A 42081-nucleotide genomic window follows, 5' to 3' on the forward strand; every position below is an offset into this window, starting at 1 on the left:
CATAGCATTAGCTTCTAGCACCAAGGTAGGCACTTAGAAGCGAATGCCCTTGTAGAAGCTCGAAAACAAAAGGAATTAACATTACACTGAACCTTGTGACTATTAAGCGTAACAAGGCTCAGCGTTATTGAGAAATAACTGAACTAATTACAGGCTCCCCGCCCAATGCACTTCCAGCCAATAAAAAGCGCATGATGGACTGGAGGAAACCTCCGGCTACCCGATTATACGCCGTAATTTGCGTCTACCAACTCACCAACAACAATATTATTTGCTGCTTTATTATTGTTAAGCCAAGCCGTAATTTTGTCTTTATCTTCATTAGTTGCTGATGCATAACGATGCTCTGAACAAATAAAGGCACTAAATTCTTTAGTGTCTCCGCCACCACCAATCATTAGTTCATGGTCTTCAACAAAAGATACTAATTGATTTAAAAACAAGTCAAACTCATCTGAACTTGCAACATCTATTGAGCATGAAATTTCAAAACCTAAAATGGCAAACTCATCTAAATATAATTTTTTACGTAATCTACGACTCTTGATACTGCGCATAATTATCCCTAAGCATATAACGAGCTTGTAAGATCACTCGTTTTTAATTTGTTTTTATTAATGTATTAACCATAACCTAGAGCCTATTTTGATTCAATTAGTTACTTCGATTTTACGTAAAATATAAAAAGAGGATTTGCTGTTGCTTTAATTGGCGTTTTGCCGGTGTTTGAGTCGCTTATTTAAGGAGAGAAGGGTTAGTTTTATTAAAGTAGTGTGTATTACGCATGCTAATATAAGCCTTCAAGTTAATCCTCATTTACTTCTCACTCCCTTCTCTTTGTGCAAAAAAATTTAGTGAATTATTCACAAAGAGGTCAAAAGATGCTGCGCTTTAGAGGATAAAAGCAAATGCTGTGCTAATAATTGCGTAGTGCACCTTATATTTGTTTGCCGTAAGCTACGTGCTTAACAGCCACATCCACAGACGAAGTAAGCGAATGCGTTTATTGATTTGAAGTTGACCGTCACTGTATAAAACGGTCAAAGAAATACTAGTGCCTATTGAAAGGGTTAAGGCTCATATGTGTTATATGGCAACTTGCTCAGCCACTTTTGCCTGAATTTTATTTACCAATTCAGTTGAACCTTTGATTGATAAACCTTCATAGGTTTCGGAATATATCCTAATTTTTTTAGAATTGATATTTGCTTCCCAAACCGATATTTCCTGAGAACCTACGACGTTATAATTCTTTTCTTTAACTGTCGCACCAAAGCTAGCCAAGACAATTTTAAGTGCCTCGAATAGTTGATCATCAGTTTCTGAGCCTAAAATTACAGTTGAAGTGCCAAACATATCCCTTGCCATATAACGCCCAAATAATGGGCGAATATCAGTTGGTTAAAATAAGCGACGTAGGAGCAAAAACCAACTGTTATTTGTCCTGATTAATTTGCTTGTTAGCTTTCGCATCTAGCCCCAACTCTCTACATGAATGCAGTACACTCAAAAAGAAAATAGCCACTAAGTCTAAGCCAAAACCAAGTTGGCCTAAGTTTTCACCAGTATAGAATCTAAAATCGGTGCTTAATATGTTAGCCCTAAAGAATAATTCACCTTCTATCCCAATCAAAAAGCTGCCTAAGCCTGTATAGGTAAAAAACAAAGTGCCGGTGTTTATAGTTAAAATTTGAAGAATTTGATTAAGATAAGATAGCTCATACCCGTAGCGTGATCTTTTTAAGAGTTTATAGCCGGCTACCCCATTAAAAACAGCAATGACTCCATAAACAATTAAGTCTAATAATTCCATGGAGCCAATTAGCACATCAGCAAAGGCAATAGTAAAACCAACACATGTTGCTATTTGCAGCCAACTCAATAGTTTGACCCTGTTTTCAGTTGAGAAAGTAAATTCTTCTTGGTCTTGTTTTTGAGCAACCTCAATTTCAGGTTTTCTGTTTTCAACTTCCAACACTAATTTTTTATAATTTTCCGGATGTGCATCTTTATCTATATTATTGAGGCAATCCATTAATTCATTGACTGAATACTTCGAGTAATCCATATGTCTCCAAGAAAGCTAACGCCCGCATAACGGCAAAAATACGTAGTCTATAATAACGAGCGAAGCGAGGGAGCCTGCGTGTTTTTGTCCCTAGCGAGCGCAGCGAGTGTTAATGCGTTTGTTAGCTTTCTTTACTAACTTCGACTTTTAAAATGCAATTATTCGATACATATAACGCCACTAATTTGCCCGCTTGTAAAACACCACCATTTGAAATTGTTTGATGATAGCAGGGAGAATTAACGTAATAATCAATTTCGATTTCTCTATCAGCTATTTTAATCAAATCGCCAGGAGCATGCCCTTCTTTTGGTTGGGTGCGTAACACACTAACTTTTCCTTTAATGACCTCAAACTCTTTTGACTGAAAGGACATGTATGTTGAGACATGATTAATAATCAAACAAAGCAAAATAAGTGGAGCCGTAATTGAGACTGTACCACCCCAAAATATAGTAAAACGTCTTTTCGCATAATCTTTATTTTTATATGCATATAACAGTGCCGCAGGTCCCAACACTGAAAATATTAGTAAGACTTTCACTTGTTCAAAACTAGGCAAAAAAGAAATTTGGTAGACTGTTTCCATACGCTCGATTCGATAAGAAAGCTAACGCCGCATTAAGGTGTGAGCAACGCTAGCACCAAACCTAAACCATTGCGCCGTAAACACGAAACCCAACCTTGAACTAAAAATGCCAAGCGTTGGGAATCACTCTTAAATGCTTTGTTAGGCTAATGATGTACTCGTACTACCAAAGTGCTTTCTAAATACAGTTTTAACCGCTTCACAGGCATTTTTTTCAATAGTTTTACGCCCATAGGTTCTATTTATGATTTCACTAGGAACTGAGCTTTCATCGATCAACTGTACATTTTCAACTTTCCGTTGAAAGCAGCCATGTTCATCGAAGAAGTCTTTTTGCACGTAGCTAGCCACTTGGCATAAGTACAATTGATTAGCCTGATTGCGAACAAACACAACATCTCCAACTTGCATCGTTTTTAGCCAATACTTGATTGCTAAATCACAGCGTTGTTTTCCTAGTGCTTTTTCATCTAGCTCATCATTAGCGATCAGCTCTTGCTTGAGTTTATAGATGCGGTCGAGTAACTCACGTTCAGAAAGCTCTAATCTAGGAAAAATAATACTTGCTTGTTGTTTAATCAACTCTTGATTACCGCAAGTACCGTGAACACTGTGAATATAAGGATATTGTGGTGAAAACGTGGGATCTGTGGCCACAATATCCTTATCCATTCTTAGAAAAAAGATGTTCTTCATCATATATCTCACAATTCGAAAAATTAGCCTAACGCCGTAATAAACGGCACAAAATAGCAGGCTAAACTTAGCGACGAAGGAGCACAGCCTGCTGTTTTGTGTCCTTTGTTTAATTACTTTGTTATGTATTACATACTGTTAGCTAAAATGCCTTTTAAACAGCAGCGGACAAAGAAACTTTGACTCTTTGGCCGACGGTAAGCTGTTATTCGGGTGCGAACAATAACTAAAAACTGTATTTACAAAGTAAGTTAATTCGACAAGATATTCATTAGCCTTTTTAGCTTTCAAAGCTTTGCTTGCTCGGACCATTTTTAGATCTGCAAGGTCATTTAAATCAACTGTAAGTCCGCCAAAGTATGGTTCATTGGTATAAAAATCAATTCGAAAAGCCTCGCCTTCCAAAACATACTCAATATCATGAAACTTCTTCCATGAGATAAACCCTGAATTATATTGCTTAGCTAACATAATACCTTTTTCAAGGTTGCCGCTCCTGCGATACTTTATCAATTTTTGACAGCAAGCTAACAAGTATTTTTTTATCTGCTTCTGCTTTTTAGGGTCAGCATTTAATTGCTGAAGTTTTTTAGATACATCCATATTTCAAGTAATACATAACGCCTCATTCAGAGGCAATAAAATAGCTGGTTAAAATAAGCGAGGCACGAGCAAAAACCAGTTGTTTTTTGTCCTGCTGAAATGACTTGTTATGAATTCATTTTCGCTATTGTTAGAAAATCTTCCCCAACTTGATCTTGGAAATCACTAATGATGTTCATTAGTACAATATGATCAATCGTTGGATGTAGCATTAAAATTGTACATGTTATTTGACCTAGGCTAATAGCCGTTGCATGTGCGGGATCTGTCATGCCTGAGTTACTTTGCCCAACGAGAAGTATATCTTCTGTAGCTTCATTGAGACCAAGTCGGTTTCTTGTTCCTTTAGAGCCTGAATGAATATTTTGACTAGCCCATTTGTAATAAGGACGCATGTGCTCTAACTGCACGTCTTTTTCAATGGCTCCAAACCCAACACGGTTGTGATCAGGAAATAGGTATGCTGCCCAGCCATAATGACCAGAAAACTTTTTACCATAATGCTGAATTAATCTCTCATATTCAACTTTACATTCATCAATATCTTTTTGCTCTGGTGCTTTTTCGTTTAACCTATCTTCATATTTTTTATGCTCACGCATGCCATCATAAGAATCGACAACATCATGAAAGTAGAACCTTTCAGCACATTCTTGACCGTGTTTAGCAATGAACATGGCTGTTACGTTTACCTCATGAAGCGCCCGCCATCTTGCATGAGCGGCATCAGCAAAGCCTGATTTCATAAGGCATAATATTTCTTGGGATATTTGACATGCTCTTGCGTGAAGCCTTACAACTAAATCAAATACTAGGTTTTGCTCAGTAACAGCTTCATTTCGATAGGAGTTATTAACATCTTCACCAGCCTCAGTACACGTAACAATTAAGGTCTCAAGGGAGTCAAAGCCTTTAGCCCATCTTTCATTGTTACGTTGAACAAAGCCCTCGGATAATTCTCGACGTTCTTTCAACATTTCCGTTGATGATTCCAATAGCGAAGCTTTAATTAAACGAACAGCGTCTGGTGTTACTTCAGAAATCAACTCGGAAATATCAATTTCATCTGCAATTTCAGGATTATCTGTCAATTTTTCATTGAGAGAACTCATGAATTGTTTATGAAGATTATCCACGCAACTCTCCTATGATTCATAACGCCTAAATAACAGGCTTAAAATTGTTGGCTAAAATAAGCGACGAAGGAGCAAAAGCCAACTGTTTTAAGTCCTTGTTTATTTTCTTGTTATGTTTACTCATCACCGTAGCACTTTATGTCAGATGGATTTGATTTAACGTAGAAACATGGAATAAATGATTCTTTATTTAAATCCGCACCATCTTTAGGTACTTGGAATTGGCGCTTAGCTAATTTAGCTTCCACTTTTTTAACATAGTTAGAAGGTGGCTGAAAATTAACATCGGTATTTTTTATTGGGTTAGTTGCTTTTGAAAAGCGTAGATTTGATAATTTACCGTCTTTATCTACTTTAACTGCAAATATAACTCCGTAAATATTTACGTTATCCCCGCTCGAATTATTGGTACTTTGACAACCGAATAATGACACCAATATCGATAATATAAATAGCTTTTTAAACATACGCCGAATTTCCTTGTAAACATAACGCCTTTAATAAACTGCGCAAATTATGGAGTGTTTTTGGCATACAATCAAGGCGAAGCCCTCATGCCAAAAATGCGGAATAATTTACGTCAGTTTTGATTAACTTTGTTATATTTCGTCTTTATGTAAGTCTAAAATTTCAACCACTTCAGCTTCAGCCACTTTTTTTGAACCTTCCATAAAGAAACCTTTAGTACCAATTTTAATTCTTTTTTGGTGAATCGATTTTCTGATTTCAGGTACAACGACTGTCATTCTTGCGAAACCTTCACGTTGAACATTTATTTCATTTTCAAAGATATCACCAGATTTATTTTCAAATGTAGGCCAAATCATGCTTAGACCTTCAATATTTAAATCATCGCCATCGTAAAACCAATCTGAACGATATCCATTGAAGGGCAAAGTTTTTCTTCCGCCTTCAGATTCTGTATAAAAATAATATTTTACTTTGAAATCATATCTTCTTTGCTTACTCATAATTCCTTCGCGTAGAAATATAACGCCTCATTAAGAGGCAAATAATTGTTGGCTAAAATAAGCGACGCAGGAGCAAAAGCCAACTGTTATTTGTCCTGCTTTAATGACTTGTTATATTTTCATTTTAATTCAATAGGTACAGTTATAGATATACCGCATCCGTCTCCATAGCTAAAAATTAAGCTATTCTTTTCAATAGGATTGGCTTTAACCAGAAACCATATTTTGGTTTCACTTTCATCTTTAAAAGGTTTTAATGTGGCAAAAAAACTAGGATTATCTTCATCACCGATAATGATCCCCGCTACATTAAACGATTGCCCTTCAATGGTTTTGGGAATTGAAACTGAAACACTATAAGTCCCTTTATTTAACTCACTATTTAATTTGAATTGACCTGCATAAGTAGCATCCCATTTAGCAGCTTGTTCCTCAGATTGAAAACAGCTAGTTGCATTGGTAAAAAATGAAAAGAAATATAAAGCTAAAAGAATTCGCATGCTCGCCTGCTTTGAAAATATAACGTTTTGAACAGCGGAAAACACGAGCTGAGCGAGTGGTTTTCCGATGGTTTAACTTGTTATAACTCACTTTCACCCAACAAAAAGTTAGATGACACTTTCTTAACTATGTACTTGTTTTTTGAATCAATATTCTGATATTCAAAGCTATCACTTGTTAATCCTATGATATTGTACGCATCATAGTTATATGGGTCGCTTGGGTTAGACGGGTAAAACTGACCATTATCGATTGCCCCACGATACATAGAAAAATAGATATCTCCAGCTACTCCCCAATGACCGGCTTCAGAAAATTTTTGAGTGGAGCCATCGATTTTCGTGATCAAAAAGTCAATTCTGTACGTTCCATCTGTCGAACGTTCGATAGTCCATTGTTTACGCCCACCTTCTTTTGTCGGAAGGTCTCCATACCACTTACCAAGCATCATTGTACGTTGCTCTACTTTAGTTTTTAGTAGAGCAGGCTTCGCCTCCGTAACCAAATTACTTTCATTTTTGGGCACAACAGAACAACCAGCTAACAAAATAAAACCCAAAATTATTGATAAATTTTTCATGACACTCCTTGTGAGTTATAACGCCCTAATAATGGGCAAAAAATTGTTGGCTAAAATGTTGAGTAACGAAAACAGCCAACTGTTTTTTGTCCTTATTTATTAGCTTGTTATGTTTCATTAGACACCCCTTCCTTGGAATAGTAAAGGGTATAACCCCAGAAAGGTTCCAATGATAAAAATTGAATTTTGTTAAGCTTACCAGTAAGAAAATAAGCCTTAATTCTGGTAGTTTGATCAAGTTGAACCAGTTCCCAAGATACGGTAACTTCGCCAATTGCAGCTTTAACAGGTTCACCAAATTCGTTTGAAATGTCCGTTTTAGAAGAATTGGATGTAAAGCTTCGTAAGGTTTCCAATGTAGCTTTTTGGGGAGCTGTCATTAAAGCTAGAGCATCTGTTGACGTATTAACTAAAAAGGCACCAATGATCCCAATCACGAATATTAAAATTAACCCTTTTTTCACACCAAACCTTCCCTGAAACATAACGCTTGCCTAACCGGCGCAAAATAGCAGGCTAAAATTAGCGACGAAGGAGCGCAAGCCTGCTGTTTTGCGTCCTTTGGTTTAGGCACTTGTTATAAGCCTTTTAATCACCGCCTCCAGAGATATTTGAACTATCGCCTGAACCACCACCGAAAGGCTTTGATGAACTAAGGGGTGTATCTTGTGAGCAGTGGAATAACCACAACCCAATAGCTGCAAATACTGGAATTAGCCAGACAAGAATAATTTGAGCTACTTTTTGAAAAGCTTCTAAATCGCTTCTCTTAGCCAAGTAAATAGAAACAACTAAATTTAATAGAGCTACTAAAGCTAAAGTGATTAACCAATAATTGTTTTCCACGCTACCCCCCTGGCTTATAACGCCCCAAGCAGGGGATTTTGTGAGTGTTTTTCAGCGAGCAAAATTCCCGCTGACTTGGTTTGTTATGTTTTTTTGTACACATAGTACCGAAACAAAACAGCCTGAAAAAGTGCAGCTATACCTAATACTGTAGGGGCATTATTGAACAAACAAGCAATTACAAATATTAATGGAAGTGCCGCGTAAAACAAGTAGGAACCATTGGTATACTTTTTTACTAACCAATGAATTGGAAAGCCAATGACCAACCAGCCAACGATAGAAATAAGAATATATACGCCGATGTAAAGCAAAAAAGTAACAATTAGCCCCAAGACATCATTCAATGATGAAGGTGCCATCCCCGTGAATAAAGGCCAAATTGCAATACCTATTCCAACGTATAAAATACTTTTAATTATGGCGCTATCCCATTCACCACTATTCAACAACAACCTCCGAAAACATAACAGTGTTTTACCAAGAATACCGATAAACACTCGCGAGTGTTTATCCTATTCTACGTAAATACACTTTAAAATTTATAATAATATTATTAACTTACTAACTTATGAGGAAGATGGCAATAAAAACTAGCCACTACAATAGCGAGAACTTACTTAATCGAGAATCAACATTTTTATTATACGAGAACAACCAAATTAAACATGACTAAAGTCAATTACTTAACTTTAATAAAAAAATAAAGCGAGAATTCACATCGGGTATTTACCGAGAATTTAGCTGCAATATCTTTGCAATGAATTATAACTGTATAAATAAACAGTTACAATTCATTATCGCTGCCCCTCTTCTATTATGCTTAAAACAGCATGGCGGTAGCGCAAGAGAGGCTTGCGCTACGCATTGTTAATTATTTTATATCCTGCTCAAATGCACCTACGTCACCAGGGAATACCACGGGTGATTCAATGCCATCTTTATTTACAGCGGCGACACCAAAGTAATAGTTGTCGATCACCACATTTTTAAGAGTGGCTTGCGTTACATTACCCACATAACGGCTAAACTGCCATTGTGGCTCGCTGGTGTAACGCCAGTAAATTCTGTAGCCAACGGTGGTTTTATCGCTGTTCTTTTGCCATTTTAAGGTGGTGCTTGGTTGCACTGCGCCAGATATTTCAACCGCTGTTGGTGGAGCGGGTGCCCACGCCATAGAGGCAAGACTCACGGCATTGAGTGAGGTTAGTTTTGCTGTGTAATCAAAATCTACGCCGTCGATTGTATCGCCATAAACAATGCCATCTTCTGTGCGTAGGTCTTGGTGTTGATGATTATAGTTTTCGTTAGTTTCCATGACTCGTACTGCGGCATAGCCCATGTCGTTAAATGGACGATGATGTCCGCCTCGTCCAAAACGGTCGAGCCTATAAACCAACATGGTATCTAAGTTAGGAATGTAACGATCGGCTATGGTATCAATATAACGGGCTAAGTTACGGCTCGCAGAGTCAACCTCACCACCAGTAAAACGGCGCTTATGGGCTTGCTCTTTGGTTTCAATAACACGTGTACCTTCAGAGAATATACGTGCTGTCGTGTTGTCAGTTACTCCGTTGATGCCAGTGATATTGCCAATCATGTCATTATTGAGTACACCATGAACTTGCCAGCCTTTTTGCTGGGCATATTCAGCGAGTATTTTACCACCAAATAATCCTTGCTCTTCACCAGAAAGCGCCGCATAAACAATCGAACCATTAAATTTATACTTAGATAACACACGAGCCGATTCAATCACGCCCGCTACGCCTGATGCATTGTCATTCGCACCGGGGGAATCACTGGTAAAATCCATTACGTCGCTCACACGTGAATCTATATCCCCGGACATCATTACCATGCGGTTGGGTGCATCACTGCCTCGTTGTATGGCAATGATATTGACTACTTCAACAGGATTTGGAATACGTTTTTCACCTGATATGGTGTCTTTTACTTCTAAAACCTCTAAACAGCCGCCACACTCGGCAGATATTTTTTCAAATTCTGATTTTATCCAGCGACGCGCAGCACCAATCCCTCGGGTATTTGATTTAGTCTCGGACAACGTGTGACGAGTGCCAAAATTAACTAAGGTTTGGATATCTTTTTCAATCCGGTTGGCCGATACCGACGCGGCGATTTCATGAAGTTTGGCTTGATCTTGATAATCTGGTTCGACAGCCAATGTGTTGGTTGCAATAAACAGTGTACTGATAAGTATCGCAGGTTTGCAGGATGTAAAAAGGTGGCTTTTTTGCTCAAACATGGTTGATGCTCTTTTATTGTTGATGAATACCCAAACAACAATACGTGAGTGAATAAATGCTGCAAATAATTTTGAGACTAACAACTGATTAACTCGTTTAATCACTAATTAGTGAGATAAACTGTACAATCATTTAAGCCCACTATAATAGTGAGCTATGTGAACGGTGTTTAGTTAAATGACCGCTAATGACTGTTTTTAATAAAGCAGTGGGTTAATTACACAACGCCCTGCTCTATCATCGCATCTGCAACACGGCGAAACGCTGCAATATTAGCGCCAAGCACTAAGTTATCAGGCTCACCAAACTCAGCAGCTGTATTGCTTGCTGTTTCAAAGATATTTTTCATTATCTGTTGCAGCTTAGTATCAACTTCTTCGAACGTCCATGACTGCATACTGGCATTTTGCGCCATTTCTAATTGGCTGGTTGCAACACCACCGGCATTAGCAGCTTTACCCGGCCCGTAGGCAATTTTAGCCTCAATAAACACATCGACTGCCGCTTTAGTACTTGGCATATTTGCGCCTTCACTGACCAAAATACAGCCATTATTAATGAGTGCTTGTGCATCGGATCCACATAACTCGTTTTGTGTCGCGCAGGGAAATGCCGCATCAGCAGCAAAACGCCACACCGCATGGCCATCGCTTGGGTAATCTGCAACTGCAATATATTGTGCATCGCTGTGTTTTTCCAAATAACGGGATAAACTTGCCCGCTCACCTTCTTTGAGTTGTTTTACAAGCGCCAGATCAATTCCCGCTTCATGATAAAGCGTGCCCGTTGAATCACTGCAAGTAATGGGTGTTGCCCCTAACTGATAGAGTTTTTCCATCGCATAAATTGCGACATTGCCAGCACCTGATACTAAGCAGCGCTTACCTTGCAAGCTGTCATCGCGTGCTTGCAGCATATAATTTGCAAAATACACAGCACCGTAGCCAGTGGCTTCTTTGCGCGCTAATGAGCCCCCCCACAATAAACTTTTACCTGTAAATGCACCATCGTAACGACCCGTTAGACGCTTATACTGGCCAAACATATAGCCTATTTCTCGTGCCCCTACACCGATATCACCCGCTGGTACGTCAGTTGTTGGGCCAATATGACGATATAATTCGTTCATAAATGACTGACAAAAGCGCATTATTTCAGCATCCGAGCGGTCTTTAGGGTCAAAGTTAGCGCCGCCTTTGCCACCGCCAATAGGTAAGCCGGTTAATGCGTTTTTAAAAATTTGCTCAAACCCTAAAAATTTTATGATGCTGGCATTAACACTCGGGTGAAACCGTAAACCGCCTTTGTATGGCCCTAAGCTTGAGTTAAATTCAATCCGATAACCTTTATTAACCTGAATATTACCGTTATCGTCAAGCCAAGGCACTCTAAACATAATTTGCCGTTCAGGCTCGACTAAGCGTTGAATAATGGCATTTTTTTGGTATTTACTAACGTTTTCGAGTATGGGTTCAAGAGACTCAAGCACTTCTTCAACGGCTTGATAAAATTCGCATTGTGCGGGGCTGGTGTGTTTTAACTGTGCAATAGTATTGTGGATATAATTCATAATTATGCTTCCGTGTTAATTGTTATTGTTTTATCAAATATTGAAATAGACATGATCAAGTTTATGTTTCATACAGTAAGAACCTTAAAGTAGTGGCAATTTCACCACTGTAGCATGCTATTGCAGTCTATTTAACGCCCAACAACGTGAATTATTTTTGAGTTAGCATATAGCCCACTAAATTATTACCCACTGTAAGTGAATATAAATCTATAAAAAGTAATTAAATTTAGTATTGTGGAGAAAAGTAGCACAGCGCAAAATGAGTCTTGGCGTATTTTAAAAGAGGTTTTATTAAAGGGGGTTGATCATATCCGCGCTAAACTCCTGCGAATATGATCTGCTAGATTATTCGCCGCTAATTGTTGGGCGGTTTTGCAACTGAATACCGGTTAAAAAGTTACGTAAGATTTGATCATTACAGACACGGTAGTGTTTATTCTCCGCTTTACGCGAGAAAGCACTTAGCTCATGTTTGCTTAAGTTAAAATCAGTCAAGGCAAGTACTTCAATCACATCTTCAGCTTTCATATTTAATGCGATACGCAATTTCATTAAAATAATATTATTATTTAGTTTGCTCTCTGGAACAGGTTGCTCGCCATCACGCTTGCCGCGTTTTGTATTAATAAAGCCATTTAGAAAAGTCGCAAACTCAGTATCGCTTGGCTCTACATGCCCGGCTTCGCTTTCTTTCGTCAGCCAACCTGTCACTTGCAGTGGTGTGACGACATGATCCGCCGCTGCAAAAATTTCAATCATGTTAGTATCAGTTAAATTAAAGGTATAACGCAGACGACGTAAAATATCATTATTAGTCAAAGTAAATTCCAGAGTAAGATAAGACAACCAAGCAAGTATTGCTGGCTTATTTAGAAGCCGTACAGTTTAACAGAGTTAATGAGGCACCCCTATTGATATTTTACGCAACCCCCACGCCACTATGCCCATATCGACATTACACCACTGATGCTTGATTTAACACAGCCTAGCCATGACAGCACAATAGCAAGTATACGTAGTCAGTACGGGCTTTTACGCATCGTGGAAAACAGCCAGCATCGCTGGTTTACCTTAGGTGATAATCACGTTATACAAGGCGTTATGGATAAATTACAGCCAAATTTACTCTGTGCGCCGGTTAATCAAGCCATGTTTTTGAGCCTATTGCCGCTATCAGCAAATGAACGCGTACTCAATTTAGGCGCTGGCAGTGGCTGTTTTGAACGTGTCTTAAAAAATCAAGCAATTCAACTTACGTCTGTCGAAATCAACGCCGATATTATTGCAGCTGCGCATCACTATTTTTTACTTGACGAGACAACCCCAATTATTAATGATTGCGCCGAAAATTTTATTACTCGGTGTCAGCAGAGTTTTGATGTGATTTTAATTGATATTTTTAGTGCGCAGTCACACCAAGCTCTATTACAAAAACACGGATTTTGGCATGCTTGTTTTAAACAGCTTACTTGTTTGGGAAAGATAGCTATCAACCTCGCTCCTCACAACGAGCAACAAGTGATCAACTTGCTGTTATTGCTGCGTCCATTGTTTCATGAGTTTATTGTCATTGAGTTTAAGCAGTACAAAAATATTGTACTTATCGCCAGTAATGACTGTTTAGCAGACATTACAATAGAAAATATAAAACAGCAGGATGATCCAAATACAGTGGATCTGGCTGAACATATCAACCAGTTACTGTATACGAAAAATTAAAAACGCGAGCCAAACTGACTTAAAAACACGCGGTGCTGGCGTTGTGGCTCGGCCTAAAATCTCATTGTGTGAAGGTAATTGGCAAGTAGATCAATTACCAAGCACCTTAGCAGGATCGACACGGGTTGCTTGCCATGCGGGGTAAATGGTTGCCAGTACCGCGAGAATAAATGTGACTATCACAGTAACCACAATATCTTGCCAAACCAGTTTGCTGGGTAAAAATTCTATAAAATAAACCCCTTCCAGCGGATTAGCCCCAAGTAACTGACTTACCAAAGTAAACAACTCACTGATATTCAGCGCTAGCATTACCCCAATAAAGCTGCCTAACACTACGCCAATAAAAGCTTGGCTTAACCCTTGTAAAATGAAGGTTGCGAGTATGGTGCTGTCTTTTGCGCCCATGGTTTTTAAAATTGCAATATTGGCTTGCTTCTCTCGCACTTCCATCACCAGCGACGAAACGATATTAAAACTCGCCACCGCAATAATTAAAAATACCACAATATAAACAATAGTTCTGACCATTTGTATATCTTGGTACAAGCTGCCTTGAGTTCTAAACCAGCTAGAGATATACACATAATCATCAATCGTTTGCCCAACACGTAATGCTATTTGGTGCGCTTGAAATACATCAGTTACCGCTAAGCGTAACCCGGTTACTTGCTGCTGTTCGTAACCAAGCACAGATTGCGCTTTTCTTAAATGAATAAATGCCGCGCTACTATCAATTGGCCCACCCATTTCAATAATACCGGCTAAGGTTAAGCTTACCCTTTTTGGCGATAATATTTCAGTACTGGTTTGATTGACTTGGGGGATCAATAAAGTCACTAACTCCCCTTGTTTTACACCTAACTGTTTTACAATTTGCTGGCCTAATATTACTTCGTCTTCGCTAATTTGACTTACCAACTTACCATGCGTGAATTGGTTAACCGCAGAGACTTCGCTTTCAAAAGCGGGATCTACACCGCGTACTTCAACCGCTTTAAGTTCACTTTTATACTGCGCCATACCATTTACACTGATAAACGGGGCTGCACCGGTTACACCGGGTTGTTGTTTGAGTTTTGCCACTTTTTCAGGCCAGTTATCAATTGCACGATTTGGTGCAACATATTCAACTTGTGGTACAACACTTAATAAACGATGTACTAGTTGCTGCTCAAATCCATTGATCACTGATAAAGCAACGATGAGCACAGCAACACCGAGTAAAATACCAATGGTGGATGCTTTGGCAATAAAACTGACAAAGCCATTTTTTTCATCGCTACTGCCAGAACTTGCTCTGAAACGTTTACTCAAATAAGCACTAAGCAACATAGCCAGCCTCTTTGACTGCCAATATTCCATCATTAAGGTAAGCAATTTTGCCCAGTTTATCGGCTAATTCTAAATCATGGGTTACAACCACAAAGCTGGTGTTTAAACTACTATTAAGCGCTTTGATCAAGTCGTAAATTTTAATCGCATTTTGTTTATCTAAATTGCCTGTTGGTTCGTCAGCCAATACCAGATCAGGCTCTGTTACTAATGCACGAGCGATTGCCACGCGTTGGCGCTCACCACCCGATAACATTGATGGTTTATGAGTACTACGATGAGATAAGCCAACTTTTTCTAGCATTGCGAGAGCTTTAACATTGGCCTCTTTAGCGCTGAGGCCTTTTATTAATAAAGGCATCGCAACATTTTCAACGGCATTAAATTCCATCAACAAATGATGAAACTGGTAAATAAACCCTAAATGATCGTTACGAAACTTAGCTTGCTCTGCACGAGATAATTTAGCAACTTGCTGGCCTTTGATTTTAGCAACACCGGCAGTTTGTGAATCTAAGGTGCCTAAAATATGCAACAAGGTGCTTTTACCGGAACCAGAACTACCAACAATTGCCAACATTTCGCCTTGTTGTAAGGTTAAATCTATGCCTTTTAATACCTCAACTTGATTGGCACCATCTTGATAGACTTTGCTTAACTGTTGACACTGGATAACTAAATCATTCATAACGCAATACCTCTGCGGGGCTAACATTGGCAGCTTTACGCGCCGGATATAAAGTGGCTAAAAAGCTCATGGTGATACTACCGAAGGCAATAAGCGATAAACTCATTACGTCAAACTTAACCGGTAAAGCAATCCCGGTTAATAGGTTTAAACCAATGCCAGCTAACACTTCGTTTATATAAGCACTGAGTAATAGACCAAGCCCTGCGCCAATGCTGGTACCAATTAAGCCATTGTATAAACCTTGGATCATAAATACTTGCTGCACTTGTGCGGGAGTTAAACCAAGCGTTTGTAAAATAGCGACTTCACTTTGTTTCTCGCTCACCATCATGGTCAACGCTGAAACAATATTAAATACCGCCACTAATACGATAAGCCCGAGTAACATTGACATGATCCGTTTTTCCATCGCCACCGCAGCAAACAAGGTGCCTTGTGATTGGCGCCAATCGGTCACGTTATGCTGATTTAACATAGTATTTGCAGATGCAATAAAGGCATCTAACTCAAATGGATCATTAAGTGAAATACTTAAATTAGGTGCGCTCGTTGCGGGTAACTTTAAGATCCGCTGTAACGAGGGGCCACTGGTAAACGCCAAACTCATATCTATTTCAGAGCCAGTTTCATAAATTGCAGCAACCGTGAATAAGCGTTGGCTTGGTACACGGCCAAGCGGCGTGTAGGTTGATGCATTCGGCATGATCACCCGCACTTTATCACCTAAACCAATCCCTAGCTTTCTGGTTAAGTAACGGCTGATGGCAATGTTATAGCGCGATGACATAACCGTTTGCCAATTCCCTTGCACAACTTTATCGCTGATCTTATATAAAGACGCGTTATCGTCGTACAAACCCTGCAATAACACGCCATGTAGATCACGGTTGGTTTGCAAAATAGCTTCGCCGTGGCGATATAAACTGGCATGTTTTACAAACTTAGATGCAAGGATATCATTTTGTAGTTGCGTCATTTGTGCCTGTGTTTGCCCCTCAGCTGCAATTTCAACGTGGGGAATAAGGCCGAGCATGTTAGTTTTAAGGTTATTTTCAAACCCATTCATCACAGAACTTACAGTAAATAATGCCATTAACCCTATGGCGATACCGGCAATGGAGAAAAACGAAATAAACGAGATAAATGCGTTCCCTTTAGCGGAGCGACTGTATCTCAGCCCGATAAACAGGCTAACAGGTTGAAACATAATTATTTATGGTTACATTTAAGGCCAATTCTGGGCTCATACTAGCATAGATAAAGTGCGATTGGGTATGCGCAAAAATGTAAAAATTAATGACAAATCAGATGCCGACGCTAATTTACTGGCATATTTTCAATAATCGTTAGTTCAGTGAAGCAATCAGATGGTCAAGTAATGCACGCACATTGGTTGCCACAAATTGCCGTGGTGGATACACGCCCCAAACACCTTCTGGCTTCGGCTGATTATTGGTTAAAATCGGCACTAAATCTCCCGAAGCCAAATCGCTTTCAATGTAATAATTGGGCAATTGAATAATACCCAGCCCTTTTTTAGCTGCGTCTGCCAACGCCCAACCACTGTTACACTGCAATCGGCCTGCTATTTTAATGTGTTTATCACGCCCTTGCTCACATACCCGCCAGTAACTGCTGTTTCCCACTAAGCATTGATGATACTGCAGTTCTGCCAAGGTATGTGGTTCACCAAAACGTGCTAAATAGGCTTTTGAGCAGCAAATTACAAAATGCCGCTCGCTTAAGCGCCGTGCTTTTAAGCTAGAGTCTTTTAAATGACCCAAGCGAATAGCCAAGTCAAACCCACCTTCTAATAGGTTTTCTTGCTCATTACTCAATGCCATCTCCACTTCTACGTCGCTGTGTTGTTGCATAAATGTGTGTACAGCAGGCATCACAAAACTTTCGCCATACATGACTGGCGCTGTGAGTTTGATTTTCCCTTTTGGCGTGCTTTGTTGTTGTGCAAGTACCCCTGTGGCATCGTCTAGTGCATGCTGTAAGTGCTTGGTCTGATGTAAAAACACTTCCCCTTCTTTGGTTAGCACTACTTTTCGTGTTGTGCGGGTCAACAGCTGCGTGTTTAAGCGCTGTTCAAGTTGTGTAACATGGCGACTTATATGTGCCACCGATACACCCAATACGGTTGCAGCCCGGGTAAAGCTACCCTCTTCCCCCACTGCAATAAACTCATCTATACCTGACCAACGACTCATTATTACCATACTGTAAAAGTGTTTTATAGAAATGGAGATTATCATTGTTTGAGAAACAAATAAAATAGCGCTATTGTTTTAAACCATCCATGTAATTAATAAAGAGAGAGCCCATGTCAGAGTTCATTAAATCAAAAGCTGCAATAGCTTGGGGACCGAATCAACCACTATCTGTTGAAGAAGTGGATGTGATGATGCCGAAAAAAGGCGAAGTCATGGTTAAGATCACTGCAACGGGTGTATGTCATACCGATGCGTTTACTCTATCAGGCGCGGATCCTGAAGGGATCTTCCCTGCTATCTTAGGCCATGAAGGCGCAGGTGTTGTCTATGCTGTTGGTGAAGGTGTAACAAGTGTAGAAGTGGGCGATCATGTGATCCCGCTATACACCGCTGAGTGTGGCGTGTGTAAAATGTGTACATCAGGTAAAACAAACCTGTGTTCAGCAGTACGCGAAACCCAAGGTAAAGGTCTAATGCCAGACGGCACCACCCGTTTTTTCAAAGATGGCCAACCAATTTATCACTACATGGGCACGTCAACGTTTTCTGAGTACACAGTGCTGCCAGAAATTTCTTTAGCCAAAGTAAATAAAGAAGCCTCGTTAGAAGAAATTTGCCTACTTGGTTGTGGTGTTACAACGGGTATGGGCGCGGTCACAAACACTGCAAAAGTACAAGTTGGTGATACGGTTGCTATTTTTGGTTTAGGTGGTATTGGTTTATCAGCAATTATCGGTGCGAAAATGGCTGGCGCTTCACGTATTATCGGCATAGACATTAATACATCTAAGTTCGATCTGGCAACTAAGTTAGGCGCTACAGATTTGATCAATCCAAAAGATTTTGACAAACCAATCCAAGAAGTAATTGTTGAGATGACCGATGGCGGCGTTGATTTCTCATTTGAATGTATTGGTAATGTTGATGTTATGCGTTCAGCCCTTGAGTGTTGCCACAAAGGTTGGGGTGAGTCGGTGATCATTGGTGTTGCAGGAGCTGGCCAAGAAATTTCGACCCGTCCATTTCAACTTGTGACCGGACGCGTTTGGCGTGGCAGTGCTTTTGGTGGCGTGAAAGGCCGTTCACAACTACCAGAAATTGTTGAACGTTACATGGCCGGCGAATTTGCATTAAATGACTTTATCACTCATACCATGGGTCTTGAAGACATTAATGACGCATTTGATCTGATGCATGAAGGTAAAAGTATTCGTACTGTTATCCACTACTGATCAAAGTGGCCACACTTAAAGTGTGGCTTTTTAGCGAGGATATTATGTTAGATAATTTAAGTGCCGCAAAAGTCAGCGGCGGTTGGCACAAACAATATAGCCATACTGCCAGTAGTACACATTGTACAATGCGATTTGCGATATTTTTACCGCCAGGCGCAAGCCAAACCAATAAGGTACCAGTGCTTTATTGGTTATCAGGCTTAACTTGCACGGATGAAAACTTTATGCAAAAAGCCGGTGCCTTTAAAATGGCTGCTGAGTTAGGTATTGCCATTGTTGCCCCAGATACCAGCCCTCGCGGTGATAATGTACCGGATGAAGACAGCTATGACTTTGGCCAAGGTGCAGGTTTTTATGTAAATGCCACACAAGCGCCCTACAACACTCACTATAATATGTATGAGTATGTGGTAAATGAGCTACCCGCTTTGATAGAGCAACACTTTCCAGTGACTGATAAAAAAGCAATTAGTGGTCATTCAATGGGTGGCCATGGTGCGTTGATGATTGCCTTGCGTAATCCTCAAAGTTACACCAGTGTGTCGGCGTTTAGCCCAATTGTGAACCCGACTGATTGCCCATGGGGTCAAAAAGCGTTTAGCCAGTATTTAGGCAGTGATAAATCGACGTGGGCCCAATATGATACCTGTGAGTTAATGAAACAGGCTAATGAAAATGATTACCTGCCAATGCGTGTTGAACAAGGTGAAGCGGATAACTTTTTAGTTGAGCAATTAAAAACTGAAAACTTATTCCAACAAGTGAATGAGAAAGGCTATCCTGCTGAAATAAATATGCATGCAGGTTACGATCATAGTTACTTTTTCATCAGTAGCTTTATTGACGAACACCTATTATTTCATCAAGCGTATTTGCAGGCTCAATAGCCTGTTTTTGTGTGAGGTTGTCTGCGGTGACTTCCTCACATTCTTTAAGTGTTTTAGTCACTCTTTTACAAATTACTTGAGGCTGTGATTGCTGTTGCACTAAGCCAACCAAAAACCTATCTACCTCAATACCCAAATCAGTAAACGATAAAGTCTGTTGTTCAGCAACTGGCACTGCATTTTGTGGCGTAACATGTGCTGGAGAAAGCGCCAAATCTGCATCGTAATTTTCATCCGCTTTTGTATAGATAGTACTATCAACAAGCACACCTGCAACCGTACATGCTGTGAGTAACTGACTTACAAATAGCGCCAAAATAATTTGCTTATGCATAATTTAAAATTCCCTGTCGGTTGTTGCTGTATTCCTAACCCTTACTATAACTAACACAATAAGAAACACTGTAAAAAACTGTAATAACATGGCAATTAATTCAACATGCAAAACTAATTAACGCTCAGCTTATTCTTGTAGTTCAGTTATAAACTCTTTCACAAAACCAATTAGCTGCAAAATAAAAATAAAGAAAAATGGCACAGCACCAATGACCGCCAGACTGCGGTTGAGCAGTTCATTATTTTCTAATAGCAATACCCAGCTACTCAAAGCAAGTACAAATGACCAAGTGTATAAACTTAACCGATGACTGTGTTTTGCTGCCGCTAAGTTGCGGATCACTAATATGGCAGAATCTACTGAGGTTGCGACAAAAATCAGTAATAACAGCAAGCTCGCCCAAATAAGTACGCCCCCTTGCCAGCCGAGCTGTTTTAAAAATACAAATAAACCTTGGGTATAGTCAATTTTAATGGCGGCCATAATGCCGCTACTATGGCCACTGTCCCAAGCAATTGCAGAACCAGAAAAAACACTAAACCATAAGATAGTCACACAAGTTGGCACAACGACCACACCGAAAATGTACTGCCATACTGGTCTTCCTTGGCTTATTTTAGCTAAAAATACGCCAACAAAGGGCCCCCATGCTAGCCACCAAAAATAATAATTATAGGTCCAGCTATTTGCCCATTTAGGCTCATTTAATTGACTTGAAAATTGCCAAGTACCCGTCACTAATAAGTGGATATAATACTTACTACCTTTTAACGCCACATCAATGATCGGTTGCAATGGCACCATCATCATCAGCCAAACAAGAACAAAAAATGCTAAAAATACATTGAATTGACTCAATGTCTGCACCCCTTTTTTTAATCCTAATCGGGCAGACAAACTATACAGTAATGCCAATAGCACAATAATTATTAAACCGACTAGCCATGGCGAAGCAACACCCAGTTTCAGTTCAATGCCTTTACGCAGTAATAAAGTAGAATTAGCAATCGTGCCAACTACACCAAAAAATATGGCTAAAATGGCCAGTAATTGAATCAAAAATTTGAGTCTAATTTGTTCGACTCTATTTAAAAATGGCCGTGTTAGGCTCAATACAGGGGCACTAATATCACCCGCTTTACCGCTATTACGGCTTAAACCGCCGAGCACTAAACCAAACACTGCATACAAAGCCCATGCATGTGCCCCCCAATTTACTAGCGTGATAGCCAGTGCTGCCGCTTGGCGATCAGGATATAAACTTTGTTTTAAGGGCGGTTGCAATACATGCATAGCAGGCTCTGCTACGCCCCAAAAGACTAAACCAGAGCCCATACCTGCGGCAAACAACATGGAAAGCCAACCAAAGGTTGAAAATTCAATCTTTGCTTGCTCGCCGCCAATTTTTCGTTGCCCAAGTGGACTTATCGCCAGCACAATGACACTGATCAACAAAAAGTTTACCAACAAAAAAAACGGTCCACCCAGAACAGCTAACACATCAATAATCAAAGGTTGGATAGTCGCAGTCAGGGTATTTGGGAATAAAAAAGCCCCTGCTACTGATATAAGACACAGTATAAGTGCAAATTTTTCAAGATTGGCGGTGAGTTTAAAAAAAGGGGGTCGAATGGCCACACTGATACCTTAAAAATTATCAATGCTAACAATACGGTGCTTTTAGATTGATATCAAATTAGTATTTATTTAGGGAGAAACTAGACACAAAAAAACCGACCTAAGTCGGTTTTTAAAGCGTACTAGCTTACTTTGCAGCCAACAGCTTTGCTTGCTCTTGCTGGCTTGCCATAAACTCATTAAAGGTACCATGGAAGTTAACTACTTCTTTGTCACGAATATCAATAATACGAGTTGCTAGCGATGACACGAATTCACGGTCATGGCTGACAAAAATCAATGTCCCTTCAAAGCCTTTTAAAGCATTGTTTAGCGCTTCAATGGCTTCCATATCCATGTGGTTTGTCGGCTCATCCATAACTAACACATTGACATCTTGCATCATCAACTTGCCAAACAATAGGCGGTTTTTCTCACCACCTGAGCAATTACGGGCTTTTTTATTCGCATCATCGGCAGTAAACAATAAACGCCCTAACATGCCACGCACCATTAAATCGTTATGTTTAGCTGTGCGCCACTGTGACATCCAATCAAATAAAGTTAAATCGTTATCAAAATCTTTGCTGCTATCTTGTGGGCAATAACCAATAGAGGCATTTTCTGACCACTTCACAACACCGTGATTCGCTTCAAGTTCACCCACTAAACAGCGAATAAATGTTGATTTACCCACACCGTTTTCACCAATAATGGCAAGTTTTGAACCCGCTTCTAAAATCAGCTCGCCGCCTTCAAACAATACTTCACCGTCAAAACCATGGCCGAAATCTTCTAAAATCAATGCTTGGCGGTGCATCTTTTTACCTTCATCAAAATACAATGATGGTGCCATACGGCTTGATGATTTAACCTCATCTAAACTGATTTTATCCATGCGTTTAGCACGTGAACTCGCTTGTTTGGCTTTTGATGCGTTAGCACCAAAGCGATTTACGAAATCTTGTAACTCTTCGATTTCCGACTGCTTCTTGGCATTGCCTGCAAGCAACTGTTCACGTATAAGCGTTGATGCTTCGATGAATTTTTCATAGTTACCTGGGTAAATTCGCAGCTCACCGTAGTCAATATCAGCCATGTGCGTACACACAGCATTAAGGAAATAACGGTCATGAGAAATAATGATCATAGTACATTTACGTTGGTTAAGTTCATGCTCTAACCAGCTAATAGTATGAATATCCAAGTTATTAGTAGGCTCATCCAGTAATAAAATATCTGGATTTGCAAACAAGGCTTGAGCAAGTAACACACGCAGTTTCCAACCAGGCGCCACTTGCGACATCAACCCAAAATGAAACTCTTCTTCAATACCCGCTTTTAACAAGATATCGCCAGCACGACTTTCTGCACTGTAGCCGTCCATTTCAGCGAAAATGCTTTCCAGCTCCGCCACTTTCATACCATCTTCTTCACTCATTTCAGGGAGTGAATAAATGCGCTCACGTTCTTGCTTTATTTTCCATAACTCAACATCACCCATGATCACCGTATCAACGACTGTGTATTGCTCAAAGGCAAATTGGTCTTGGCTCAAGTTACCCACTTTTAAGCCAGGCCCGATTGACACATTACCTGACGTTGGCGCAAGCGAGCCATTGAGGATTTTCATAAAGGTTGACTTACCGCATCCATTTGCGCCAATTAAGCCATAACGGTTACCGTTACTGAATTTAGCTGAGATATTTTCGAACAAAGGTTCGGCACCAAACTGCATGGTGATATTAGCGGTAGAGATCAAGATGAATTTCCTAAGCAATTACTGGCAAGTTAACGATTCGTAAGTAAGGAAAAGTTAATACAGGCAATAAGACGGTATAAAGAGGACGCGAATTATACAGGCAGCTTGGCGACTAGTCGAGCTTAGTCTCACTTATTGACAACCAATAAGTGCTAATCAATAAATAATGCTGTATCTGGATGATGCTAATACGTAGATACAAGAACACAATAAAATCGTGAATACAAAAAAGCGAAAGCACTGCCTTCGCTTTTTACTCAAATAAACCGCTTAAGCAAGTTTGTCTGAGGCGACTTTATAAGTTGGATCTTCTATTACATTCACTTCAACTAAATCACGTGCTTTATGCAGTAACAGAGCACAATCTTTGCTTAGGTGGCGAAGGTGTAACTGCTTGCCTGCTTTCGTGTATTTATCAGCTAACGCGTCAATGGCTTCAATAGCACTATGATCAGCGACTCGGCTGTATTTGAATTCGATGATAACGTCTTTCGGATCGTTTTTAACATCAAACAACTCTGCAAACTTTTTCACTGAACCGAAAAATAATGGCCCGTGTAGCTCATAGACTTTAGAACCTTGATCATCAATGTAATTGGTTGTGAAAATATGTTTTGCATGTTGCCAAGCAAAAACTAAGGCTGAAACAATTACACCCACACATACCGCAATAGCTAAATCAGTAATGACGGTCACGCCTGACACTAACACAATCACAAACGCATCTGACTTTGGTACACGTTTCATCATTTTGAAACTAGCCCATTCAAATGTGCCTAATACCACCATAAACATTACACCAACCAGTGCTGCAAGTGGGATCATTTCAATCAAGCCAGCGGCAAACAAAATAAACGCAAGTAACATCAATGCAGCAGTAATCCCCGACAAACGCGAACGACCACCCGAATTAATATTGATCATTGATTGACCAATCATTGCACATCCACCCATCGCACCAAAGAAACCACAGGTTACATTTGCAGCACCTTGGCCAATACACTCTTTATTACTTTGACCGCGCGTTTCAGTTATTTCGTCAATTAAACTCAATGTTAATAACGATTCAATTAAACCAATCGCCGCTAGAATAAGCGCATATGGCAGAATAATTTTTAGCGTTTCTAAGCTAAACGGCACCATAGGTATATGAAATTGTGGTAAACCACCAGCAATAGTCGCGGCGCTGTCGCCGGTCATGTCTTTTAGGAAATCAAGGACTGTACGCGCTTCTAAATCGAAGCCCATCACAATGGCAGTAACAGTTACAATTGCCACTAAGGTCGATGGCACCGCCGTGGTTAACTTTGGTAAAAAATGAATTATAGCCATTGTTAGTGCTACAAGTGCGAGCATTATCATCATCGGCGTGCCGGTCATCCATTGCACGCCACCTTCGCCATCTGACACTTTAAATTGGCCAAGTTGGGCGAGGAAGATCACAATCGCGAGTCCGTTTACAAAGCCCAGCATAACAGGATGCGGTACCATGCGAATAAACTTACCAAGCTTAAACACCCCAGCAAGTATTTGCAGCAACCCCATCAGTAGTACGGTTGCAAATAAGTATTCAACGCCGTGATCCAGCACTAAACTTACCATCACTACAGCAAGTGCCCCAGTTGCACCAGAGATCATGCCTGGGCGACCACCAAAAATAGCGGTGATCAAGCCAACAATAAATGCTGCATACAAACCAACTAAAGGCTCTACATTTGCAACAAAGGCAAATGCAACAGCTTCAGGTACGAGCGCAAGCGCAACCGTAATACCTGATAAGATATCGTTTTTAGCAGAGCTTGGCGCCTTGCTTAGTAAGTTAAACATTGAATTCCTCTTGCGGATGTGGGATCAAAAAAGCGCTGAATTCTAACAAATTAAGCTAAGGTTAACAATTGTAGTAAGGGGAACAGGTTAAAGTCTATAAAACTTTAACCTGAAATAGCAGGTATTAAAGTGGCAGCGACGTACTTCGCTTCACGCAAGTCATCGTTACATTTGAATGAACTTCTTGAACAAACTCAAGGTTTAGTAAATTATCACGGACAAACTGCTCATAGCCTTCAATACCTTTAGAAATGATCCGCAGCATAAAGTCCATGGTACCCGCCATACTGTAACATTCAGTTACTTCGTCATAACTTAAGATCAGGCGTTCAAACTCAGCTAAATTAGTGCGGCCATGATTCGATAAACGAACATGCGCATACACTAACATATCAAAGCCAAGTTTCTTTTCATCTAATAAAGCAACTTTACCTTTGATGTAACCATCTTGCTCAAGCTTAGCAATACGACGCCAGCAAGGTGACTGAGATAAGCCTACTTTATCAGCAATATCTGCGGTCGAAAGACTTGCATCTTGCTGTAACAGTGCCAATATTTGGCGATCTACGTGATTTAGAGACATTTTATTTCTTATTTATTTTACTAAATTGATTAAATTATACATGGCTTTAGCAATCGAGTCTTGTGTTTTTATGCATTTTTTATGCGTAACTAACCAAATTTACCACTAATAAATGGATTCGATATGCGCTCTGTAACTACTTTAGTGTCAGGTCCATGCCCTGAGAGTATTCTAGTTTCATCTGGCAAAGTGAGAATTTGTTGCTTAATTGAGTTGAGTAACTGTTGCGCATCCCCTTTCGGAAAATCAGTACGTCCTACTGACCCTTTGAAAATCACATCACCAACAAGAACAATCTGATGCTTAGCTTCATAAAAGACAATGTGGCCTGGGGTGTGACCCGGACAATGACGGATTTCAAAGCGCAATTCACCTAATGGGAAAATATCACCATGATTTAGCCAATGCTGCGGATAAAAAGGAGTAACAGGTGCAAAGCCAAACATTTGTGCTTGCATTGTTAATGCATCAAACCAAAATAACTCATCTTGCTGTGGGCCAACTATATCAACGGCAAAATGTTCGGCGAGCACTTTGGCAGCGCCAACATGATCAAGGTGACCATGAGTCAATAAAATACATTGCAGATTAAGCGCATGCTTAGCGAGTTCAGCAATGATTTTTTCAGCATCACCACCTGGGTCGACCACAGCAGCTTGGCGTGTTTGTTTACAAATAACAATCCGACAATTTTGCGCAAAAGCAGTGACCGGTAGAGTAATAATTTCCATACGTTAGTTCTTTATTTTTGAAGTGTCTGCAAATGTCATCAGCACAGGATACTTTAAATAGGCTTGATCATAAAACGGTGTCTGTTCATAAAGCCAGTTTAAACGTGCTTGGGGATCTTTTGCAAACGCAGCATCTTCACGAATTTTTTTATCAAACTCTAGTGCTAACGCAGGTTTATCTTTTAGCATATGACGAGCATACGGTGCTAATGCGTAGTTTTCCATATACTCAGTGCGTTGAAAAATCGTATTGAACTCACCCCATGCAAAAAACGAATCAGGTGCCTTTGGATGTAAAAGATGGGTGGCTAATTCACCTAACGGTTGTGCAGTATCTACTTTAGACCAACCAGTCAAATTGTTATCGGTTACATCAACAAAGTCAAAATCAGCACTGACTCTAAAGCGACCTTCAAACGGTGCTTTATCAAACTCATGGTTTGTCACTACGGCCACTTTTAAATTTGCAGGTAACGCATCTGTCGTAACAGTTTGCACCGCAATGCCATGTAACTTAAGTTTTTCGATGATCTGTGGATACGCAGGCGGAATATAAAACGCGCTAGGAACAGTAATGGTGGTTTTGACGTCTTTTTGCCAATAGATTGGCAACGCATCATAATGTTGTTTTTCACCTAAGTATTTCACTTCCATCTGACCACTTAAGGCACTTTGACTGCGCGTATATTTAATGCCTTCAAATGCCACGGTATCGGGCTGTTTAGCGTAGCTACGCTCTACAATCAGTTTACTTGGGACAAATGCCTGCTCTTTTTTAACTGCATCAGCTAACTGTTGGTGGTGCTGTGCTAATGCTGATATAGCCCCATCTAAAAATACATAGGTGCCAAGCACGCGTTGCTTATAGGGTTTAAGCGAATGGTTTTCAACAAGAATTGTAGGTAAAGAACGTAAATCGCCCCAACCGTTGGAATAGCGAGGAGTCGCAACCCACCCTGCTAAGCCTTTTTTAAACTCACGCTTATCCATCACAAATACTAACGGCCCAGGAAGGTGGCCTTGCGCTTGTAATTTTTCGTCAATTACCGGTTTGAAATATTGATTGAGCGTATCTGAAACACTGGGAGATTCACTTGCAAACACCGGGTTGTAGCCATAGGTTACATCGTACTGATAATCTGCGCCGTCGGTGACGTGCACATCAATATATAAATCCGGGTTAAACTGTTTGATCACCTTTAATACGCCGCGCACTTCTGGGGTATCTAGCTTAGTGTAATCACGGTTTAAATTAAGATTGTTAGCATTGGTGCGAAAACCCATTTCTACTGGGCCACGTTGGTTTATGCGGTTAAACTGGCTACTACGCTCATGACCATCCACATTCAAAATGGGAATAAATAAGATATTAACTTGGCTTAAAATATCACGGCGCTTACCGGTTGCAATATCACGCAGCAACATAAACATGGCATCTTTACCGTCAATTTCACCCGCGTGGATCCCCGCTTGAATAAAAATCGTCGGCTTTGTATTTTGCATTAACTGAGTCGGTGTAAAAGCCCCTTCTTCACTGGCAACTAACATTTTAATCGCGCGGCCACTGGTACTGTGGGCAATAGTTTGTACTTGAAATTGAGTCGGATTTGCCGCGACAAGGCGGTCAACAAACGCCATTGTTTGCTGATAGTTAGGCGATTTTAGTCCTTCACTTAATTCGAAGTCAGTGGTTAATGGGCCTTTTTGTTGTATCAGTGTCAAACTTTGCCCTTGCCAAGGTAGTAATGGCGGTAAATGGCTATCTAATGTGGCGGCAGTAGCACTTAACAATAATAAACTGGCGATCATAGGACTCTCAAACGTTGGCCTTTTTAATAGTTTGAAATTATAACAAGGAAAAATGACAGATCGCGTAAACTGCGGTGATTCAACAAAAAAATGCAGCCAATGACAATTCGTAAAGTTTAAAGCAGTAGTATGCGAGCATTAAAAAAGGCGCTATAGAAGCGCCTTGCCAAACAAGAATTATGTGCTTAAAACATATCTTGATAAGGATTCGTTTTAGTAAATGCAATTGCTTTGTCAAAACCTGGGATCTGCATATCGGTTTGTGAAATAACAATGTCATTTTCATCAATCATGCCATCACCAAAGCGATAAATTAGCTCATACTGGCCTAGATCAGCTTGCTGTTGGTAAGTTGTTTGTGCAGCGGTAACAGTCTGATTTGTCACGGCGTATGCTTTCATCACATCACTGCCATGGCGCTTTGTTAACATTTGCTTAGTTACCTTGGCTGATAACACTGTGGCTGTTGCATTATTACCACCAAAGCCTTTGGAGTTAATAAAAGCAATATCCATATCTGCACATTGATAATGCTCAGTACGAATGTCTAAATGTTGGCTATACACATCATCAGCCACTTTATCGATGGTGGTAATGCCCGGCATAATATTGTGACTAAATACACCGAGTGCCATAGCTAGCTGATCGCCACTTGCAGGAGCAATGGTGTGCCCTACATACGCTTTAGGCGCAGCGACTTTCCAGTTATCGATTGCAAAGGTTTGCGCTACACGATGATAAATAAGTGATTCAGTTACACGGTTTTGCGGTGTACTTGAGCCATGCGCTAAAATAAAGCTACGTTGCTGAACAGCTTCCGCACCTAAGATATTAGCCGCTAATGCTACAGATTTTGCCATTGTGATGTAGTTACCAGGCCCTGGTGCTGTAATCGATTTTTTCACGCCATCAGCATTTACATACACATCCGCTACTGAGCCCATGATATCGGCACCTAGCGATAATGCGAGCGCATCATCCATTAGAATCGCGACTTGCGCGCCTTCACCGATGGTAAAGCCACAGTTTTCACCAAATGGACGACTGGTACGACGATGATCTACCGTCTCAGTGTTATCTAAACGCTTTAGACCTTCTTCGTTAGCCAATGCGCCCATATTGCCAAAACCTTCAATGATCTCAGGTGTAATAGCACATTCTGAAGACGCGACAACAGCGACACGAGTGCGCCCAGCCTGAATATCATTCACAGCTGCGCGTAGATTATATAAAAACGTGGCACAAGCCCCTGATGTCGTGAACGTAGTACCCACATTACCGGTAACATAAGCATTGATAAAATCAGTAGACATGGTATTTAAACCAAGTGCTAACTGTTTAGTGCTAACACGCTCGCCCTGCTGGCGCGAACGAATTAAACCACCAAGCCCTTCATCATTCACTTGCCCTACAACAGACGCAGAATAAGTACCAATTTGATCTGGTTCAACACTGTTCATGATCTGTTGCCAATCAAGGCCAGTTGAGCGAATAGCATCCGTTGCCGCAAAAATGGTGGCTTGTAAACCACGCGGTTGGTAACGACTGTTATACATATTTGCTGGATCAAAACCAGTAGGTAATTGTCCTGCCGCTTTTATTGGGTTGTCACGGGTGCTGTCGTGCTTTATATCAAGCTCAGCACTAATGGTGACTTTTACTTTTTTATCGGCTAAATCTTCAATTAACCAGCTTGACGGAATTGGCTGCGGTAAGTCACGACGTCGTGCTTCAAATACGATAGCTTGCTCATCGCTAAGCGTTAACGTCATTTTTTGCTGCCACGGCGTTGCATCAACATCAAAATGGTTTTCTTCAATTTTACGGATCAAGGTGCCAGCAATAATTTGTTCGCCAAATTGTGACTCCACATCACTTTGCTGTACTAAATTACCGTGTTGGTCTCTTAATTCGCCCTCTTGTAATGATACAAGATTCATTAAAGTCGCTAAACCTAGGAAAGTTTCTTGACGTGCGTCGGCAGTCAAATTATCTAACACGATACGACGATAACCTTGATGAAATGAGGTACGGCCCGCGGCGTTAATTCCGCCCATGCCGACAATAACGGGTAATGCTGTCATAATTTACCTTGAGAAAACGTGTTATAGGAGAAGTAGCTAGTTTAGATGGATTTTACCGCCGACATTGTGCTTAAATAGCCAAATAACAAGCCTAACAGGCCAAATGTAACTGGTCGGAGCAATTTAATGGACAAAAACCTCAAACATAGCCCGTTACAGATCAGTATTTTGGTCTATCAGCATTTATTGATCACCAGTTTAACGCTGCCCATCGAAATGCTCAGAGCGGGAGAAGCCTACGCAAAAGGTCATGTAAAAGGCGATGGAATAACAATGCAGTTTAGGCCACTGCTGATCAATTTGATTGCAGAAGATAACAAGCCGATTCAAAATCGCAGTGGCTTGGCAATTTTACCTGAGTACACCTATGCCGACGCTCCGTATAGTGACTTGATCATTGTTCCTGGTATTTGGCGCAACCCTCGCCCTGTTGTTAGGACAAATCAAGGCTTAGTAAAGTGGCTTACGAGCAGTTGGCAGCAAGGTAGTTCAATTATTGGTGTGGGTACTGGTAACTGTTTAGTCGCTGAGGCCAACCTATTAAATGGGCACCCCGCTACAACCCATTGGCATTACGCAGAGCAATTTAAGCGTGATTATCCACAGGTATTACTCAAACCTGACTTTTTCATCACCCAATCAGAACGTTTATACAGCGTGGCAAGTTTGAATGCGTTAGCGGATGTGATCGTGCATATTATTAGTCAATATTATGGACAAGCAGCTGCTCAGCATGTTGAGCGTAACTTTTCACACGAAATACGCAAACCTTATGAAGATCAGCGCTATCTTGAGGGAGCCGTAGATAGACACCCTGACGAACTGATTGCGCAAATTCAATTTTGGTTAAAAAACAATTTAGCCGCCGAGCAAAGCCTAACCGAGGTGGCGCAATTATTTGGCTTAAGTTATCGTTCGTTCACGCGCCGATTTAGAGTTGCGACCAATCAAAGTCCGATTGAATACTGGCAACAACTACGAGTGCAAACGGCAAAGGAGTTATTAGCATCATCAAACTTATCAATTCAAGAAGTGGCACTAGAGGTGGGCTATAACGACCAAGGGCATTTAACCCGTGTATTTAAGAAAGTGCTCTCGCAAACGCCTAGTGAGTATCGAAAAGTAGTCAGGCGTAAATTATTTGGCAATTAATAAATGCAAGAAACGCCACTTAATCGTGGCGTTCTGGTTCTTTTTTGTTGCCTCTGTAATAGCGTTTTGAGTAAATTTTCACATGACGATGCACGCCTTTACTCAAGCTTTTAAATTTCGCTTCAAGCACATCGACACCGTATAAAATACCCACCACTAAAATGGATAGTTTAATAGCTGCCAATAAATTATCGGTTGCAATCACTACACCAATAGATGCCAAAACCCAGATTGTCGCGGCCGAGGTGACTCCTACCACAGCACCATCTTTAGCGAGCATCACTCCAGCACCTAAAAAGCCGATGCCAGTAATAATTTGACCAACCACGCGCGAGTGGTCAATCACATCACCATGGAGCATAAACGCTGTAGCTAAAAACAAATAAGTACCTAATATAATCAGTACTGAGGTTCTTATTCCTACTGGTTTTCCCCGTAACTGGCGTTCCATACCAATCAAAGCACCACAAAATGCAGCACTGCCTATTGCCGACCACGAATACGGGGCGATATCTACTAATTCAAAAAAAGTCACTCAAAATCCTAAAATAACTACCTATGTATAGCCAGTGCTGTACTCAAACGAGAACTACCGAAACTAGCCATTTTTAAAAAGTCACTCTTAGCGATGGGTACGTGTTGACAATCAATCGCTAGCTGTTTATCGCTTTCACAAAAAGGGTCATGGACATATAAACAATGCTCATCCAAGTGCGTTATACACACCCAATGGGGCGATTTTTTACCATCAAAGCGATAGGTGCTGATCAACAGCACCACGGCCATTTTTGCTGCTAACCAGCGCTCTATGTGCTCAAGGGTTAAGTCTTGATACTTCACATCTAGTTTGTGGTTAATTGCTTCAACCACAAATTGATTATGAACCGTGTGTAAAATCGCTTTTTTCTTGTCGCTTCTTACTCCATCGACAAACAATGTATCGCGGCTATTTATGATAACTTGCGCCTTAAAGCCACGTTTATTTGCCGCCAGTGCCAGTCCTAATGGATGACAACCACCATGGCCTGAAGTCATAAAAATAGTGGTAGCTTCTCGCCAAATATCAAGTTCATTCACTTGCGTGATAGTGGTCTTTTTTATTGATGACATTGCCATCAATAAAGCAGCTGGACCACAGGTAAACTCAGTTGTTTGCTGATACCAAGGCGTTTCTCGCGTAAACTCAAGCTCATTAGTACTACGAATATTTTTTTGCATTCGCAGTGCATCACTGTGATCGTGGTAATAGTCACTGTATTGGCCAAATACCCGATAACCCAGCTTTTCGTATAATGCAATGGCAGCAACATTATTTACCGCTACTTCAAGGCGCATAAATAAGCGGCCACGTTGTGCGGTCGCTCGCTCAAGCGACTTTAAAAGCTGTTGAGCAAGTCCTTTACCCTGTGCTTGCGGTGTTACTGCTAACGAATATAAACGGGCTAAACGAGTGCCTTTATGACACCACACCAAGCCATAACCAAGTAATTGGTTAGCTGATTCAGCAACCAACAAAATACCATGTTTAGCCATGATCCATCGTTTTAAACTGCGCGCACTGAGTCTATCTTGGCTAAAGCTTTGTTGCTCTATTACAAGTAGTGCTTTTAAATCAGCCTCTGTGGCAGCTCGCACTGCCACATCATGATCAGACATTAACCCCGACCTCGGGCTTCAAGACGTTGCTTAAATTCATCCATGATGATCATATATAACTCATCACCCAGGTAGCCATCTTCGACTTTATGATCAATGCTCGGATTATCATTTACTTCAAGCACATAAGCGCGACCTTGATGCTCTTTAACATCCACACCATACAAGCCCTTACCAACCGTTTTACACGCTTTTAAAGCAGCATCAAGAACCGCTTTTGGTAGCTCAAATGTTGGCAATGTTTCAAAGCCACCAGAGAAAAACCGTTTTGCATCATGGTTGTATATTTGCCAATGATTACGCGCCATTAAATAACGACACGCATAAATAGCACGACCATTTAGCACCCCTACTCGCCAATCATACTCGGTATACATATACTCTTGAGCTAGCACTAAAGCGCTAAATTCAAACAACTCATTGAGTTTAGCAACCAACTCGGTGCGATCCGCAACTTTATACACCCCCTTAGAAAACGATCCTTCCGGCATTTTTAGCACTAATGGATAGGTGAAGTTATCTTCAAGTTGAGTGATGGTTTCATCACTTTGGTCTGCCACCACCAGGGTTTTTAAACTCGGCACTTTTTGGTAATTAAACGCATCGTGTAAATACACTTTATTACAACAACGTAAAATAGACTCTGCGTCATCAATTACTACTAATCCTAAGCTCTGTGCTTTGCTTGCTAAACGATACGTTGGATGATCAATTGCTGTGGTTTGACGAATAAACAACGCATCAAACTGAGCGATATTATCTATCTCATCAAAACTCAGTGCCTGCGCATGGATACCATGTTTACCGGCAGCTTTAATAAAGCGTGCGATCGCATCTTTATCACTTGGCGGCACTTTTTCATTGTGATCGACTAAAATAGCCATATCCCAACGATAACGTTTTTGGGTGCTACTAATGCGCCACTGCGTTTGCGTAAACTCAGTTAGTTTAGCTACAAAATCCTGGTGCTGTTGGTCATTCAATGACGCCAATGAACCTTGTTTTAATAGTCCTTGTTGATCAACAAATAAAATGGGTGCTGGGTACTGTTTAAATACGGCTTTGGCTGCTTTACTTTGTAATTCATTAACAGCATGACCAAAGTATAAGGCATCTGTAAGCACGCCAATGTTTAGCATCAAAGTTTGCCCGCTGCGCAACGCATTTATGGTTTTAACACTCGGTAAAACTTGGTGTTTACGTGCTTCTGCAAGTAATGAGCAATAATAGCCTTTACTCAAGTATTGGCTTGAGTCGCATAAGTTAATAATGCGCGTTTTTGGCTCATTATGCTTTGGATAATCTCGTAAATAGGTGTTGAAGGTAATTACGTTTTCGAATGAGTGAGCAAGAGACTGCTCGTTGTTATCAACCACAATCAAGGTTTTAAACACGACTTTTCCTAAAATAAGTCAAAATAAAAAATATATAAAAATCAATTTAAATAGAAACACCCATACTGCTAAGTAATAGTTGTGCATAACACATGTACTTAACAGGATGGGTGCTTTAGATTTAGCTACTGCTTAATCTACAGGTGATTTATAAAGGGTTTTTATTCGTCTTACCAACGAGTAATTTTTAGCGTTAAGATAAGCAAATTTAATCAATGGCGTGATGCTAAATTCCCCCCCTGAATTGCAGTTAAGAAAGCTTTGTTGTTGGTATAAATAATTGAATAAATAACAATTTATTAATGTATGACAGTCATAATGCAAAGTTGTATTTTTAGGGCTTTGCAGATTCGTTGGCGGGTGAACCGTGGTAACTAAAGTGACTGTCTTACAAGGCGATTATAACCGCCTTGAAAAAGCACTAGGTTTGTCGATTAAAGAACGTTTACTATCGTCAGTTGCTGACTTTTACCCGCAATATTAAAGGTCACTTCATCATCGCAATGTTTATTTAACAACGCTTTACCCAATGGCGCATGGGGCGTTAACACTTGAACATTAAATTGCTTATGTTCAACGACTAAACCTCCAGCATTTGGACCCATATAAAACCATGCCTGCGTCCCTGCCTCATACTCAACACAGATCAAAGCGCCAACAGAAACTTGGTCGCTAATAACTTCTTTAAAACTTTGTTCAAATTGTTGAATGCTCAGATAACAATCGTTCACCCGTTGCGCCTGCCCTTGCGCTAAATAGGCTGCCTCCAAGCCAAGAGTGTCGTATTTGTTTTCTGCGATATTCTCTTCATGAGTTGCTGTATCATGCGCTGTTTTGGCCGCCATTTTAGCCGTTTCTAACTGAGCGCTTAAAGCAAAACGTAAATGCTCTATAAAGTGGGTTTTATTGATCATGGTGTCTATTCGTCATCAGAGATAAGGTAATTTTACCTTGCTTTTCGATTTATGTAACCCATTAGCCTTAATCTAAGTTTAAATATCAATGGCTTAATTGACATAACACGCTGGGGATTTATACTCAAACTGACTTTTAATAGATGGGCTTTTTACTGGTGAAATTGCGTCTACCATGTTTGTTGTTACTAGCAGCCTGTTTTAGCTTAGAAGCTAATGAACAAACACAGCAGTTCCCTTGTAGCCATGTCAGCGAGCGTCCATGTGTTGCCTTAGTGCTTGGCGGCGGCGGTGCCCGTGGCGGCGCGCATATTGGTGTATTAAAAGCGCTTGAACAACAAGGCATAAAAATAGATGTCATTGTTGGAACCAGTATTGGCTCGTTTGTTGGCGGGCTCTATGCCAGTGGACTCTCTGCGACGGAAATTGAACAACTTTTCTCTCAAGCAGATTGGAACACAGGTTACAAAGACGATCTCAACCGCAGTGAGTTACCCAATCGGCGTAAGCAACATATTGATGACTTTCCTATCCAGCTTGATTTAGGGTTTGATGGCAAGCAACTAAAATTACCTCGCGGCATTATCCAAGGCCAAGGGATGAAAAAGCTGCTTGATGAAATGCTCGGTATTTACCCTATTTTTGGCTCATTTGATGATTTAACAATTCCTTTTCGCGCCATTGCTGCAGACGCACAAAGTGGTGAACAAGTAATACTAAGCCAAGGCGACTTAAGCAAAGCAATTCAAAGTTCTATGTCTATTCCCGGCTTGTTGCGCCCTATTGAACTCAACAACCAGCTTCTGGTAGACGGCGGAGTTGCTAACAACCTGCCTATCAGTGTGGCAAAAGAGTTGGGCGCCGATATTGTTATTGCTGTCGATATTGGCTCTGCGACCTTAAATAAAGATGAACTCAATTCAAGTTTAAGCATTATCATGCAATTAACTGGCTTTTTAGTCACTAAAAATGTAAACCAACAAAAAAAGCTACTGACCAGTAATGATATTTATATCAAGCCAACACTCAACGATGTTGAAATGCTCGATTTTGAAAAAGTAACCTCAATAATTTCAAAAGGTTACCAGTCTGCCATTACTGCACTCGCTGACAGCACTGTCAGTAAACAGCTAGCTAATACCGCAGTGCCTGTTGAGCGCAAAACTGTTACCTTGTTTGAACAACCAGTCAACAGTGTCAAAATCACCAATAATAGTCGCTTAAATGATGACTATGTTGCTGAGCGCTTTGGGGTTAAGCCTGGTGAAAAAACCAGCCTCAGTGCTATTCAACAAGGCATTGATCGACTCTACGGCCAAGGCACATTAGTACGGGTAAATACCGCAATAGAGCAGCAAGAAGATAAACTGGATATCGATCTTGAAGTTGAAGAAAAAGAATGGGGCCCAGGCTACTTAGATTTTAAATTATCATTTGAGGATACCTTTGAAACATTCAGCGAATATCAAATAGGCGCAGCTTATCGGTATACTAATTTATCGCCATACGGTGCACAGTGGTACACCAAGGCAATTATCGGCACTGAAAAAGAGCTGAGCTCAGAGCTATATTGGCCAATCAACACCAGTGGTTTTTATTGGCAAGTTGGCGGGAGTTTTCAAAGAGAAATTTTTTCGTACTATATAGAAAACATTATCTTAGGAGAGCTTACCGATAGCCATACAGATGTTAGTGCAGGTATTGGCTGGGACAAGTACGACAAACTGAATATTTTGTTTGGACCTAAGTACTCTGAAGGCACGCTCAAACTACCTGGCGTTTTTGATAACCAAACAGATAAAGATAGACTTGATTACCGTCAATATGGCGCAGTTTTTGAACTTAACTACGATAGTTTTGATCATGCCAGCTTCCCACGTTCAGGGAATAGACTAGATGCAAAAATAGAATACTTAAATTTCGATATTCTTGAACAATCAAGCTTTAGCACCAATTTAGGCATAGAATACAATACTGTTTATTCAATAGGTTACCATAGCCTCAGAGGTCTTTTTCGCTATCAAAGTATTTTAGATACCGACCCAACTGCGCTGGTTGGTTTATCCTCTTTGGGCGGCTTTTTAAACTTATCTGGTAATCCGTTAGATACAATTTCAGGGCAACATGTACGCTTTATGAGTGTTATTTATACCTATGAATTGGTGTCGAATAATTTTGGTGCTATTAACCTGCCCCTTTATTTAGGCACATCGCTTGAAGCGGGTAATGCTTGGCAAACTGAAAGTGATATTGATTATTCTGATTTGATTTACAGCAATAGTGTATTTTTAGGCTGGGATAGCCCAATTGGGCCTGCTTATTTGGCGTATGGTCAATCAACCACTGGAGATGAAAGCTTTTATCTATTTTTAGGTATTCCCTTTTAAAATAGCGCCATAAGTGGCGCTATTCGTACTAAGTAAATGCTATTATCACATCGTGATTATTTGGCAATCCATGGCGTCACTTTTAGCAATGGTGTAGAGATAGCAAATGAGGTTTTATCATCTTGCCATTGCTCATCGACACTAACATGACAAACCGATTCTTGACAGTCAAAAGCAGGATCCGCGATAGTTACTGTTGAAGCAAATGTAAGTACCACCCCTTTTTGCTCCGGTAATAAAAAGCTCATTAATTTACTGACAAAGAAGCCAGACAAGTCAGAAAGTAACTCATCAAACTCGCCGTCAAGCTGGTATAACTGGTGCTTATTTAGATTACTGTTAGTGAACTCGCGAGCTTCTATTTGCAGCTTTAACTGGCAATCGTGGTTTTCATTTTGTGGCTCGATAACAACCACTGCCTTGTTTGTATCAAGTTGTTTATCGTACGGTAATAATAACTGAGCTTGCTCTGTGTAATTGAGTGGAAACTCTTCGCGCTCAGTTATGATACGCCCTGATTTGATGGTGCATACTTCATTAGTGGCAATATCATTAATGTAGAAATTGACTTGAGCAAATTGAAAATCACCTTTATTAACTACTTTTAAACGGTCGTAAAAACCATCATAAGAGACCACAAATTCTTTTGCTTGGACACTAAAACTTGCCATAAATACAATGGCAATAGCCATCATATAGTTAACACATCGTACTGGATTATTCATCAAAGTAAGCTCTATTTTGGTTGATCATTTGATTTAATTCTTCGATATACGCTTCACCGCGCTCAGAATAAGACGTTAATCCGTAGCTGAGATCAGTTGCAGAAATTGGTTTTTGTTGCATTCGTAAATCAGCTCGAATAGTGCGTAACTGCTTATAGGCTGCATGGGTATTTATATTTTTAAAATATGAATTGACTGCTGCACGAACTGATTTAAATGCGGCCACTTCATGTTCCGCACCACTGTTACGACGATTCGGCACCATGCCGCAGCCTTTGCTGTAACACCATTGGCCAAAAAAGTTTAAACCAATGCGAGCAAACCTAGAAGTACCCCAAGCAGATTCATTGGCCGCTTGCATAAGAGCTAACTCTTTAGGAATAATATCAACTCGGCGCAATGCTTGACGCAACGATAAACTATCAACCGTTGTCGGTAATTTATAGCTATTTAAAATTGTTTTGACTTGCTTAGTTTGTGCGCTGCTTAATGGTTCATCATATTGCAGCATCATTAAAGCAATTTCTAATATAGCCCGTTGTTGTAAAATTTTCTTATTTTCGGCTTCAACATGTGGGCGTATAAAATTAAAAAAAGCATGTTTTTTTTCTTTCACATCAGTAAAACCATCAAAATCAGGGAGTTTTACAGAGTGTAGTGGTTTTTCTGGTTTTTTAATTGGGGGTTTAGTTGCAATTGTTTCACTGTCAATTAATGAAGTCGATTTTTCTATGAATGGGTAACTCAACGCCCAGATAAAAAATAGGCTAACAATTAAACGAAAAAGGAACTTAAGCATGTATTCTCTCAAAAAAACTAACATATATGCATGGTCTATCCACACGCATGTGACTGGGCATTATACCTAACCCCTCAAATAAAGGCGAATATCACCATCTGAATGATTTATAATCTAAAAAAATCGGCTACAATTAAGCTCATATAAACCTTGAAGAAGTTTTGGATATTCATTTCATGGAATTAGATTGGCAAAGCCGTATTATTGATCAAAAGAAACACCGCCCTAATGATAACCGTTCACCTTGGCAGGTGGACCGTTCTCGTATAATCCACGCTGCAGCATTTAGACGCTTGCAGGCTAAAACGCAGATAATGGGCATTGGCTTAAATGATTTTCATCGTACACGGTTAACCCACTCATTAGAGGTATCACAAATTGGCAGTGGTTTACTTCGCCATCTAGAAAAGCAACACCCAGACTTTACTCACTTTCCTGACCCCAGTTTACTTGAAACTCTGTGCTTAGCCCATGACATAGGTCACCCTCCATTCGGAAGAGAACACCAATTTTGTATCTTTTAATATAGGAAGGAAGCTTTAAGCCTTATGAAACATAACATTAAGCAAAAAGCTATACATACAATTTACCACATACAAATTTCAAAAGTCAAGTTTAACTAGATAGATCATCCAAACTAGCCAAGCAGTTTTGTTCAAATAGGTCCATGAACACACCTACTTCTGGCATTTCTTCTTTATACGCGTCAACTTTCTCAGATAAGCGTTTTTTAACAGATACGAATTCAGGGTTATGGAATTTGAGTTCATCGCATGCTTTAAAATAAGCAGTAAGAACATCTGCCGCTTTTACTAGTTTCTTATATTCTTTATCTACCTGCTTTTGAATAACTAGTTCTTTAAACAAAGGTTGTAATTTTTCGGGTAGAGTGTTTAAGCACTCAATCTCTGCCAAATCTTCAATTTTCTTGAATTCTTCTGTTAATGCTGGAGAGCTGTATTTAGTAACATGATTGATATCTTGAAGTTTTGTTTCAGAAACCTCATGGTACAAAGCAATTGTAGCCGCCTTCTCAGGGCTTATTTGACCACCGCAGTACACATTTTTTATAGTTGCTAAGAGATGAGCGATAACAGCAACTTGATGGCTATGTTCTGCAACATTTTCTTCTTTCATTAAGTGCATAGGAGACCAGCGCTTAATGAGGTTCATACGAAGTATCCATGCTAAAAACGAACTATTTTTCACTATAAAACCTCTCAGATAAAATTAAAATTCTCACCATTTCAATATTTAAAAAAAACATTATGCTCCCCCACTTGAAGGTTCAAGTGGAATCAATCTATAAAAATGTGTACTTAGCCTTCTTCTGGAATTTGATTAAGCGTTCGGTTGATTGTTGAACGACTAACTTTGTACTTTTTTGCTAAGTTAGAAATGGATTCTAGATATAGCTTTCATTATATCGTTAGCTTGTTTTTTATATAATACTGGTAACCTACCTAGACTTACCTTGAGCTTTTGCTTCTTCGCGGCCTTCAGCATTTCTGCTTCTGATAAGATCACGTTCTAGTTGAGCGAATATTCCACATAGGTTAATTATCGCTGCTTACATTAAGTGAGACATCTATGGTTTTTAGATTTGCACCTTTACGATGGATATCCTCTATTGCTTCCAGAATAGACTTTAAAGAGCGACCTAATTGGTCAAGACGAGTTAGAATAACCTCGTCACCAGCTCTTATATAATCAATAAGCCCTTTCAGCATCTCATCCTTTTTATCTGAAGTACTAGAGTGTTTACCCTGAAAGATTCTCTCACAGCCAAATTCAGTTAATTTAGTAAGTTGAATATCAAGCTCCTGTTCTTGAGTTGATACTCTGGCAAACCAACTTTCATATATTATCTAGCTTCAGCCAACTCTAAAGATGCGGCTATCTCGTACTCATCATCAGTTTGATTACCATAGATATCTCCGCGATGAATATCATAGAACGTTGCGAAGTCAGGAATATCAGAAACTATATTCCTTCCCCATTTAGATTTATAAATAATGTTGTTAGTACTTAAATGCTTAATTAATTTGTGAGCCTCTGAACTTAATGACACTCGTTCAAGTACCTTATAGGTTTCTTGTCCATATTCACAAATGTGAGTGGCATTACCTTCTTCCACTATTACTCTAAATGGATCTCTTAAAATTTCTTTTAACTCTTCGAATGATAGTTTTCTAATTTCTTTAATTTCACTCATATGCATGTCCAAATATTATAACTTTGGGACACCATACCAAACAGATGTCCGAAAAAACAACAACTTTCTGACACTTACAATTATTTGAATTTTACTGATTCTTGACATGACAATTAGATAACTACGCATTCTATTGATGTAGTATTTATGAATGTATGGTTTAACTA

Annotated in this window: 44 protein-coding genes and 1 pseudogene; 6 read left to right on the top strand and 39 right to left on the bottom strand. The window is 40.0% G+C overall.

What is annotated here, in order from left to right:
- Positions 1-224 precede the first annotated feature (224 nt).
- From V7783_RS14285 to V7783_RS14365, 17 genes are all read right to left on the bottom strand, one after another.
- Positions 225-557 carry a YggL family protein gene (locus V7783_RS14285; protein WP_335679280.1) on the bottom strand — a complete coding sequence of 111 codons (333 nt, stop codon included), beginning with the start codon at positions 555-557 and terminating at the stop codon, positions 225-227.
- A gap of 529 nt (positions 558-1086) precedes the next feature.
- Entirely contained in the window at positions 1087-1356 is a 270-nt protein-coding gene (locus V7783_RS14290; protein ID WP_335679281.1) for a hypothetical protein, read from the bottom strand.
- Positions 1357-1435: 79 nt separating this feature from the next.
- A complete protein-coding gene (locus V7783_RS14295) occupies positions 1436-2068 on the bottom strand; it encodes a hypothetical protein (protein WP_335679282.1) in 633 nt (210 codons plus the stop codon).
- A 121-nt stretch (positions 2069-2189) separates the two neighbouring features.
- A complete protein-coding gene (locus V7783_RS14300; RefSeq protein ID WP_335679283.1) occupies positions 2190-2657 on the bottom strand; it encodes a hypothetical protein in 468 nt (155 codons plus the stop codon).
- Positions 2658-2798: 141 nt separating this feature from the next.
- Positions 2799-3356 carry a hypothetical protein gene (locus tag V7783_RS14305; RefSeq protein WP_335679284.1) on the bottom strand — a complete coding sequence of 186 codons (558 nt, stop codon included), beginning with the start codon at positions 3354-3356 and terminating at the stop codon, positions 2799-2801.
- 135 nt (positions 3357-3491) lie between these two features.
- Complete coding sequence (locus tag V7783_RS14310) at positions 3492-3956, bottom strand: hypothetical protein (RefSeq protein WP_335679285.1); 465 nt, start codon at positions 3954-3956, stop codon at positions 3492-3494.
- 107 nt (positions 3957-4063) lie between these two features.
- Complete coding sequence (locus tag V7783_RS14315) at positions 4064-5092, bottom strand: DUF5677 domain-containing protein (protein ID WP_335679286.1); 1029 nt, start codon at positions 5090-5092, stop codon at positions 4064-4066.
- 116 nt (positions 5093-5208) lie between these two features.
- On the bottom strand, positions 5209-5559 hold the full coding sequence (locus V7783_RS14320) for a hypothetical protein (RefSeq protein ID WP_054200823.1): 351 nt from the start codon (positions 5557-5559) through the stop codon (positions 5209-5211).
- A 132-nt stretch (positions 5560-5691) separates the two neighbouring features.
- Positions 5692-6063, bottom strand: coding sequence for a hypothetical protein (locus tag V7783_RS14325; RefSeq protein ID WP_335679287.1), 372 nt, complete (start codon positions 6061-6063; stop codon positions 5692-5694).
- Positions 6064-6182: 119 nt separating this feature from the next.
- Positions 6183-6563, bottom strand: a complete 381-nt coding sequence (locus tag V7783_RS14330; RefSeq protein ID WP_335679288.1) for a hypothetical protein — start codon at positions 6561-6563, stop codon at positions 6183-6185.
- Positions 6564-6643: 80 nt separating this feature from the next.
- Positions 6644-7144, bottom strand: a complete 501-nt coding sequence (locus V7783_RS14335; RefSeq protein WP_335679289.1) for a hypothetical protein — start codon at positions 7142-7144, stop codon at positions 6644-6646.
- A gap of 107 nt (positions 7145-7251) precedes the next feature.
- On the bottom strand, positions 7252-7608 hold the full coding sequence (locus V7783_RS14340; RefSeq protein ID WP_335679290.1) for a hypothetical protein: 357 nt from the start codon (positions 7606-7608) through the stop codon (positions 7252-7254).
- Positions 7609-7732: 124 nt separating this feature from the next.
- Positions 7733-7990 (bottom strand): hypothetical protein, encoded by a 258-nt coding sequence (locus V7783_RS14345; RefSeq protein WP_335679291.1) that lies wholly within the window; start codon positions 7988-7990, stop codon positions 7733-7735.
- Positions 7991-8073: 83 nt separating this feature from the next.
- Positions 8074-8439 (bottom strand): hypothetical protein, encoded by a 366-nt coding sequence (locus tag V7783_RS14350; protein ID WP_335679292.1) that lies wholly within the window; start codon positions 8437-8439, stop codon positions 8074-8076.
- A 425-nt stretch (positions 8440-8864) separates the two neighbouring features.
- Positions 8865-10262: a M28 family metallopeptidase gene (locus V7783_RS14355; RefSeq protein WP_335679293.1), complete on the bottom strand. Its 1398-nt coding sequence runs from the start codon at positions 10260-10262 to the stop codon at positions 8865-8867.
- A 218-nt stretch (positions 10263-10480) separates the two neighbouring features.
- Complete coding sequence (gene gdhA, locus V7783_RS14360) at positions 10481-11833, bottom strand: NADP-specific glutamate dehydrogenase (RefSeq protein ID WP_335679294.1); 1353 nt, start codon at positions 11831-11833, stop codon at positions 10481-10483.
- A 348-nt stretch (positions 11834-12181) separates the two neighbouring features.
- Positions 12182-12655, bottom strand: a complete 474-nt coding sequence (locus V7783_RS14365) for a DUF1456 family protein (RefSeq protein ID WP_335679295.1) — start codon at positions 12653-12655, stop codon at positions 12182-12184.
- A 147-nt stretch (positions 12656-12802) separates the two neighbouring features.
- Here V7783_RS14365 and V7783_RS14370 point away from each other — a divergent pair, with 147 nt between their 5' ends.
- Positions 12803-13555 carry a hypothetical protein gene (locus V7783_RS14370; protein WP_335679296.1) on the top strand — a complete coding sequence of 251 codons (753 nt, stop codon included), beginning with the start codon at positions 12803-12805 and terminating at the stop codon, positions 13553-13555.
- Between the two features lie 90 nt (positions 13556-13645).
- On the opposite strand, the gene V7783_RS14375 is transcribed toward V7783_RS14370, so the two are convergent.
- From V7783_RS14375 to V7783_RS14390, 4 genes are all read right to left on the bottom strand, one after another.
- A complete protein-coding gene (locus V7783_RS14375; protein WP_335679297.1) occupies positions 13646-14890 on the bottom strand; it encodes a lipoprotein-releasing ABC transporter permease subunit in 1245 nt (414 codons plus the stop codon).
- Complete coding sequence (gene lolD, locus V7783_RS14380; protein ID WP_335679298.1) at positions 14880-15578, bottom strand: lipoprotein-releasing ABC transporter ATP-binding protein LolD; 699 nt, start codon at positions 15576-15578, stop codon at positions 14880-14882. Before lolD ends, V7783_RS14375 begins: the two co-directional genes overlap by 11 nt.
- Positions 15571-16788, bottom strand: coding sequence for a lipoprotein-releasing ABC transporter permease subunit (locus V7783_RS14385; RefSeq protein WP_335679299.1), 1218 nt, complete (start codon positions 16786-16788; stop codon positions 15571-15573). The genes lolD and V7783_RS14385 overlap by 8 nt, the downstream gene beginning before the upstream one ends.
- Positions 16789-16927: 139 nt before the next feature.
- Entirely contained in the window at positions 16928-17797 is an 870-nt protein-coding gene (locus tag V7783_RS14390) for a LysR family transcriptional regulator (protein ID WP_335679300.1), read from the bottom strand.
- Positions 17798-17910: 113 nt separating this feature from the next.
- On the opposite strand from V7783_RS14390, the gene V7783_RS14395 reads away from it, so the two are divergent.
- The gene (locus V7783_RS14395; RefSeq protein ID WP_335679301.1) at positions 17911-19032 is read left to right on the top strand and encodes an S-(hydroxymethyl)glutathione dehydrogenase/class III alcohol dehydrogenase; all 1122 of its coding nucleotides are present in this window, start codon (positions 17911-17913) and stop codon (positions 19030-19032) included.
- Between the two features lie 44 nt (positions 19033-19076).
- Positions 19077-19922, top strand: coding sequence for an S-formylglutathione hydrolase (fghA, locus tag V7783_RS14400; RefSeq protein WP_335679302.1), 846 nt, complete (start codon positions 19077-19079; stop codon positions 19920-19922).
- Here the strand turns inward: fghA and V7783_RS14405 are convergent.
- The 8 genes from V7783_RS14405 to V7783_RS14440 form a co-directional block, all read right to left on the bottom strand.
- On the bottom strand, positions 19873-20256 hold the full coding sequence (locus V7783_RS14405; protein WP_335679303.1) for a hypothetical protein: 384 nt from the start codon (positions 20254-20256) through the stop codon (positions 19873-19875). The genes fghA and V7783_RS14405 overlap by 50 nt on opposite strands.
- 129 nt (positions 20257-20385) lie before the next feature.
- Entirely contained in the window at positions 20386-21897 is a 1512-nt protein-coding gene (locus V7783_RS14410) for a BCCT family transporter (protein ID WP_335679304.1), read from the bottom strand.
- Between the two features lie 127 nt (positions 21898-22024).
- The gene (locus V7783_RS14415; protein WP_084448181.1) at positions 22025-23638 is read right to left on the bottom strand and encodes an ABC-F family ATPase; all 1614 of its coding nucleotides are present in this window, start codon (positions 23636-23638) and stop codon (positions 22025-22027) included.
- Between the two features lie 270 nt (positions 23639-23908).
- Complete coding sequence (locus V7783_RS14420) at positions 23909-25465, bottom strand: SulP family inorganic anion transporter (protein ID WP_335679305.1); 1557 nt, start codon at positions 25463-25465, stop codon at positions 23909-23911.
- A gap of 124 nt (positions 25466-25589) precedes the next feature.
- A complete protein-coding gene (locus V7783_RS14425) occupies positions 25590-26048 on the bottom strand; it encodes an Lrp/AsnC family transcriptional regulator (protein ID WP_016707271.1) in 459 nt (152 codons plus the stop codon).
- A gap of 89 nt (positions 26049-26137) precedes the next feature.
- A complete protein-coding gene (locus tag V7783_RS14430; RefSeq protein ID WP_335679306.1) occupies positions 26138-26779 on the bottom strand; it encodes an MBL fold metallo-hydrolase in 642 nt (213 codons plus the stop codon).
- A gap of 3 nt (positions 26780-26782) precedes the next feature.
- Positions 26783-28588: a M14 family metallopeptidase gene (locus tag V7783_RS14435; protein WP_335679307.1), complete on the bottom strand. Its 1806-nt coding sequence runs from the start codon at positions 28586-28588 to the stop codon at positions 26783-26785.
- A gap of 185 nt (positions 28589-28773) precedes the next feature.
- Positions 28774-30672, bottom strand: a complete 1899-nt coding sequence (locus V7783_RS14440; RefSeq protein ID WP_335679308.1) for a beta-ketoacyl synthase — start codon at positions 30670-30672, stop codon at positions 28774-28776.
- A 126-nt stretch (positions 30673-30798) separates the two neighbouring features.
- Here V7783_RS14440 and V7783_RS14445 point away from each other — a divergent pair, with 126 nt between their 5' ends.
- Entirely contained in the window at positions 30799-31824 is a 1026-nt protein-coding gene (locus V7783_RS14445; RefSeq protein WP_335679309.1) for a GlxA family transcriptional regulator, read from the top strand.
- 19 nt (positions 31825-31843) lie between these two features.
- Here V7783_RS14445 and V7783_RS14450 read toward each other — a convergent pair whose 3' ends face one another.
- The 4 genes from V7783_RS14450 to V7783_RS14465 all read right to left on the bottom strand — a co-directional run bounded on the left by V7783_RS14450 (position 31844) and on the right by V7783_RS14465 (position 35785).
- Positions 31844-32359 carry an MgtC/SapB family protein gene (locus V7783_RS14450; RefSeq protein WP_335679310.1) on the bottom strand — a complete coding sequence of 172 codons (516 nt, stop codon included), beginning with the start codon at positions 32357-32359 and terminating at the stop codon, positions 31844-31846.
- A 17-nt stretch (positions 32360-32376) separates the two neighbouring features.
- Positions 32377-33480 carry a GNAT family N-acetyltransferase/peptidase C39 family protein gene (locus V7783_RS14455; RefSeq protein WP_335679311.1) on the bottom strand — a complete coding sequence of 368 codons (1104 nt, stop codon included), beginning with the start codon at positions 33478-33480 and terminating at the stop codon, positions 32377-32379.
- Positions 33480-34874, bottom strand: a complete 1395-nt coding sequence (locus V7783_RS14460) for a RimK family protein (protein ID WP_335679312.1) — start codon at positions 34872-34874, stop codon at positions 33480-33482. The genes V7783_RS14455 and V7783_RS14460 overlap by 1 nt, the downstream gene beginning before the upstream one ends.
- A gap of 434 nt (positions 34875-35308) precedes the next feature.
- The gene (locus V7783_RS14465) at positions 35309-35785 is read right to left on the bottom strand and encodes a transcription elongation factor GreAB (protein WP_335679316.1); all 477 of its coding nucleotides are present in this window, start codon (positions 35783-35785) and stop codon (positions 35309-35311) included.
- A 161-nt stretch (positions 35786-35946) separates the two neighbouring features.
- Here V7783_RS14465 and V7783_RS14470 point away from each other — a divergent pair, with 161 nt between their 5' ends.
- On the top strand, positions 35947-38175 hold the full coding sequence (locus tag V7783_RS14470) for a patatin-like phospholipase family protein (protein ID WP_335679313.1): 2229 nt from the start codon (positions 35947-35949) through the stop codon (positions 38173-38175).
- A 56-nt stretch (positions 38176-38231) separates the two neighbouring features.
- Here the strand turns inward: V7783_RS14470 and V7783_RS14475 are convergent, their stop codons facing one another.
- Together V7783_RS14475 and V7783_RS14480 are read right to left on the bottom strand one after the other, a co-directional pair.
- Positions 38232-38900 (bottom strand): DUF2987 domain-containing protein, encoded by a 669-nt coding sequence (locus V7783_RS14475; protein ID WP_335679314.1) that lies wholly within the window; start codon positions 38898-38900, stop codon positions 38232-38234.
- Positions 38893-39699 (bottom strand): glucosaminidase domain-containing protein, encoded by an 807-nt coding sequence (locus V7783_RS14480; RefSeq protein WP_335679315.1) that lies wholly within the window; start codon positions 39697-39699, stop codon positions 38893-38895. Before V7783_RS14480 ends, V7783_RS14475 begins: the two co-directional genes overlap by 8 nt.
- A 176-nt stretch (positions 39700-39875) precedes the next feature.
- Between V7783_RS14480 and V7783_RS14485 the strand changes: the two are divergent.
- Positions 39876-40196 (top strand): annotated as a pseudogene (locus V7783_RS14485) (HD domain-containing protein); the annotation flags it as partial.
- A 118-nt stretch (positions 40197-40314) separates the two neighbouring features.
- On the opposite strand, the gene yfbR reads toward V7783_RS14485, so the two are convergent.
- From yfbR to V7783_RS14505, 4 genes are all read right to left on the bottom strand, one after another.
- Positions 40315-40908, bottom strand: a complete 594-nt coding sequence (gene yfbR, locus V7783_RS14490) for a 5'-deoxynucleotidase (protein WP_130051659.1) — start codon at positions 40906-40908, stop codon at positions 40315-40317.
- Between the two features lie 250 nt (positions 40909-41158).
- Positions 41159-41263 (bottom strand): recombinase family protein, encoded by a 105-nt coding sequence (locus V7783_RS14495; protein ID WP_335679317.1) that lies wholly within the window; start codon positions 41261-41263, stop codon positions 41159-41161.
- Positions 41256-41567, bottom strand: a complete 312-nt coding sequence (locus V7783_RS14500) for a recombinase family protein (protein ID WP_335679318.1) — start codon at positions 41565-41567, stop codon at positions 41256-41258. Before V7783_RS14500 ends, V7783_RS14495 begins: the two co-directional genes overlap by 8 nt.
- Positions 41564-41914: a hypothetical protein gene (locus V7783_RS14505; RefSeq protein WP_130051660.1), complete on the bottom strand. Its 351-nt coding sequence runs from the start codon at positions 41912-41914 to the stop codon at positions 41564-41566. Before V7783_RS14505 ends, V7783_RS14500 begins: the two co-directional genes overlap by 4 nt.
- Between the last annotated feature and the right edge of the window lie 167 nt (positions 41915-42081).

It is taken from the genome of Pseudoalteromonas sp. (assembly GCF_036960685.1).
GTDB lineage: Bacteria > Pseudomonadota > Gammaproteobacteria > Enterobacterales > Alteromonadaceae > Pseudoalteromonas.

Excerpts from the sequence above, each read along its gene's own strand:
- V7783_RS14285 (WP_335679280.1), bottom strand. The coding sequence starts at position 557 with ATGCGCAGTATCAAGAGTCGTAGATTACGTAAAAAATTATATTTAGAT.
- V7783_RS14290 (WP_335679281.1), bottom strand. The coding sequence starts at position 1,356 with ATGTTTGGCACTTCAACTGTAATTTTAGGCTCAGAAACTGATGATCAA.
- V7783_RS14295 (WP_335679282.1), bottom strand. The coding sequence starts at position 2,068 with ATGGATTACTCGAAGTATTCAGTCAATGAATTAATGGATTGCCTCAAT.
- V7783_RS14300 (WP_335679283.1), bottom strand. The coding sequence starts at position 2,657 with ATGGAAACAGTCTACCAAATTTCTTTTTTGCCTAGTTTTGAACAAGTG.
- V7783_RS14305 (WP_335679284.1), bottom strand. The coding sequence starts at position 3,356 with ATGATGAAGAACATCTTTTTTCTAAGAATGGATAAGGATATTGTGGCC.
- V7783_RS14310 (WP_335679285.1), bottom strand. The coding sequence starts at position 3,956 with ATGGATGTATCTAAAAAACTTCAGCAATTAAATGCTGACCCTAAAAAG.
- V7783_RS14320 (WP_054200823.1), bottom strand. The coding sequence starts at position 5,559 with ATGTTTAAAAAGCTATTTATATTATCGATATTGGTGTCATTATTCGGT.
- V7783_RS14325 (WP_335679287.1), bottom strand. The coding sequence starts at position 6,063 with ATGAGTAAGCAAAGAAGATATGATTTCAAAGTAAAATATTATTTTTAT.
- V7783_RS14330 (WP_335679288.1), bottom strand. The coding sequence starts at position 6,563 with ATGCGAATTCTTTTAGCTTTATATTTCTTTTCATTTTTTACCAATGCA.
- V7783_RS14335 (WP_335679289.1), bottom strand. The coding sequence starts at position 7,144 with ATGAAAAATTTATCAATAATTTTGGGTTTTATTTTGTTAGCTGGTTGT.
- V7783_RS14355 (WP_335679293.1), bottom strand. The coding sequence starts at position 10,262 with ATGTTTGAGCAAAAAAGCCACCTTTTTACATCCTGCAAACCTGCGATA.
- gdhA (WP_335679294.1), bottom strand. The coding sequence starts at position 11,833 with ATGAATTATATCCACAATACTATTGCACAGTTAAAACACACCAGCCCC.
- V7783_RS14370 (WP_335679296.1), top strand. The coding sequence starts at position 12,803 with ATGCTTGATTTAACACAGCCTAGCCATGACAGCACAATAGCAAGTATA.
- V7783_RS14375 (WP_335679297.1), bottom strand. The coding sequence starts at position 14,890 with ATGTTGCTTAGTGCTTATTTGAGTAAACGTTTCAGAGCAAGTTCTGGC.
- lolD (WP_335679298.1), bottom strand. The coding sequence starts at position 15,578 with ATGAATGATTTAGTTATCCAGTGTCAACAGTTAAGCAAAGTCTATCAA.
- V7783_RS14385 (WP_335679299.1), bottom strand. The coding sequence starts at position 16,788 with ATGTTTCAACCTGTTAGCCTGTTTATCGGGCTGAGATACAGTCGCTCC.
- V7783_RS14390 (WP_335679300.1), bottom strand. The coding sequence starts at position 17,797 with ATGAGTCGTTGGTCAGGTATAGATGAGTTTATTGCAGTGGGGGAAGAG.
- V7783_RS14395 (WP_335679301.1), top strand. The coding sequence starts at position 17,911 with ATGTCAGAGTTCATTAAATCAAAAGCTGCAATAGCTTGGGGACCGAAT.
- fghA (WP_335679302.1), top strand. The coding sequence starts at position 19,077 with ATGTTAGATAATTTAAGTGCCGCAAAAGTCAGCGGCGGTTGGCACAAA.
- V7783_RS14405 (WP_335679303.1), bottom strand. The coding sequence starts at position 20,256 with ATGCATAAGCAAATTATTTTGGCGCTATTTGTAAGTCAGTTACTCACA.
- V7783_RS14420 (WP_335679305.1), bottom strand. The coding sequence starts at position 25,465 with ATGTTTAACTTACTAAGCAAGGCGCCAAGCTCTGCTAAAAACGATATC.
- V7783_RS14425 (WP_016707271.1), bottom strand. The coding sequence starts at position 26,048 with ATGTCTCTAAATCACGTAGATCGCCAAATATTGGCACTGTTACAGCAA.
- V7783_RS14430 (WP_335679306.1), bottom strand. The coding sequence starts at position 26,779 with ATGGAAATTATTACTCTACCGGTCACTGCTTTTGCGCAAAATTGTCGG.
- V7783_RS14435 (WP_335679307.1), bottom strand. The coding sequence starts at position 28,588 with ATGATCGCCAGTTTATTATTGTTAAGTGCTACTGCCGCCACATTAGAT.
- V7783_RS14440 (WP_335679308.1), bottom strand. The coding sequence starts at position 30,672 with ATGACAGCATTACCCGTTATTGTCGGCATGGGCGGAATTAACGCCGCG.
- V7783_RS14445 (WP_335679309.1), top strand. The coding sequence starts at position 30,799 with ATGGACAAAAACCTCAAACATAGCCCGTTACAGATCAGTATTTTGGTC.
- V7783_RS14455 (WP_335679311.1), bottom strand. The coding sequence starts at position 33,480 with ATGTCTGATCATGATGTGGCAGTGCGAGCTGCCACAGAGGCTGATTTA.
- V7783_RS14475 (WP_335679314.1), bottom strand. The coding sequence starts at position 38,900 with ATGAATAATCCAGTACGATGTGTTAACTATATGATGGCTATTGCCATT.
- V7783_RS14480 (WP_335679315.1), bottom strand. The coding sequence starts at position 39,699 with ATGCTTAAGTTCCTTTTTCGTTTAATTGTTAGCCTATTTTTTATCTGG.
- V7783_RS14505 (WP_130051660.1), bottom strand. The coding sequence starts at position 41,914 with ATGAGTGAAATTAAAGAAATTAGAAAACTATCATTCGAAGAGTTAAAA.